Here is a 47,846-nt window from a genome sequence, read left to right on the forward strand (position 1 = left end):
CCGGGCACCGGGCTCCGCCCGGACCCGCGCCTCAAACGCCGGCGAGGCTGGATTTTGCCGACCCTCGGCTTCGAGGGCCGGCGGCCGGGTTGGCTGGGGCTCCGCCCCAGACCGCGCGCCTCAAACGCCGGCGGGGCTGGAATACCCAGACCCCGGCTTCGAAGGCCAGCGGGCTGGATGGGCGACCCTCGGCTTCGAGGGTGGCGGCTGGGTTGCTGAGGCACTGACCCAGACCCCGCGCCTCAAACGCCGGCGGGGCTGGAATGCCCAGAGCCTGGCTTCGAAGGCCAGCGGGACCGGGTTGCGCCGACTCCCGGCTTCGAAGGTGGACGTCGGCGGGGTCGGCGGACTCAGCCCGCGCGGCGTTTGAGCGCACCGGGCGCGGAGCGTCCGGAACCCGGGCAACAGGAGTGTCGGTACGCGGCGGCGTCGGGCTCTGTCAGGCGGTCCGGCGGCGTCGGCGGCGGAGGTGGGGGAGGAGGGTTGCCGCGGCCAGGGTCAGGAGGGCCAGGGCCGGGCCTGCCAGGCCCGGGACGAGGCCCTTGGGGGTGAAGGTGCAGGCGAGGTGCCGGGCGCCGGGGGCCAGCGGGAGAGACAGCAGACCGTGGAAGGAGGCCGGGGCGGTCGGCCTGCCGTCGACGGTGCACTGCCAGCCCGGGATGTCGGTCGTGGCGAGGACGGCGGTGCCCGCGGCCGAGTCCGGCAGCGTCGCCTCGATGCCGTGGCCGCCGGGCCGGACCTCGGTGGCGCCGGTCTCGGTGAGGGCACGGATCCGCGCGTCGAGCGCGGCACGGTCCAGGCACCCGATGGGGTGCTCGCCGGCCGTGGCGTCCTGGGTCCGGGTCTTCACGGTGACGGCGACCGTGCCGTCCGCCGGGACCGGGCCCAGCTTCAGCACGCCGGTCATCCGGTCCTCCAGGGGCCGCTCCGTGCCGCCGGAGGCGAGGGTTCCGTACAGGGCGGGGGAGAACCAGTACGCCTCCGAGCCGGGCGTGCACTGCGCGGTGTACGTCTGCTCCGTGGCCGTGCCGCCGCGGACCGTCTGCGGGACCCGGTACACGGCGGCGCCGAGGACGTTCTCCTGGCGGGCGTAGACGCTGTCCGCCGGGTTCGGGGAGGTGAAGGCGGAGCTGCGGACCGTCACCAGCGGGGGAGCGGGGAAGCGGGTGGCGGTCCAGGTGTCCTTCGCCGGGCCCGGGTGGACCCGGGCACCGATCGAGAAGACCGCGTCGAGCACCGGGTTGTCGGCGCCGAAGAAGGTCCGGCCGTCGTTCTTGAAGCCGTATCCGAGGGGCTCCAGGGCCTGGTAGGTGGCCTCCGGGAGGTAGCTGCTGTAGTACTGCGGCCCCTGCGCGCCGAGGGCGAGGGCGTCGTTGTACGCGGTCTGCGGCGCGCCCGAGTCGGTCCGGTAGGCCGGCCAGCCGTCGACCCCCCGGACGGCCTCCCCGTGCGCGGTGATCGAGCGGTTGGAGGTGGGGACCGGCTTGGCCCACCGCTCGCGCGCGCGCCGGGCGTCGGCGTTCACCGCGGCCACGGTGGACTCGGCGAAGACCACCCCGACCATCAGGGCGGCTGCGAGGGGGATCAGGTACCGCCGCTTCTCGCCCAGCGAGAGCAGCACCAGGGCCAGCAGCGAGACGGCTCCGCCGCCCAGCACCGCGGGCCAGGTCCAGCCGCCGAAGTCGTTGGTGTGCCGCAGCACGAAGGTGGCGGCGACCAGCAGGCCGGCCATCAGTGCGAGGTGCAGGGGGCGCGGCCGGTTCGCCAGGGACAGCCAGGCGAGGACGACCACCATCCCGCTGAAGACGAAGGCCTCGCGGTACGGATTGCCGTTGGGCACCGCCAGCCCGTGCCACAGGTACTGGGTGGGCGGGAACTGGAACGAGGCGGCCACCAGCACGGTCGCCGCGGCCCACACCAGGCGGGTCCGGCGGGCGATGCCCGTGTTCAGCAGGAAGGAGCCGGCCAGGATGAGGCCCAGCGAGGCCACGTACAGGCGCGGCCGGCCGCCCCACAGGTGGGTGGCCGGGAGCATCCCCGCGAAGAAGATCTCGGTGCGCACCGGCTCGAAGGCGCCGGCCTGCGTCGGCTGGGCGGCCCCGCTGGACAGGAACGAGGGCAGCAGCAGCGGCAGGGTGAGGAGGATGCCGGTTCCGGTGCCCGTGGCGGCCCGCCACAGGGCGCCGAGGCGCTGCCGGCCGGTGAGACCCACCGTGCCCAGGCGGACGGCGAGCAGCACGCAGGCGGCCATCGTGGCCATCATCGCGGTGTAGAAGTTGCCGAACCAGGCGAGCGCGACGAACAGGGCGACGCCCGGCCAGCGGCGTTCCTCCAGGCACCACTCGACGGCGATGCCGAGCAGCGGGAAGGCGACCAGCCCCCACAGCCACATGGGGATGTACGAGGCGTCGCTCAGCGCCCAGCCGCACAGCCCGTAGCAGGCGCCGAGGACCCCGCGCTGCCACCAGGGCCCGGGGTGCAGCTTGCCGAGGTAGACGGCCATCACGGCGGCGGCGGTGCCCATGGTGACCGGGGTGACGGCGAAGACGGCGAGGTCGACGTGGGCCCGCGGGACGAGGACGGCCAGCCAGGAGAACGGATTGCCGAGGTAGGTGTAGTAGTCCGAGAGGAACTGCTGGCCGAAGCCGGAGCGCCAGCTGAAGAGCACGTCGCCGGCGGCCTGTCCGTGGACCAGGTCCCACAGCGCCCGGTGGAAGGGCACGTACTGGTTGGCCTGGTCGTTGATGGCCCGGCCCGTGTTGCCGAAGGGGAAGGTGCCGCGGGCCGCCCAGGAGGCGCAGAAGGCGCCGGCGGTGAGGAGGAAGGCCAGCAGCGGGGCGTACAGGCGGGCGAGGCGGGGGCGCCGGGGGTCCCGGCGGTCCGGCGACGGGCGGACCGGGCGGTCCGCGGCCGTCGTCTCCGAGGTGACCGTCCGCAATGTCCCGCTCCCTGGTGCTCGTGTCGTGCGGCGGGCGCGTACTCGTGCCGCCCCGCGCCGCTCGTGCCGATCGGCCCCTTGGGGCCGGATCGCTGACGCAGTTTAGTTGTCACGGGGCCCTCCGTTTCCGGGAGCGGCCGCCGGCAGGCCCATACCACATCCGGGCGCCGGGGGCCTCCGGGAGGCCTCGACCCAAGCGGCACATGACCGGCGGGGATGTCGCAGCCGCGGCCGGAGGGCCTTTGTTTTGACCGGAGTGGATGCGGTGGGTACGCTCAGACCTTGTGCCTGGGGTGTGCCTGGGCTCCCGTGCGTGTCCATCAACCGCACGCGAGCCGCACCGGCCACCGAGATCCACGCGAGCATTTCCGCGCCTGCGCGGAGGCCTGCCGGATCCGACACACCCGACCGCGTGGGTCGGGGAAATGTTCCAGGTTAGCTTCACTACACGGCACACAGAAACCGGAGAAGTAGTGCCTACGATCCAGCAGCTGGTCCGTAAGGGCCGGCAGGACAAGGTCGAGAAGACGAAGACGCCCGCGCTCGAGGCTTCGCCCCAGCGCCGTGGCGTCTGCACGCGTGTGTTCACGACCACCCCGAAGAAGCCGAACTCGGCGCTCCGCAAGGTCGCGCGTGTGCGTCTGACCTCCGGCATCGAGGTCACCGCTTACATTCCGGGTGAGGGACACAACCTGCAGGAGCACTCGATCGTGCTCGTGCGTGGTGGCCGTGTGAAGGACCTGCCGGGTGTTCGTTACAAGATCATCCGCGGTGCGCTTGACACCCAGGCTGTCAAGAACCGCAAGCAGGCCCGCAGCCGCTACGGCGCCAAGAAGGAGAAGTAAGAATGCCTCGTAAGGGCCCCGCCCCGAAGCGCCCGGTCATCATCGACCCGGTCTACCAGTCTCCTCTTGTCACCTCGCTGATCAACAAGATCCTGCTGAACGGCAAGCGCTCCACCGCCGAGCGCATCGTCTACGGCGCCATGGAAGGCCTCCGCGAGAAGACGGGCAACGACCCGGTCATCACGCTGAAGCGCGCGCTCGAGAACGTCAAGCCGTCCCTCGAGGTCAAGTCCCGCCGCGTCGGTGGCGCGACCTACCAGGTTCCCGTCGAGGTCAAGCCGGGTCGCCAGTCGACCCTGGCCCTCCGCTGGCTCGTGGGTTACTCCCGCGCCCGCCGCGAGAAGACCATGACCGAGCGCCTGATGAACGAGCTCCTCGACGCCTCGAACGGCCTCGGTGCGGCCGTCAAGAAGCGTGAGGACACGCACAAGATGGCCGAGTCCAACAAGGCCTTCGCGCACTACCGCTGGTAGTCGCAACCCACATCGAGACCGAGAGAAGACTGAAGCCTTATGGCTACCACTTCGCTTGACCTGGCCAAGGTGCGCAACATCGGCATCATGGCCCACATCGACGCGGGCAAGACGACCACCACCGAGCGCATCCTGTTCTACACCGGTGTGTCTTACAAGATCGGTGAGGTCCACGACGGCGCTGCCACGATGGACTGGATGGAGCAGGAGCAGGAGCGCGGCATCACGATCACGTCCGCCGCGACGACCTGCCACTGGCCGCTCGAGGACGTCGACCACACCATCAACATCATCGACACCCCGGGTCACGTTGACTTCACGGTCGAGGTGGAGCGTTCGCTCCGCGTCCTCGACGGTGCCGTCACCGTGTTCGACGGTGTCGCCGGTGTGGAGCCGCAGTCCGAGACCGTTTGGCGTCAGGCGGACCGCTACGGCGTTCCGCGCATCTGCTTCGTCAACAAGCTCGACCGTACCGGCGCCGAGTTCATGCGCTGCGTCGACATGATCAAGGACCGCCTCGGTGCGGTTCCGATCGTCATGCAGCTGCCGATCGGTGCCGAGGCGGACTTCAAGGGCGTCGTCGACCTCGTCCGCATGAAGGCCCTCGTGTGGTCCGCCGAGGCCACCAAGGGTGAGATGTACGACGTCGTCGACATCCCCGACACGCACACCGAGATCGCCGAAGAGTGGCGCGGCAAGCTGGTCGAGGCCGTCGCCGAGAACGACGACGAGATCATGGAGCTCTTCCTCAACGGCGAGGAGCCGTCCGAGGAGCAGCTGCACGCCGCCGTGCGCCGCATCATCCTGGGCTCCGGCAAGGGCAAGGGCGAGCCCACGATCACCGCGGTGTTCTGCGGTACGGCGTTCAAGAACAAGGGCGTCCAGCCCCTGCTCGACGCCGTCGTGCGCTACCTGCCGTCGCCGCTGGACATCGAGGCCATCGAGGGCCACGACGTCCGTGACGCCGAGGTCGTCGTGCGCCGCAAGCCGTCGGACGAGGAGCCCCTCGCCGCGCTCGCGTTCAAGATCATGAGCGACCCGCACCTCGGCAAGCTCACCTTCGTCCGGGTTTACTCGGGCCGCCTGGAGGCCGGCACTGCGGTGCAGAACTCCGTCAAGGGCAAGAAGGAGCGCATCGGCAAGATCTACCGCATGCACGCGAACAAGCGTGAGGAGATCGACTCGGTGGGCGCCGGCGACATCGTCGCCGTCATGGGCCTGAAGCAGACCACCACCGGTGAGACGCTGTGCGACGAGAAGCAGCCGGTCATCCTGGAGTCCATGGACTTCCCGGCGCCGGTCATCCAGGTCGCGATCGAGCCCAAGTCCAAGGGTGACCAGGAGAAGCTGGGTGTCGCCATCCAGCGTCTCGCGGAGGAGGACCCCTCCTTCCACGTTCACTCGGACGAGGAGACGGGCCAGACCATCCTCGGCGGTATGGGCGAGCTGCACCTCGAGGTGCTGGTCGACCGTATGAAGCGCGAGTTCAAGGTCGAGGCCAACGTCGGCAAGCCGCAGGTCGCGTACCGCGAGACCATCCGCAAGTCGGTCGAGCGCCACGACTACACGCACAAGAAGCAGACCGGTGGTACCGGTCAGTTCGCCAAGGTGCAGATCGCGATCGAGCCGATCACCGAGACCGACGGTCCGGCGTACGAGTTCGTGAACAAGGTCACCGGTGGCCGCGTGCCGAAGGAGTACATCCCTTCGGTCGACGCCGGTGCGCAGGAGGCCATGCAGTTCGGCATCCTGGCCGGCTACGAGATGACGGGCGTCCGCGTCACGCTTCTCGACGGTGCCTTCCACGAGGTCGACTCCTCCGAGCTCGCGTTCAAGATCGCCGGTTCGCAGGCCTTCAAGGAGGCCGCGCGCAAGGCGTCCCCCGTCCTGCTCGAGCCGATGATGGCCGTCGAGGTCACCACGCCCGAGGACTACATGGGTGACGTCATCGGCGACATCAACTCCCGCCGTGGCCAGATCCAGGCCATGGAGGAGCGTCACGGCGCCCGCGTCGTGAAGGGCCTCGTGCCGCTTTCGGAGATGTTCGGCTACGTCGGAGACCTCCGCAGCAAGACCTCGGGTCGCGCCAGCTACTCGATGCAGTTCGACTCCTACGCCGAGGTTCCGCGGAACGTCGCCGAGGAGATCATCGCGAAGGCCAAGGGCGAGTAACTCTCCCGAGTACACGCTTTAGGCTTGTCACCGGAACCTCTGGGGCAACAGGCACAATGCAAAAAACCTGTTGCCCCGGGGGCCGGCTTTCCAGCAAAGATCACCTGGCGCCGATGAGTAAGGCGTACAGAACCACTCTCCAGGAGGACCCCCGTGGCGAAGGCGAAGTTCGAGCGGACTAAGCCGCACGTCAACATCGGCACCATCGGTCACATTGACCACGGTAAGACGACCCTCACGGCCGCCATTACCAAGGTGCTGCACGACGCGTACCCGGACCTGAACGAGGCCTCGGCCTTCGACCAGATCGACAAGGCTCCCGAGGAGCGCCAGCGCGGTATCACCATCTCGATCGCGCACGTCGAGTACCAGACGGAGGAGCGTCACTACGCTCACGTCGACTGCCCGGGTCACGCTGACTACATCAAGAACATGATCACGGGTGCCGCGCAGATGGACGGCGCCATCCTCGTGGTCGCCGCCACCGACGGCCCGATGCCGCAGACCAAGGAGCACGTGCTCCTGGCCCGCCAGGTCGGCGTTCCGTACATCGTCGTCGCCCTGAACAAGGCCGACATGGTGGACGACGAGGAGATCCTGGAGCTCGTCGAGCTCGAGGTCCGTGAGCTGCTCTCCGAGTACGAGTTCCCGGGCGACGACCTGCCGGTCGTCCGCGTCTCCGCGCTGAAGGCCCTCGAGGGCGACAAGGAGTGGGGCGACAAGCTCCTCGGCCTGATGAAGGCCGTCGACGAGTCGATCCCGACCCCGCCGCGTGACACCGAGAAGCCGTTCCTGATGCCCGTCGAGGACGTCTTCACGATCACCGGTCGTGGCACCGTCGTCACCGGTCGTATCGAGCGTGGTGTCCTGAAGGTCAACGAGACCGTTGACATCATCGGCATCAAGAACGAGAAGACCACCACCACGGTCACCGGCATCGAGATGTTCCGCAAGCTGCTCGACGAGGGCCAGGCCGGTGAGAACGTCGGTCTGCTGCTCCGCGGCATCAAGCGCGAGGACGTCGAGCGCGGCCAGGTCATCATCAAGCCGGGTTCGGTCACCCCGCACACCGAGTTCGAGGCCCAGGCCTACATCCTGTCCAAGGACGAGGGTGGCCGCCACACGCCGTTCTTCAACAACTACCGTCCGCAGTTCTACTTCCGTACCACGGACGTGACGGGCGTTGTGACCCTGCCGCAGGGCACCGAGATGGTCATGCCGGGCGACAACACCGAGATGTCCGTCCAGCTGATCCAGCCGGTCGCCATGGAGGAGGGCCTGAAGTTCGCCATCCGTGAGGGTGGTCGCACCGTGGGCGCCGGCCAGGTCACCAAGATCACGAAGTAATTCGTGTTCTGACCTGGTAGCCCGTTGACCGGGCACCGAGTTGCACTGGAGGGCCCCGGCCCATCGCTTCGGCGGTGGGGCGGGGCCCTTCGGCGTTCCCCGGTGTTCCCACGGCATGTGGCCCGGCCGCGCGCCGGGGAACGCCGAAGGGCCGCACCCCGGGCGGGGTGCGGCCCTTGCGCCGTGCAGAGGCGGTGCGTCAGTTGACGCGCAGCGACTCGGTGAACTCCACGCAGGCGGCGTAGTCCGGCAGCAGGCCCGTCTCGATGGCCTCGGCCAGCGACGGGGCGGCCTCGTCGCGCGCCGACAGCTGCGGGACGTCGGCCGGCCAGTCGATGCCCAGATCGGGGTCGAGCGGGTGAACCGCGTGCTCGCCGGTCGGGTTGTACGTCTCCGAGCACAGGTACGAAAGCGTGGCGTCGTCCGTGAGCGCGCAGAAGCCGTGGCCCATGCCCTCGGGGATGTAGACCGCGCGGCGGTCCACGTCGTCGAGGCGGACGCCCTCCCAGCGGCCGAAGGTCGGGGAGCCGACCCGCAGGTCCACGATGACGTCGAGGACGGCGCCGCGGACGCAGGTCACGTACTTGGCCTGGCCGGGCGGCACGTCGGCGAAGTGGATGCCGCGGACCACGCCGCGCGAGGAGACCGAGAGGTTGGCCTGGGCCAGCTTCAGCGGGTGCCCGACGAGCTCGGACAGCCTGTCGAAGCGGTACCACTCGGTGAACAGGCCGCGCGGGTCGCCGTGCAGCTGCGGGGTGACCTCGTAGACGCCCTCGAGGGAGAGTTCGCGGAACTTCACCGGCCGCCCTCCTCGTCGAGCAGGTTCACCAGGTACTGCCCGTAGCCGCTCTTCAGCAGCGGTTCGGCCAGCTCGCGCAGCTGCGCGTCGTCGATCAGGCCCGCCCGCCAGGCGGCCTCCTCGATGCAGCCGATCTTGAAGCCCTGGCGCTCCTCGATGACGCGGACGAACTCCGAGGCCTGGACCATCGAGACGAAGGTGCCGGTGTCCAGCCAGGCGGTGCCGCGGTCGAGGATGGTCACGTTCAGCTCGCCGGCCTGCAGGTAGGCGTCGTTGACGGCGGTGATCTCCAGTTCGCCGCGGGCGCTGGGCTCGAGCCCCCGGGCTATCTCCACGACGCGGTTGTCGTAGAAGTACAGGCCGGGCACCGCGTAGCGGGACTTGGGCTTCTCGGGCTTCTCCTCGATGGAGATGGCCTGGCCGTTCTCGTCGAACTCGACGACGCCGTACGCCGTCGGGTCCGCGACCGGGTACGCGAAGACGCGCCCGCCCTTGGCTCCGGTGTGCTCGGCGAGGCGCGTGCCGAGGCCGCTGCCGTGGAAGATGTTGTCGCCGAGGATCAGCGCGACGGACTCGTCGCCGATGAAGTCGGCGCCGAGCACGAAGGCCTGGGCGATGCCCTCGGGACGCTCCTGGACGGCGTACTCCAGCCGCAGCCCGAACTGCGAGCCGTCGCCGAGCAGCCGCTCGAACTGCGCACGGTCCTCCGGGGTGGTGATGACGAGGACCTCGCTGATCCCGGCCATGACCAGGGTGGACAGCGGGTAGTAGATCATCGGCTTGTCGAAGACGGGGAGCAGCTGCTTAGAGACTGCCCGGGTCAGCGGCCAGAGTCGGGATCCGGTGCCGCCGGCCAAGAGAATTCCACGCATGGGCACAACCCTATGCGAGAGGAAGCGGAGGGAAGCGGTCCGGGCCGGTGGGGTGGTAGTACAAGCGACTAGACTCTCCGTACTATGCGCATCCTCGTGACCGGCGGCGCCGGCTTCATCGGTTCAGAATTCGTCCGCCAGCAGCTCGGTGCGGATGCATCGGCCCAGATCACGGTCTTCGACAAGCTGACCTACTCCGGTGTGGAGGCCAATCTCGACCCGGTCGCCGAACACGCGGGTTACAAGTTCGTCAAGGGCGACATCTGCGACCCGGTCGCGGTCGACGAGGTGATGCCGGGCCACGACGTGGTGGTGCACTTCGCCGCCGAGTCCCACGTGGACCGCTCGATCGCGGGCGCCGGCCCGTTCGTGATGACCAACGTCGTCGGTACGCAGGTCCTGCTGGACGCCGCCCGCAAGCACGGCGTCGGCCGCTTCGTCCACATCTCCACCGACGAGGTGTACGGCTCCATCAACGAGGGCTCCTGGACCGAGGAGTGGCCGCTGGTGCCGAACTCCCCGTACTCCGCCTCGAAGGCCTCCTCCGACCTGCTGGCGCTGGCGTACGCGCGCACCCACGGCATGGACGTCGTGGTGACCCGCTGCTCCAACAACTACGGGCACTACCAGTTCCCGGAGAAGGTCATCCCGCTGTTCGTCACCAACCTGATGGACGGCAGGAAGGTCCCGCTGTACGGCAACGGCGGCAACGTCCGCGACTGGCTGCACGTCTCCGACCACTGCCGCGGCATCGACCTGGCCATGCGCAAGGGCCGCGCCGGCGAGGTCTACAACATCGGCGGCGGCACCGAGCTCACCAACAAGGAGCTCACCGGCGTGCTGCTGGAGGCCGCGGGCCTGGACTGGGACATGGTCGAGCACGTCGAGGACCGCAAGGGCCACGACCTGCGCTACTCCATCGACATCAGCAAGATCAACGACGAGCTGGGCTACACCCCGCAGGTGCGCTTCGAGGACGGCATCGCGCAGACCATCGCCTGGTACCGCGAGAACCGCACCTGGTGGGAGCCGCTGAAGGACAAGGCAGCGCTGCAGAAGTGACCGCACACGCCGTGAACCCCGCCCCTCCCGCAGGGCGCTGGCTCGTCACCGGTGCCGCGGGCATGCTCGGCCAGGACGTCCTGGCCGCCCTGAAGGACGCCGGGATCGAGGCCGCGGGCCTCGGCCGGGCGGACCTCGACATCACCGACCCGGCAGCCGTACGGGCCGCCGTCGAGGGCGCCGCGGTCGTCGTCAACTGCGCCGCCTGGACCGACGTGGACGGCGCCGAGAGCGCCGAGGAGTCCGCCACCGCCGTCAACGGCACCGGCGTACGCGTCCTCGCCGCGGCCTGCGCCGCCGCCGGGGCGCGCCTGCTGCACGTCTCCACCGACTACGTGCTGCCCGGCGACGCCGCCGAGCCGTACCGCGAGGACGCCGCCACCGGCCCCGTCAACGCGTACGGGCGCAGCAAGCTGGCCGGCGAGCAGGCCGTGGCCGAACTCCTGCCGCAGGACGGGTACGTCGTGCGCACCGCCTGGCTGTACGGCGAGCACGGGCCCAACTTCGTGGCGACCATGCTGAAGCTGGCCGCCCAGCGCGAGACCCTCGACGTGGTCGACGACCAGCACGGCCAGCCCACCTGGTCGTTCGCGCTGGCCCGCCGCCTCGTCGAACTGGGCCTGGCCGCGCTGGCGGGCCGGGCCCCGGGCGGGGTCTACCACGGCACCGCGAGCGGCCGGACCACCTGGTTCGGGCTGGCCCGCGAGAGCTACCGCCTGGGCGGGCTCGACCCGGAGCGGATCCGGCCGACGACCTCCGCCGCGTATCCCCGGCCGGCCGTGCGCCCCGCGTTCAGCGTGCTCGCGCACGACCGGTGGGCCGAAGCGGGCCTGGCCCCGCTGGCCGACTGGCGCGAGCAGCTGGCCGAGGCGATGGCCGCGCCGGTCTTCACGCAGCTGGCCGGTGCGGCACGGAACGGCGCCACGGGATGAAGTCCCTGCTGGACAAGGCCACCGCGGCGCTGCCGCCGGGCACCGTCGCGGTGGCCGGCGGCACCGTCGTGCTGGGCGCGGCCTCCTACGTGCACCTGGGCGTGGCCGGCCACAGCCTGTCCACCGACGCCATGGCCAACGTCTCCGTCCTGTGGACGATCGTCATGTCGGTCGGCATCGGCGTGTTCTTCCCCATCGAGCAGGAGCTCACCCGGATCGTCGCCGCCCGCGCGGTCCTCGGCCAGGGCGCCGCCCCCGTGCTGCGCCGTGCCGCCCTGCTGACCTCCGCGATGCTCGGCGCGACCCTGCTCGTCCTCGGCCTCGGCGCGCGGTTCCTCGCCGACCTGCTCTTCCACGGCGACCGCGGCCTGGTCGCCGCGCTCGGCGGCGCCTTCACCGGCATGGCCGTCTGCTACCTGACCCGCGGGGTCCTGGCCGGCCTCGGCCGCTTCGGCGCGTACGGGCTCCAACTCGCCCTGGACGGCGGGCTGCGCATCCTCCTCGCCTTCGGCTGCGCCGCGCTCGGGCTCCGCTCGGCGCTCGCGTTCAGCCTGGTGCTGGCCCTGGCCCCGGTCGCCGCCATGCTCGCCACGCTGCCGGTGCTGCTGCGGGCCGTGGAGCCCGGCGAGCGGATCGCCTGGCGGGAGCTGACCGGCGGGCTCGGGCTGCTGATCTGCTCGACGCTGCTGTCGCAGGTGGTCGTCAACGCGGCGGTGATGAGCACCAAGCTGCTCGCCCCCGCCGACAGCGTGCTCATCGCGGCCCTGCTGAACGCGCTGGTGCTGGCGCGGGTGCCGCTGTTCGTCTTCGGCTCGCTCCAGGCCTCGCTGCTGGGCGGGCTGACCGCCGCGTTCACGGCCGGGGACCGGGCCGCGTTCTCGGCGATGCTGCGCCGGATCGGGGTGGTCGTCGGGCTGCTCGGGCTGGCCGGCGGGGTGCCCGCCACCGCGCTCGGCCCGTGGCTGATCGAAGTCCTGTTCGGGGCCAAGCCGGTGCTGGGCTGCCTCGACTTCTTCCTTTTGTCCGCAGGCACCGTGGCGTACATGTTCGCGATGGTGCTCGGCCAGGCGCTGATGGTATTCAAGCGGCACAACCTGCAGCTGATGTGCTGGGCCGTCGGCACCGCCGTCCTGATCGGCGTCACTTTCACGCCGGGTGACGTGGCTCTGCGCGTCATCCTGGCCTACGCCCTCGGCTCGCTGGCCACCGTGCTCGGTATGCTGGCGGTGCTGAGGCTGAGGTTCCCCGGGGCTGCCGGGGGAGCCGCCGGGGGAGCCGGGCACCAGGGCGCCGAACGCCCGCCGGTCGCCGGGGCGGTCAGGGAGTGACTACCATGCCGGCCCTCGACGACGCCCCGAACACTGCGCACGCGACGCACGCCGTGCCACATTCCGCTGGAGCTACCGTGTCCCAATACGACGATGTCTGGCTGGTCATACCGGCCTATAACGAGGGCCAGGTGATCGCCGGGGTCGTCGAGGGAGCACGCGAGACCTTCCCGAACATCGTCGTCGTCGACGACGGCAGCACCGACGACTCGGCCGAGCACATCGCGACCACCGGCGCCCACCTCGTGCGCCACCCGGTCAACCTCGGCCAGGGTGCCGCCCTGCAGACGGGCCTGAAGTACGCGCTCGCCCAGCCGGGCGCCCGCTACTTCGCGACCTTCGACGCGGACGGCCAGCACCAGACCGCCGACGTCGAGAAGATGGTCGCCGTGCTGCGCGCCGACGAGGCCGACGTGGTCCTCGGCTCCCGCTTCATCGAGCAGAACGGCCAAGTGCCGTGGATCAAGCGGGTCGTGCTGCGCACGGCCGCCGCGGTGAGCCCCACCGCCCGCAAGCTCAAGCTCACCGATGCCCACAACGGCCTGCGCGTCCTCGGCCGCAAGGCGGCCGAGCAGCTGGACATCACCATGAACGGCATGGCGCACGCGTCCGAGATCGTCGGCTACCTGGCCGCCTCGGACCTGCGCGTCACGGAGGTTCCCGTGGACATCCTCTACACGGACTACTCGCGCGCCAAGGGCCAGTCCCTGATCAACGGCGTCAACATCGTCTTCGACATCACCATGCGGGAGCGTGGCCGCTGATGAAGTACTTCTGGATCCAGCTGCTGCTCATCGCCGGCTCGGTGTCGATGGCCCTGGTGTTCATACGCACCTGGGGCCAGGCCCGCAACCGCGCCTGGAAGCGCATCGCGTTCTCCGTGTTCGTCGTCGTCAACGTGTACGCGGTGCTCCGCCCGACCGACGTCACCTGGGTCGCGCACCGGCTCGGCGTCGGCCGCGGCACCGATCTCGTGCTGTACGTGATGGTGCTGGCGATGGGCTTCCTGACGCTCAACACCTTCCTGCGCTTCCGCTCCCTGGAGAAGAAGCTCACCGACCTCGCCCGCACCGTGGCCCTCAACGAGGGCGTCCGGCACAACGAGCAGCGCCTCGGCGGCCACGCCGCCGTGCCCCGCCCGGCCGCGCCGGCCTCCGCGGACACCGGCGCCGGCGCCGACGCCGACGCCGGGGCGAACGCCGACTCCGAGACCGTGAAGGCCTGACGCCGCCGTGGTGACCTTCGACTTCATGCTCCCCTACTACGGGGACGTGCAGCTGATGCAGGACGCCGTACGCAGCGTCCTGGCCCAGACCGACCCGGACTTCCGGCTCGTCGTCATCGACGACGGCAAGGAGCCGGACGTCCCGGGCTGGTTCGCCGAGCTCGGCGACGACCGGGTCCACTACCTGCGCAACGAGCAGAACCTCGGCATCACGAAGAACTTCCAGAAGTGCGTCAGCCTCTCCGAGGCCGACCACGTCGTCATCATGGGCTGCGACGACCTGCTGCACCCGCACTACCTGGAGACCGTCCGGAAGATCATCGACGAGAACCCGGGCATCGGCATGGTCCAGCCCGGCGTCGAGGTGATCGACGGCGACGGCAACGTCGCGTACGGGCTCGCCGACCAGACCAAGCGCCGCCTGTACGCCCCGAAGGTCGACGGCCGGCGCGTGATGGGCGGCGAGGAGCTCGCCACCAGCGTGCTGCGCGGGAACTGGCTGTACTTCCCGTCGATCTGCTGGCGCGGCGAGGCCCTGCGCAAGGTCAACTTCCGCGACGACTACTCGGTGATCCAGGACTTGGCGCTGGTCGTCGACCTGCTCGAGGCCGGCGAGCGCATGGTGATCGACGAGACGACCACCGTGTTCCGCTACCGCCGGCACGCGGTCAGCGAGTCCTCCGTCCAGGCGTTCTCCGGGACCCGCTTCACCGAGGCCGAGCGGTACTTCTCCGCGGTGGCCGCCCGCATGGACGCCCGCGGCTGGCCCAGGGCCGCCCGCGCCGCCCGCTTCCACAGCGCCTCCCGCCTGCACGCGCTCACGATGCTCCCCGGGGCGCTGCGCCGCGGCCACCGCGAGGGCCTGCGCACGCTCACCCGGCACGCCTTCACGGCGGGCCGGAGAGCCGACGGCTGAGACCGGAGCCCCCGAAGACGGCGGCCGCCGGGGCCGGCCGGCCCCGCGGTACCACCCGCGACCGAATTGGACTGAGATGACACACCTGGCCCCCGAGGTCGTCGGAGAGCCCGGTACCGCGCACGACCGCCCCGGAGCCCTGCGCACCGCCGCGGCGGCCGGAGCGGCCGCGGCGCCCGGCGCCCCGGACCGCCGCGGGTGGATGTCGCGGCGCCGGTCCCGCGTCCTCGCCCTCGGCGAGATCGTGCTCAGCCTGACGGTGGCCCTCGGCTACACCTGGCTGTGCACGGCCACCATCGCCGTCAACCCGCTCGTCCGCCTCGGCCAGGTCAGCGGCTTGGCCTCGCTCCAGCAGTACGCGGCCCTCATCGGCCTCCCGCTGCTGGCGCTGCTGCTGTACACCGCCCACCGGGGATCGGCGCGGCGCCACGCGATGGTCAAGCGGCTGGTCTGCGCCGCCCTGGCGGGCCTGGCCACCGGCGTGATCGCCGGCGGTGTCGCGGTCGCCCTGCGCGACACGCCCTGGGCCCTCGGCGGGCAGGACGGCGACCCGGGCGTCCTGACCGACATGGCCAACTCGTTCCTGCACGGCAAGGGCATGTCGGGCATCTACCCGCCCGCCTTCCCGGCCCTGACCGCCCTGTGGGCGCAGATCCGCTACGGCGGCCGGGCCCACGGCGGCGCCGGCATGGCCCTGCAGGACCTCCAGATCTTCTTCACCGCCGTGGCCGGACCGATGGCGTACCTGGCCTGGCGGGTGCTGCTGCGGCCCTTCTGGGCCCTGCTGATCGCCGTCCCCGCGGCCGTGCTCTTCCTCGACCCGATCCGGCCGTACAGCCACATTGTCATGATCGTGCTGCTGCCGCTGCTCGGCTACTGGCTGCGCCGGCTGGGCCGGCCGGAGGGGCTCACCACGGGGCAGCTGCTGCGGCGCGGCGCAGGCCTGGGCGTGGTCTTCGGCGTGCTGTTCCTCTGGTACTCCGGCTGGTACATCTGGGCCGCGCCCGGCACCGCCGTGCTGGCCCTGTTCCTCCTCCCGTGGCGGCGCGGCGCCGGCGCGGCCCGCAAGGCGGGGCTGTTCCTCGGCGCCACCCTGCTGACCACCGCCGTCGTCAGCGCCCCGCTGCTGTACCAGATGGTCCGCCTCGGCGCGGACAACCCCGACCGCTACGCCTTCCTCGCCGTCTACGCCGACCCGGCGTACGTCCTCGGCTGGGTCTCGGACCGCTCCGGCACGCTGACGTACCAGACCTGGCCGGTGGCCGGCGAGATGGCCGGGCAGACCGGGTTCACCCTGCTCCTGCTGTTCGGGGTGGGCCTCGGCCTCGGGCTGGGCCTGCGCAGCGTCATGGTCCGCACCGCCGCCGCCGTGCTGGCCGGCGCCTGGCTCGCCCGCTTCTGGTTCGCCTCGAACATGGCCCATGACAAGGCCATCCAGCTCTACCCGCGGACCACCTGGATCATCATGTACTGCCTGATGATCCTGGCCGTGTTCGGCGTGATGGCCGCGGTGCACCGGGGCACCGGGTGGATCGAGCGCACGCTGCGCCCGGCGGCGGCCGCGGCCGGCGGTGCGGCCGGTGCGGGCGCGGCCCGGATCGTGCCGCGGCGTGTGGTCCGCCAGCTCGCCGCGGGCATGGTGTGCGTGCTCGCCCTGTTCGCGACCATGGGCGCGTCCTGGTCGGTCAACCGGTACATGCCCTCGGCCGACGCCGACTCGATGGGCATCGACGCGTACCGCGCCCACAAGATCAAGCTGCCGGGCGGCGGCTGCCCGCGCTTCTCGCCGGGCAAGGACTGCGAGGACATCCAGAAGGACGACTGGAAGCCCGGCCCCATCCAGGACTTCATCTGGTGCGCCGGCATAGTGGCCGACGACTGGCCGGCCGTCTGCGGGATGAAGGCGCCGCCGCAGGTCCGCTCGCGGGCGCAGATCGAGAAGCAGCAGCTCGAGAAGCAGAAGGCCGAGCAGGAGCAGGCCGAGCAGGCGAAGCAGCAGAAGGCGGAGCAGGACAAGAAGAAGGCCGAGCAGGAGAAGAAGGCTCCCGGACGCTAGCGATCCGGACCCGTACCCGTCTGCGGCTCCCGCCGTTGCACCGGTGTCATGTCATCCGACATCCACAGGTGGGGAAAACGGACGTGAAACCGAATCGTGTGTGCGGTACGGCCCTGGCCCTGGCCCTCGTGCTCGGCGCCTCGGCGTTATGGGGCCCGCCGGGAGCCGCGGCCGGAGCGGGGGCCGTACCCGCCGGCGGCGACGCCGCGCTGTACCGGCTGGCCCTGACGCCCGGCGCCCGCGGCGAGGCGGGGCTCGCCCGGCAGCGGACCCGGCCGTTCGCCCTGCTGGGCGTCTCGTGGACGGACCCCTCGGCCGGGCTGACCGGCACCGTCGAGGCCCGCACCCGGGACGCCGCGACCGGCCGCTGGTCGCCCTGGACCGCCCTCGAGCCGGTCGAGCCCGGCCTCGACGGCCCGCGCCCCGGGGCCCGCGGCTCGACGGAGCCAGTCTGGGTCGGCCCGTCCGACGGCGCCGAGGTCCGCGTCCGCGGGGCCGCGGCCCTGCCCGCCGGGCTGGAGGTGAGCCTGGTGGACCCGGGGCGCGACCCCGGGGCCCCGCCGCAGGACGGCGGCCCCGCGCCCGCGCGCCCGCCGGCACCCGCCGCGCCCGCGGCCCCCGGACCGCCCTCGACGGCGCCCCGCCCGGCCGTGGTCCCGCGGATCGCCTGGGGCGCCGACGAATCCCTGAACGACGAGGGGCCGGTCTACCTGCCCGGCGGCCGCATCAAGGCCGTCTTCGTCCACCACACCGCCGACGCCCGGCCGTACGACTGCTCGCAGTCCGCGGCGATCATCCGGGGCATCCACGTCTTCCACGTGAGGACCAACGGCTGGCGCGACCTCGGCTACAACTTCCTCGTCGACCGGTGCGGCACGGTCTTCGAGGGCCGGCGGGGCGGCGTCGACCGGCCCGTCCGCGGCGCGCACACCTACGGCTGGAACGCCGAATCGGCGGGCATCGCCGTCCTCGGCGACCACACCGCCGCCGGGGCCTCGGCGGCCGCGCTGGCCGCCGTAGCCCGGGTCGCCGCGTACAAGCTGGGCCAGTACGGGGGCACCCTCGACGGCACCGCGATGCTGACCGCGGGGGCCACGCAGAGGAACCTCGCCGGGGCCTCCTTCACGGCCGGGCGGGCGTATCCGTTCCGGGCGGTGTCCGGCCACCGCGACGGCTTCGCCACCGAGTGCCCGGGCGACGCGCTGTACGCGCAGCTGGACGGGATCCGGGCGGCGGACGGCCTGTCCGGCTGGTGATCCGCTGCGCGGAGCCGGTTCCCCACCCCGCCCCTTCCCGCTGTGCCGGATATGCGGCTCCGCCGCGTGGCGGGCTCCGCCCGGCCCCGGTTCCGGGCGCTTCGCGCCCGGTGCGCTCAAACGCCGCGCGGGCTGGATGTGCCGCGCAGCGGCGCAAAATTCAGCCTCGCCGGCGTTTGAGGCGCGGGGTCTGGGGCGGAGTCCCAGTTCGGGAAGGGGCGGGGAGGGGACTGCTCCGCGCAGCGGGGCTCCGCCTGGGCCCGGGCAGCGGGCCCGCGTGCCGCTGTTTGACCACTCAGCGTGGCGGGGTATTCTCTTCGGCCCGATTGGCGCACTACGTGTCTTGTATGGCAGACTACTCGGGTTGCTCGGCTGAGTGTCGATGCTGCGCGCCTCCCGCCGGGAGGACCGGAAGCGAGTCCCACGGTACTCGTCGCCTTTATCTGCCTCTCGGGGCAGCAATGGGGCGGACGTACGGGAATCTTTCGGGAAGCGTTCGCACGGTGCCGGCCAGGCGCTCGGTGGGTGTTTCTCCCCCGAACCGCGGTCCAGGGACCGCACCCCCTGAGAAGGGAATTTCCGTATGGGAATTTTCTTGGAGGGAGTGCGACACGCCCGACCGCGGGGGTCGGCGAGAAGCGGTGGAGAGATCCACGGCCGGCCGAGGGCTAGAGCGTTTCCACAACAGACAGGACTACGGAGTAGCCATGGCGGGACAGAAGATCCGCATCCGGCTCAAGGCCTACGACCACGAGGTCATCGACTCCTCGGCGAAGAAGATCGTCGAGACGGTGACCCGCACTGGTGCGTCGGTCGCGGGCCCGGTGCCGCTGCCCACTGAGAAGAACGTGTACTGCGTCATCAAGTCGCCGCACAAGTACAAGGACTCGCGCGAGCACTTCGAGATGCGCACGCACAAGCGCCTGATCGACATCCTCGACCCGACGCCCAAGACCGTTGACTCGCTGATGCGCCTGGACCTTCCGGCCGGCGTCGACATCGAGATCAAGCTCTGAGAGGCGTCGAGAAGATGGCAAAGCAGATCAAGGGCGTCCTGGGCGAGAAGCTCGGCATGACCCAGGTCTGGGACGAGAACAACCGTGTCGTCCCGGTCACCGTCGTCAAGGCCGGTCCCTGCGTCGTCACCCAGGTCCGTACGAACGACACCGACGGCTACGAGTCGGTCCAGATCGCCTTCGGCGAGATCGACCCGCGCAAGGTGAACAAGCCCCTCAAGGGCCACTTCGCCAAGGCCGACGTCACCCCCCGCCGCCACCTGGTGGAGCTCCGCACCTCCGACGCCAGCGAGTACACGCTCGGCCAGGAGATCACCGCGGCCGTGTTCGAGTCCGGCGTCAAGGTTGACGTCACGGGCAAGAGCAAGGGCAAGGGCTTCGCCGGTGTCATGAAGCGCCACAACTTCCGGGGCCTCGGCGCCGGTCACGGTGTGCAGCGCAAGCACCGCTCCCCCGGTTCGATCGGTGGCTGCGCCACCCCTGGGCGCGTCTTCAAGGGCGTGCGCATGGCTGGTCGTATGGGCAACGAGCGCGTCACCACCCAGAACCTGACCATCCACGCGGTGGACGCGGAGAAGGGTCTGCTCCTCATCAAGGGTGCGGTCCCCGGTCCGAACGGCGGCCTCGTCCTGGTCCGTACCGCGGCCAAGGGGGCTTGAGGTAATGAGCACCATTGACATCCTTTCGCCGGCAGGCGACAAGGCCGGTACCGTCGAGCTCCCCGCGGAGATCTTCGACGCGAAGACCAGCGTTCCGCTGATCCACCAGGTCGTCGTCGCGCAGCTGGCCGCGGCCCGTCAGGGCACGCACAAGACCAAGACCCGTGGCGAAGTCCGTGGTGGTGGCAAGAAGCCTTACCGCCAGAAGGGCACCGGCCGCGCCCGTCAGGGTTCGACCCGCGCTCCGCAGTTCGCCGGCGGTGGCGTCGTCCACGGCCCCGTGCCGCGTGACTACTCGCAGCGGACCCCGAAGAAGATGAAGGCCGCCGCCCTCCGCGGTGCCCTCTCGGACCGTGCGCGTCACTCCCGCATCCACGTCGTCACCGGCGTGGTCGAGGGTGCCGCCTCCACCAAGGCCGCCAAGACGCTGTTCGGCAAGATCACGGAGCGCAAGAACCTGCTCCTGGTCGTCGAGCGTGCCGACGAGGCCGCGTGGCTGTCCGCCCGCAACCTGCCCCAGGTTCACATCCTGGAGCCGGGCCAGCTGAACACGTACGACGTGATCGTCTCTGACGACGTGGTCTTCACCCAGGCCGCGCTGGAGTCCTTCGTGTCTGGCCCCAAGGCCGTTGAGACCGAAGGGAGCGACGCCTGATGTCCGAGGCGACCGTTACCAGCAAGACCTTCACTGACCCGCGCGACCTGCTGATCAAGCCGGTTGTCTCGGAGAAGAGCTACGCGCTGCTCGACGAGAACAAGTACACGTTCATCGTCGCGCCCGGCGCCAACAAGACCCAGATCAAGCAGGCCGTCGAGGCGGTCTTCTCGGTCAAGGTCACCGGGGTCAACACGATCAACCGTCAGGGCAAGCGCAAGCGCACCCGCACCGGTTTCGGCAAGCGTGCCAACACCAAGCGCGCCATCGTGACCCTCGCTGAGGGCGACCGTATCGACATCTTCGGCGGCCAGGCCTCCTAACGGAGTCTGAGTCGTCCGGAATCGGACGAGGACTGAGAAATGGGTATCCGCAAGTACAAGCCGACGACCCCGGGCCGTCGTGGCTCCAGCGTCGCCGACTTTGTCGAGATCACGCGGTCCACGCCGGAGAAGTCGCTGGTCCGCCCCCTGCACAGCAAGGGCGGCCGTAACAACACCGGTCGTGTGACCGTTCGCCACCAGGGCGGTGGCCACAAGCGCGCCTACCGCGTGATCGACTTCCGTCGTCACGACAAGGACGGCGTGCCGGCCAAGGTCGCGCACATCGAGTACGACCCCAACCGCACCGCGCGTATCGCGCTGCTGCACTACGCCGACGGCGAGAAGCGCTACATCATCGCGCCGCGCGGTCTGCAGCAGGGCGACCGGATTGAGAACGGCCCGACGGCCGACATCAAGCCCGGCAACAACCTGGCGCTGCGCAACATCCCGGTCGGTACGACCATCCACGCCATCGAGCTGCGTCCCGGCGGCGGTGCGAAGTTCGCCCGCTCCGCGGGTGCCTCCGTGCAGCTGCTGGCGAAGGAGGGCACCATGGCCCACCTTCGTATGCCGTCCGGTGAGATCCGTCTCGTCGACGCGCGCTGCCGTGCCACGGTTGGCGAGGTCGGCAACGCCGAGCAGTCGAACATCAACTGGGGCAAGGCCGGCCGCATGCGCTGGAAGGGCGTCCGCCCGACCGTCCGCGGTGTCGCGATGAACCCGGTTGACCACCCGCACGGTGGTGGTGAGGGCAAGACCTCCGGTGGTCGCCACCCGGTCTCCCCGTGGGGTCAGAAGGAGGGTCGTACTCGCTCGCCGAAGAAGGCTTCGAGCAAGTACATCGTCCGCCGCCGCAAGACGAACAAGAAGCGCTAGGAGCGGGTTTAGATGCCGCGCAGTCTCAAGAAGGGACCCTTCGTTGACGGCCACCTCCTGAAGAAGGTGGACGTCCAGAACGAAGCCGGTACCAAGAACGTCATCAAGACCTGGTCCCGTCGCTCGATGATCATCCCCAGCATGCTGGGTCACACGATCGCGGTGCACAACGGCAAGACGCACGTCCCGGTGTTCGTCACCGAGTCGATGGTCGGCCACAAGCTCGGCGAGTTCTCGCCGACTCGCACCTTCCGCGGCCACGTCAAGGACGACCGGAAGTCGAAGCGCCGCTAAGCGGGGTGGGAACGACTATGACTTACACCGAAGGGACAACCATGGAAGCCAGGGCCCAGGCGCGGTACATCCGCGTCACGCCCATGAAGGCCCGCCGCGTGGTGGACCTCATCCGTGGCATGGACGCCACGGAGGCTCAGGCGGTCCTGCGTTTCGCCCCGCAGGCCGCGAGCGTGCCGGTCGGCAAGGTGCTGGACAGCGCCATTGCCAACGCCGCACACAACTACAACCACACGGACGCTTCTTCGCTGTTCATCAGCGAGGCGTTCGTGGACGAGGGCCCGACCCTGAAGCGGTTCCGTCCGCGCGCCCAGGGCCGTGCCTACCGGATCCGCAAGCGGACCAGCCACATCACCGTGGTCGTCAGCAGCAAGGAAGGTTCCCGGTAATGGGCCAGAAGGTAAACCCGCACGGGTTCCGGCTCGGCATCACCACCGACTTCAAGTCGCGCTGGTACGCCGACAAGCTGTACAAGGACTACGTCAAGGAAGACGTCGCCATCCGTCGGATGATGACGTCCGGCATGGAGCGCGCCGGCATCTCGAAGGTTGAGATCGAGCGCACCCGTGACCGCGTGCGTGTGGACATCCACACCGCTCGTCCGGGCATCGTCATCGGCCGCCGTGGCGCCGAGGCCGACCGCATCCGCGGCGACCTCGAGAAGCTCACCGGCAAGCAGGTCCAGCTGAACATCCTCGAGGTCAAGAACCCCGAGCTCGACGCTCAGCTGGTTGCGCAGGCCGTGGCCGAGCAGCTCTCCTCCCGCGTTTCCTTCCGCCGTGCCATGCGCAAGAGCATGCAGGGCACCATGAAGGCCGGCGCCAAGGGCATCAAGATCCAGTGTGGTGGCCGTCTCGGCGGCGCCGAGATGTCCCGGTCCGAGTTCTACCGCGAGGGTCGTGTGCCGCTGCACACGCTGCGCGCGAACGTGGACTACGGCTTCTTCGAGGCCAAGACCACCTTCGGCCGCATCGGCGTGAAGGTCTGGATCTACAAGGGCGACGTCAAGAACATCGCCGAGGTTCGCGCCGAGAACGCTGCGGCCCGCGCGGGTAACCGCCCGGCCCGTGGTGCCGGCGCTGGCGACCGTCCCGCCGGCCGTGGTGGCCGCGGTGGCGAGCGCGGCGGCCGTGGTGGCCGCAAGCCGCAGCAGGCTGCTGCCGCCGAGGCCCCCAAGGCCGACGCCGCTGCCGCCGCTCCGGCCGAGAGCACCGGAACGGAGGCCTGACCGACATGCTGATCCCTCGTAGGGTCAAGCACCGCAAGCAGCACCACCCGAAGCGCCGCGGTATGGCCAAGGGCGGTACTGAGGTCTCGTTCGGCGAGTACGGCATCCAGGCGCTCACCCCCGCCTACGTGACGAACCGCCAGATCGAGGCGGCTCGTATTGCGATGACCCGCCACATCAAGCGTGGCGGCAAGGTCTGGATCAACATCTACCCGGACCGTCCGCTGACGAAGAAGCCCGCCGAGACCCGCATGGGTTCCGGTAAGGGTTCCCCGGAGTGGTGGATCGCGAACGTGCACCCGGGCCGGGTCATGTTCGAGCTGTCCTACCCGAACGAAAAGATTGCGCGTGAGGCTCTGACTCGTGCGGCCCACAAGCTGCCGATGAAGTGCCGGATCGTCAAGCGCGAGGCAGGTGAGTCGTGATGGCGGCCGGAACCAAGGCATCCGAGCTGCGTGAGCTGGGCAACGAGGAGCTCGTTGCCAAGCTGCGTGAGGCCAAGGAAGAGCTGTTCAAGCTCCGCTTCCAGGCGGCCACGGGCCAGCTGGAGAACAACGGCCGGCTGAAGTCCGTCCGTAAGGACATCGCCCGGATCTACACCCTGATGCACGAGCGCGAGCTCGGTATCGAGACGGTGGAGAACGCCTGATGAGCGAGAAGAACGTGACTGAGAAGACCGAGCGCGGCTTCCGCAAGACCCGTGAGGGCCTGGTCGTCAGCGACAAGATGGACAAGACCGTCGTCGTCGCCGTCGAGGACCGCGTCAAGCACGCGCTGTACGGCAAGGTCATCCGCCGTACGAACAAGCTCAAGGCTCACGACGAGCAGAACGCTGCCGGCGTCGGCGACCGCGTCCTCATCATGGAGACGCGTCCGCTGTCGGCGAGCAAGCGCTGGCGCATCGTCGAGATCCTCGAGAAGGCCAAGTAATCAGTCCGGGGGCCTTCCCCCGGATTCGTTCCGCCAGGCTCGGCCGGGGCCCCGTGAAGGGGCCCCGGCCGGGAACCGGCAGACAAACAGGAGATAGACGTGATCCAGCAGGAGTCGCGGCTTCGTGTCGCCGACAACACTGGTGCCAAGGAGATCCTTTGCATCCGTGTTCTCGGTGGCTCCGGCCGCCGCTACGCGGGCATCGGTGACGTCATCGTCGCCACCGTCAAGGACGCGATCCCCGGTGGCAACGTGAAGAAGGGTGACGTCGTCAAGGCGGTCATCGTTCGCACCGTCAAGGAGCGCCGCCGCCAGGACGGCTCGTACATCCGCTTCGACGAGAACGCCGCCGTCATTCTGAAGAACGACGGCGACCCTCGCGGCACCCGTATCTTCGGCCCCGTGGGCCGTGAGCTGCGCGAGAAGAAGTTCATGAAGATCATCTCGCTCGCGCCGGAGGTGCTGTAAGCATGAAGATCAAGAAGGGCGACCTGGTCCAGGTCATCACCGGTAAGGACAAGGGCAAGCAGGGCAAGGTCGTCGCGGCCTTCCCCGCCGACAACCGCGTCCTGGTCGAGGGTGTCAACCGGGTCAAGAAGCACACCAAGGCTGGTCCGAACCAGGCCGGCGGCATCGTGATCACCGAGGCCCCCGTCCACGTTTCGAACGTCCAGCTGGTCGTGGAGAAGGACGGCAAGAAGGTCGTCACCCGCGTCGGTTACCGCTTCGACGACGAGGGCAACAAGATCCGCGTTGCCAAGCGCACGGGTGAGGACATCTGATGGCTACCACTCCGCGTCTGAAGACGAAGTACCGCGAGGAGATCGCGGGCAAGATGCGTGAAGAGTTCTCCTACGAGAACGTCATGCAGATTCCCGGCCTCGTCAAGATCGTCGTGAACATGGGTGTCGGCGACGCCGCCCGTGACTCGAAGCTGATCGACGGCGCCATCCGCGACCTGACGACGATCACCGGTCAGAAGCCGGCCGTCACCAAGGCCCGCAAGTCCATCGCGCAGTTCAAGCTGCGCGAGGGTCAGCCGATCGGCTGCCACGTCACCCTCCGTGGTGACCGCATGTGGGAGTTCCTGGACCGTACGCTGTCGCTCGCGCTGCCGCGTATCCGTGACTTCCGCGGTCTGTCGCCGAAGCAGTTCGACGGCCGTGGCAACTACACCTTCGGTCTCACGGAGCAGGTCATGTTCCACGAGATCGACCAGGACAAGATCGACCGTACCCGGGGTATGGACATCACCGTGGTCACCACGGCGACCAACGACGCTGAGGGCCGCGCGCTCCTTCGTCACCTCGGCTTCCCCTTCAAGGAGGCGTAAGCGAGATGGCGAAGAAGGCTCTCATCGCGAAGGCTGCCCGCAAGCCCAAGTTCGGTGTGCGTGCGTACACCCGCTGCCAGCGCTGCGGTCGCCCCCACTCCGTGTACCGCAAGTTCGGCCTGTGCCGCGTGTGCCTCCGTGAGATGGCTCACCGTGGCGAGCTGCCGGGCGTGACCAAGAGCTCCTGGTAATCCCTTCACCCCTTGGGTGTTGAGGGTTTCAGGACGCTCTCGGTAAGTATCTGGGCCGGTGGATGCCCAGCCCCCATGCCGTAGGCTGGTGGGGTTGGGCGTCCGCCGCCCGTCGACTTACTACGCCGTAGGTCCCCGCGCCGCACCCGTCCCGCCCCTGTGTGGGGAGAGGGATGGCGCATACAGGAAACCCCGGCGAGAGAGGCCGAAGGCCGATTCATGACCATGACTGACCCGATCGCAGACATGCTCACTCGTCTGCGTAACGCAAACTCGGCGTACCACGACTCCGTCGTGATGCCGCACAGCAAGATCAAGTCGCACATCGCGGAAATCCTCAAGCAGGAGGGTTTCATCACCGGCTGGAAGGTCGAGGACGCCGAGGTCGGCAAGAACCTCGTCCTCGAGCTGAAGTTCGGTCCGAACCGCGAGCGCTCGATCGCCGGCATCAAGCGAATCTCGAAGCCGGGTCTGCGTGTGTACGCGAAGTCCACCAACCTGCCGAAGGTCCTCGGCGGCCTGGGCGTGGCGATCATCTCCACGTCCCACGGTCTCCTGACCGGCCAGCAGGCGCAGAAGAAGGGCGTGGGTGGGGAAGTCCTCGCCTACGTCTGGTAGTCGGGAACGGAGGAAAAGCTATGTCTCGTATCGGCAAGCTCCCCATCCCGGTTCCCGCCGGCGTGGACGTCACCATCGATGGCCGCACGGTCGCGGTGAAGGGCCCCAAGGGTCTCCTCTCGCACACCGTTGCCGCCCCCATCGAGATCGTTAAGGGCGAGGACGGCGTTCTGAACGTCACCCGTCCGAACGACGAGCGTCAGAACAAGGCCCTCCACGGCCTGTCCCGCACGCTGGTGGCCAACATGATCACCGGTGTGACCCAGGGATACACCAAGGCGCTCGAGATCAGCGGTGTCGGTTACCGCGTTGCCGCGAAGGGCTCCGCTCTGGAGTTCCAGCTCGGCTACAGCCACCCGATCCTGGTGGAGGCCCCCGAGGGCATCTCCTTCAAGGTCGAGTCGCCGACCAAGTTCTCGGTCGAGGGCATCGACAAGCAGAAGGTCGGCGAGGTCGCCGCCAACATCCGCAAGCTGCGGAAGCCCGACCCGTACAAGGCCAAGGGCGTCAAGTACGCGGGCGAGGTCATCCGCCGCAAGGTCGGAAAGGCTGGTAAGTAAAGCCATGGCATACGGTGTGAAGATCGCCAAGGGCGACGCTTACAAGCGCGCTGCGAAGGCGCGCCGCCACATCCGCATCCGCAAGAGCATCTCGGGTACGGCGGAGCGTCCGCGCCTCGTCGTGACCCGCTCGAACCGCGGCATCACCGCCCAGGTCATCGACGACATCAAGGGTCACACCCTGGCGTCGGCGTCCAACCTGGACGCGTCGATCCGTGGTGGCGAGGGCGACAAGTCCGCGCAGGCCAAGCAGGTCGGTGCCCTGGTCGCCGAGCGCGCGAAGGCCGCCGGTGTCGAGGCCGTCGTGTTCGACCGCGGTGGCAACCGCTACGCCGGGCGCATTGCCGCTCTGGCTGACGCCGCCCGCGAAGCCGGGCTGAAGTTCTAAGCCCCGGTTCCGGGACTCACGGACGTAACAGAGAGAGGTAATCCAATGGCTGGACCCCAGCGCCGCGGCAGCGGTGCCGGTGGCGGCGAGCGGCGGGACCGGAAGGGTCGCGACGGTGGCGCTGCCGCCGAGAAGACCGCTTACGTTGAGCGCGTTGTCGCGATCAACCGCGTCGCCAAGGTTGTCAAGGGTGGTCGTCGCTTCAGCTTCACCGCGCTCGTCGTGGTGGGTGACGGTGACGGCACCGTAGGTGTCGGTTACGGCAAGGCCAAGGAAGTTCCCGCGGCCATCGCCAAGGGTGTCGAGGAGGCGAAGAAGAACTTCTTCCGCGTCCCCCGCATCCAGGGCACCATCCCGCACCCGATCCAGGGCGAGAAGGCGGCCGGCGTTGTCCTGCTGAAGCCTGCTTCCCCCGGTACCGGTGTTATCGCCGGTGGCCCGGTGCGCGCCGTTCTGGAGTGCGCCGGCGTTCACGACATCCTGTCGAAGTCGCTCGGCTCCGACAACGCGATCAACATCGTGCACGCGACCGTGGAGGCCCTCAAGGGCCTGCAGCGTCCCGAGGAGATCGCGGCCCGCCGCGGTCTGCCGCTCGAGGACGTCGCCCCCGCGGCTCTGCTCCGTGCGCGTGCAGGGGCGGGTGTGTGATGGCTCGCCTCAAGATCACGCAGACGAAGTCGTACATCGGTAGCAAGCAGAACCACCGCGACACCCTCCGTTCGCTCGGGCTCAAGCGCCTGAACGACGTGGTCGTCAAGGAGGACCGCCCCGAGTTCCGCGGCATGGTGCACACCGTCCGCCACCTCGTGACGGTTGAGGAGGTTGACTAATCATGGCTGAGACCAGCCCGCTGAAGGCCCACAACCTCCGTCCCGCCCCGGGCGCCAAGACCGCGAAGACCCGTGTGGGTCGCGGTGAGGCCTCGAAGGGTAAGACGGCCGGTCGTGGTACCAAGGGTACGAAGGCCCGTTACCAGGTTCCGCAGCGCTTCGAGGGTGGGCAGATGCCCCTCCACATGCGCCTGCCGAAGCTGAAGGGTTTCAAGAACCCGTTCCGCACCGAGTTCCAGGTCGTGAACCTGGACAAGCTGGCCGCGCTCTACCCGCAGGGTGGCGAGGTCACGGTGGCCGACCTGGTCGCCAAGGGTGCGGTTCGCAAGAACCAGCTCGTCAAGGTCCTGGGCCAGGGCGAGATCTCCGTGGCGCTGCAGGTTTCGGTTGACGCCGTCTCCGGCTCCGCCAAGGAGAAGATTGCCGCCGCCGGCGGCACCGTCACCGAGCTCGTCTAAGACGAACCCACGTGACAGATAGCTGAAAACCCGACCGGGGATGCCTCACATATGGGGCATCCCCGGTTGGTCGTTCCACGGGGGGCGCAGTCGCCGGTAAGGTGGCCTGCACCTTTGCTTGTACGTATTCGTCGAACCTCAGACCGTCACCTCTGACGCAGTAGCGCGGGGGTCGCAGGAGGCACCGTGCTCACCGCGTTCGCCCGGGCGTTCAAGACGCCCGACCTGCGCAAGAAGCTGCTCTTCACGCTCGGCATCATCGTGCTGTTCCGGCTCGGGTCCCACATCCCGGTACCCGGCGTGAGCTACAAGAACGTCCAGATCTGCGTCGAACAGGCCGGGAGCAGCAACAGCCTCTTCGGTCTCGTCAACATGTTCAGCGGCGGCGCGCTGCTGCAGATCACGATCTTCGCGCTCGGGATCATGCCGTACATCACGGCGAGCATCATCCTGCAGCTGCTGACCGTGGTCATCCCGAAGCTCGAGAACCTCAAGAAAGAGGGGCAGTCGGGTACTGCGAAGATCACGCAGTACACGCGCTACCTGACGGTCGCCCTCGCGATCCTCCAGGGCACGGGTCTCGTCGCCACCGCGCGCACCGGCGCGCTCTTCCAGGGCTGCCAGGTCGCCAGCCAGATCGTGCCGAACCGCTCGATCTTCACCACCGTCACGATGGTCGTCACCATGACCGCCGGCACCTGCGTGGTCATGTGGCTCGGCGAGCTCGTCACCGACCGCGGCATCGGCAACGGCATGTCGATCCTGATGTTCATCTCGATCGCCGCCGGCTTCATCGGCGCCCTGTGGCAGATCAAGCTCCAGGGCAAGATCGCCGACGGCTGGGTCGAGTTCGGCGTGGTGATCCTGGTCGGCTTGGCGATGGTCGCGCTCGTGGTCTTCGTGGAGCAGGCCCAGCGCCGCATCCCGGTCCAGTACGCGAAGCGCATGATCGGGCGCCGCGCGTACGGCGGCACCTCGACCTACATCCCGCTCAAGGTGAACCAGGCGGGTGTGATTCCGGTCATCTTCGCGTCGTCGCTGCTGTACATCCCCGCGCTGATCGTCCAGTTCAGCGGATCCACCGCAGACTGGGCGATCTGGATCCAAAAGCACTTCGTCAAGGGCGACCACCCGTACTACATCGCCGCCTACTTCCTCTTGATCGTCTTCTTCGCGTTCTTCTACGTGGCGATTTCGTTCAACCCCGAGGAAGTTGCAGACAACATGAAGAAGTATGGTGGGTTCATCCCGGGTATCCGCGCCGGTCGACCCACCGCCGAGTACCTGAGCTACGTGCTCAACCGGATCACCTGGCCGGGGTCGCTGTACCTGGGTCTCATCGCTCTTGTGCCGACGATGGCGTTGGCCGGCTTCGGAGCGAACCAGAACTTCCCGTTCGGCGGGACGAGCATCCTCATCATCGTGGGTGTGGGTCTGGAAACCGTGAAGCAGATCGAGAGCCAGCTCCAGCAGCGTAACTACGAAGGGTTCCTCCGCTGATGCGTATCGTCCTCGTCGGACCGCCCGGTGCGGGCAAGGGAACGCAGGCCGCGTTCCTTGCGAAGAACCTGTCGATCCCGCACATCTCCACGGGCGACCTGTTCCGGGCCAACATCAGCCAGAACACCGAGCTCGGCCAGCGCGCCAAGGCGTTCATGGACGCCGGCGACCTCGTCCCCGACGAGATCACCATCGGCATGGCCAAGGACCGGATGGAACAGCCGGACGCCGTGAACGGCTTCCTGCTCGACGGTTTCCCGCGCAACGTCTCGCAGGCCGAGGCGCTGGACGAGATGCTGAAGGCCGCGGGCATGACCCTCGACGCCGTCCTCGACCTGGAGGTCGAGGAGGACGAGGTCGTCAAGCGCATCGCCGGCCGCCGGATCTGCCGCAACGACTCCTCGCACGTCTTCCACGTCGCGTACGCCGCGCCGAAGACCGCGGGTGTCTGCGACCAGTGCGGCGGCGAGCTGTACCAGCGCGACGACGACTCCGAGGCCACGGTCCGCAACCGGCTGGAGGTCTACCACACGCAGACCGAGCCGATCATCGACTACTACAAGGCGCAGGGCCTGCTGGTGACCATCCCGGCCCTCGGCGAGGTCGCGGACGTCACGCAGCGCGCGATGGACGCCCTGAAGAAGTAGTACCCCCTGTGGTGCAGGTACGGCCGCGGTGTCCGGTGGACGCCGCGGCCGTACTGTTGAGTGAACCAGAACACGGCAGATCCGAAGGTGGAAGCTTCCCATGGTCCAGATCAAGACCCCCGAGCAGATCGCGAAGATGCGCGAGGCAGGGCTGGTCGTCGCCGCGATCCACGCGGCGACCCGTGAGGCGGCCGTTCCGGGCGCCACGACGCGGGATCTGGACATGGTCGCCCGCAAGGTGATCGCGGACGCGGGTGCCAAGTCGAACTTCCTCGGCTACGGCGGCTTCCCGGCGACCATCTGCACCTCGGTGAACGAGGTCGTCGTCCACGGCATCCCGGACGACAAGACCGTCCTCAAGGACGGCGACATCATCTCCATCGACGCCGGCGCCATCGTCGACGGCTGGCACGGCGACGCGGCCTTCACGGCCTTCGTGGGCGACGGACACGCTCCGGAGCTGATCGAGCTCTCCCGGGTGACCGAGGAGTCGATGTGGGCCGGCATCGCCGCGATGAAGAACGGCAACCGCCTCGTGGACATCTCCAAGGCCATCGAGGGCTACATCCGGCGCCAGCCGCGGCCCTCGTCCGGCAAGTACGGGATCATCGAGGACTACGGCGGCCACGGCATCGGCTCCGAGATGCACATGGACCCGCACCTGCTGAACTACGTCTCGCGCAAGCGCGGCAAGGGCATCAAGCTCGTCCCGGGCGTCTGCCTGGCCATCGAGCCGATGGTCTCGCTCGGAACCGCCCGTACGGAGGTACTGGCGGACGACTGGACGGTCATCACCACGGACGGCACCTGGTCCTCGCACTGGGAGCACTCCGTGGCCCTGACGGAGGCCGGTCCGATCGTCCTGACCAGCCCGGACTGCGGCAAGGCGAAGCTGGCGGAGTACGGGGTCACGACGGCCCCGGACCCGCTCGGCTGACCCCGGAGCCGCTCGCTTAATGATCTAGACTCGTGGGCAAACTTTCCGGATTCGTCTTTCTGGGTGCCCTGACGTAGACTGACTCGTCGGCTTACGTGCATTCCCATGCCCGTAGCGCCGATCAAGGTAGCCGATTCGAAAGGCGAAGCGTGGCCAAGAAGCAAGGTGCCATCGAGATCGAGGGCACCGTGATCGAGTCCCTCCCGAACGCAATGTTCAAGGTGGAACTGCAGAACGGTCACAAGGTCCTCGCGCACATCAGCGGCAAGATGCGCATGCACTACATCCGCATCCTCCCCGATGACCGGGTCGTGGTGGAGCTCTCTCCGTACGACCTGACGCGTGGCCGGATCGTCTACCGATACAAGTAGATCTTGCTCTCACTCCTGCCTGGGCTGATGTCCCGGTGCGGGTGGTGGCACTGACCCGGAGAACCTCAGACACCATGAAGGTCAAGCCGAGCGTCAAGAAGATCTGCGACAAGTGCAAGGTGATCCGCCGTCACGGCCGGGTCATGGTCATCTGCGACAACCTGCGCCACAAGCAGCGCCAGGGCTGACGCACGCCGACCGACCTGCACTTCGCAGTTCTTCGCGCGACGTAAGAAAACGTACATACGCAGAACCCGCCCAGCCCCACACGGGCCGGCGGTACCTCCGGCGGGGGCCGGGGACCCGGACGTACCACCACTCTTTCGGGTGGTCGGCGGTCGGGAGCGGTTCTGCGGAAGACCCCCGAACACACAGGAGCCATTGCATGGCACGCGTTTCCGGTGTTGACATCCCGCGCGAAAAGCGTGTGGAGATCGCACTCACCTACGTCTTCGGTATCGGGCGCACCCGGTCCAAGGAGATCCTCGCCTCCACCGGCGTGAACCCGAACACCCGCGTTCGTGACCTGGCCGAAGAGGACCTCGTCAAGATCCGCGAGTACGTGGACGCCAACCTCCGCACCGAGGGTGACCTCCGCCGCGAGATCCAGGGCGACATCCGCCGCAAGATCGAGATCCAGTGCTACCAGGGCATCCGCCACCGTCGCGGCCTCCCGGTGCACGGTCAGCGCACCAGCACCAACGCGCGTACCCGCAAGGGCCCGCGTCGCGCGATCGCCGGTAAGAAGAAGCCGGGCAAGAAGTAGTCCTGTTCAGCGGTCTTGCGCTGTAGGACCGACCACCTCCCGTAGGAGTAAGAGATGCCCCCCAAGGGTCGTCAGGGCGCTGCCAAGAAGGTGCGCCGCAAGGAAAAGAAGAACGTCGCTCACGGGCACGCCCACATCAAGAGCACGTTCAACAACACGATCGTCTCGATCACGGACCCGTCCGGCAACGTGATCTCCTGGGCCTCCGCCGGCCACGTCGGCTTCAAGGGCTCGCGCAAGTCCACCCCCTTCGCCGCGCAGATGGCCGCCGAGTCGGCCGCCCGCCGCGCGCAGGAGCACGGCATGCGCAAGGTTGACGTCTTCGTCAAGGGTCCGGGCTCCGGCCGCGAGACCGCGATCCGCTCCCTGCAGGCCACCGGCCTCGAGGTGGGCTCGATCCAGGACGTCACCCCCACCCCGCACAACGGCTGCCGTCCGCCGAAGCGCCGCCGCGTCTGACGCAGCGACGCCCGTGCGTCCTTGAGTGTCCGGGCGGTACGTCCCCTTCGGGGGCCGTGCCGCCCGTACCCTTGCAGTACCGCTGTATCCGTACAGCACATGTCGGACGTCAAATAGTGGGCGTCCACGACTGAAGGAAAAAGACATGCTTATCGCTCAGCGTCCTTCGCTGACCGAAGAGGTCGTCGACGAGTACCGCTCGCGGTTCGTGATCGAGCCGCTCGAGCCGGGCTTCGGCTACACCCTCGGCAACTCCCTGCGCCGTACCCTCCTGTCCTCGATCCCGGGTGCCGCTGTCACCAGCATCCGCATCGACGGCGTCCTGCACGAGTTCACCACCGTGCCGGGCGTCAAGGAGGACGTGACCGACCTCATCCTCAACATCAAGCAGCTGGTCGTCTCCTCGGAGCACGACGAGCCGGTCGTGATGTACCTGCGCAAGCAGGGCCCCGGCCTGGTCACCGCCGCCGACATCGCGCCCCCGGCCGGTGTCGAGGTGCACAACCCGGACCTGGTCCTCGCCACCCTCAACGGCAAGGGCAAGCTGGAGATGGAGCTGACCGTCGAGCGCGGTCGCGGCTACGTCTCCGCCGTCCAGAACAAGCAGGTGGGCCAGGAGATCGGCCGTATCCCGGTCGACTCCATCTACTCGCCGGTTCTGAAGGTCACCTACAAGGTCGAGGCGACCCGTGTCGAGCAGCGCACCGACTTCGACAAGCTGATCGTCGACGTCGAGACCAAGCAGGCCATGCGCCCGCGTGACGCCATGGCGTCCGCCGGCAAGACCCTGGTCGAGCTGTTCGGTCTGGCCCGCGAGCTCAACATCGACGCCGAGGGCATCGACATGGGCCCGTCCCCCACGGACGCCGCCCTGGCCGCCGACCTGGCGCTGCCGATCGAGGAGCTGGAGCTCACGGTCCGCTCCTACAACTGCCTCAAGCGCGAGGGCATCCACTCCGTGGGTGAGCTCGTCGCCCGCTCCGAGGCCGACCTGCTCGACATCCGCAACTTCGGTGCGAAGTCGATCGACGAGGTCAAGGCGAAGCTGGCCGGCATGGGCCTGGCCCTGAAGGACAGCCCGCCCGGGTTCGACCCGACCGCCGCCGCCGACGCGTTCGGCGCGGACGACGACGCCGACGCCGGCTTCGTCGAGACCGAGCAGTACTGATTTTCCCCGCCGCCGGCGGCCGGGGCCCACGGGCCCCGCTCGCCGGCCGGGTTCGATTGCACTTCCGCAGGGCGACCGCCCCGCGGGAACTGACACCGGTACCTGACACGGCCGGTGCAGATACGAAGGAGTAACACCATGCCGCGTCCCGCAAAGGGTGCCCGTCTGGGCGGCAGCGCTGCGCACGAGAAGCACCTGCTCGCGAACCTCGCGAAGGCGCTCTTCGAGCACGGCCGCATCACGACGACCGAGGCCAAGGCCCGCCGCCTGCGCCCCGTCGCCGAGCGTCTGATCACCAAGGCGAAGAAGGGCGACATCCACAACCGTCGCCTGGTCCTGCAGACGATCACGGACAAGAGCATCGTCCACACGCTCTTCACCGAGATCGCCCCGCGCTTCGAGAACCGCCCCGGTGGTTACACGCGCATCACCAAGATCGGCAACCGTCGCGGCGACAACGCCCCGATGGCGGTCATCGAGCTCGTCGAGGCCCTGACCGTGGCCCAGCAGGCCACCGGTGAGGCCGAGGCCGCCACCAAGCGTGCGGCCAAGGACGCCGAGGCTGCTGCCGAGGCCCCCGCCGAGGTCGAGGAGACCAAGGAGGCCTGATCCTCCGGGATCGCGCCTGCCTGATCGGCTCTGAACGGGCCCGCCCCTTCCCGGGGCGGGCCCGTTCTGCATGGGTGAGCACGTGGTGAAGAGATCGAGCCTGAAAGGATCGGTCACGTGAGTGACGAGGTGGAGCCCGGGCACGTCCGGGTGAGGCTGGACCTGTCGTACGACGGCACGGACTTCTCCGGCTGGGCGAAGCAGCGCACGCTGCGCACCGTCCAGGGCGAGCTGGAGTCGGCCCTGCAGACCGTGATGCGGCTGCCCTACCCGGTCGAGCTGACCGTGGCCGGGCGGACCGACGCCGGCGTGCACGCGCGCGGGCAGGTCGCCCAGTTCGACCTGGCCGAGGAGGTGTGGGCCGAGCACGGCGACAAGCTGCTGCGGCGGCTCGCCGGCCGCCTGCCGCGCGACGTGCGGGTGTGGAAGGTGGCCGAGGCCCCCGCGGGCTTCAACGCCCGCTTCTCGGCCGTCTGGCGCCGCTACGCCTACCGCGTCGGCGACCACCAGGGCGGCGTCGACCCGCTGCTGCGCAACCACGTGCTGTGGCACCCCTGGCCGCTGGACGTGGCCGCCATGAACGAGGCTGCCGTCGAGCTCCTCGGCGAGCACGACTTCGCCGCGTACTGCCGCAAGCGCGAGGGCGCCACCACCATCCGCACCCTCCAGCAGCTCAGCTGGGAGCGGGGCGAGGACGGGATCGTCACCGCGACGGTCCGCGCCGACGCGTTCTGCCACAACATGGTCCGCTCGCTGGTGGGCGCCCTGCTGCACGTCGGCGACGGGCACCGCCCCACCGACTGGCCGGGCAAGGTGCTGCGCGCCGCCGTACGCGACTCCTCGGTCCACGTGGTCAAGCCGCACGGGCTGACCCTGGAGGAGGTCGGCTACCCGGCGGACGAGCTGCTGGCCGCCCGCAGCAAGGAGGCCCGCAACATGCGCACCCTCCCGGGCGCCGGCTGCTGCTAATCCGTTTGGGCGGACCGGCGGCCGCCCGGGACAATGCCCGGCATGGGACATCTCGAAGCCAGCCACCTGGAGTACTACCTTCCCGACGGGCGGGTGCTCCTCCCCGACATCTCCTTCCGCGTGGGGGAGGGGGCGGTGGTGGCCCTCGTCGGGGCGAACGGCGCGGGCAAGACCACCCTGCTGAAGCTGATCTCCGGTGAGCTGCAGCCGCACGGCGGCGCCGTCACCCACAGCGGCGGGCTCGGCGTGATGTCCCAGTTCGTGGGTTCGGTGCGGGACGAGTCGACCGTACGGGACCTGCTGGTCTCGGTGTCCCAGCCGCGGATCCGGGAGGCCGCCCGGGCCGTCGACCACGCCGAGCACCTGATCATGACGGTGGACGACGAGGCCGCCCAGATGGCCTACGCCCAGGCGCTCAGCGACTGGGCCGACGTGCAGGGCTACGAGGCGGAGACGCTGTGGGACGTCTGCACCATGGCTGCGCTGGGCGTCCCGTACGACTCCGCCCAGTTCCGCGAGGTGCGCACGCTCTCCGGCGGTGAGCAGAAGCGGCTCGTCCTGGAGGCGCTGCTGCGCGGGCCGGACGAGGTGCTGCTGCTCGACGAGCCGGACAACTACCTCGACGTCCCGGGCAAGCGGTGGCTGGAGGAGCAGCTGCGGGCCACCCGCAAGACGGTCCTGTTCGTCTCCCACGACCGGGAGCTGCTGACCCGGGCCGCCCAGAAGATCATCAGCCTGGAGGCGAGCCCGATGGGCTCCGACGTCTGGGTGCACGGCGCGGGCTTCGGCACCTACCACGAGGCCCGCAAGGAGCGCTTCGCCCGCTTCGAGGAGCTCAAGCGGCGCTGGGACGAGGAGCACGCCCGGCTGAAGGCGCTGGTGCTGCGGCTGCGCAACCAGGCCGCGAGCAGCCCCGACATGGCCTCGCGCTACCGGGCGATGCAGACCCGCTTCCAGAAGTTCGAGGAGGCCGGACCGCCGCCGGAGCCGCCGCGGGAGCAGGAGATCACCATGCGGCTCAAGGGCGGCCGTACGGGCGTGCGCGCGCTGACCGTGGAGAACCTGGAGCTGACCGGCCTGATGAAGCCGTTCTCCCTGGAGGTCTTCTACGGGGAGCGGGTCGCGGTGCTCGGCTCGAACGGCTCCGGCAAGTCGCACTTCCTGCGGCTGCTGGCGGGCGAGGACGTCAAGCACACCGGTGACTGGAAGCTGGGCGCACGGGTGGTTCCCGGCCACTTCGCGCAGACGCACGCCCATCCGGAGCTGTTCGGCCGCACGCTCGTCGACATCCTGTGGACGGAGGCGGCCAAGCCCCTGGGCCAGGCGATGGGGGCCCTGCGCCGCTACGAGCTGGAGCGGCAGGCGGAGCAGCCGTTCGAGAGGCTCTCGGGCGGCCAGCAGGCGCGGTTCCAGATCCTGCTGCTGGAGCTGGCCGGGACCACGGCGCTGCTGCTGGACGAGCCGACCGACAACCTCGACCTGGAGTCCGCGGAGGCCCTGCAGGACGGTCTGGAGTCGTACGAGGGCACGGTGCTGTGCGTGACGCACGACCGCTGGTTCGCCCGCACGTTTGACCGTTACTTGGTCTTCGGTTCAGACGGTGTTGTGCGGGAGACTGCTGAGCCTGTCTGGGACGAACGTAGGGTCGAGCGGAAGCGCTAGGGGGAGCCTGCCCCCGAGCGGGTCCATCGGGAGGCGTTGTGCGGCTGCGGCCTGGCACCTGGCTCAGGGAACGGTGCGGCCCGGCGGCCCGGCGGCGGGCGGGAGCCCGGCTGCTGCGGCCGGCGCCCCGCTCCTGGGTGGTCCTCTGCCTCGCCGTGGTCCTGGGCGTCGCGGTCTCGACGAGCCTGCGGGAGAACTGGGGCTCGGACAACGCCTTCGTCGTCAAGGCCGCCGACACGCTGCTGGCCGGCGGCTCCCCGTACGAGGACAAGCGGTTCCTCTACCTGCCGAGCGCCGTGCTCCTGGCGGTGCCCGAGGCGCTGCTGCCGCGGGCGGTGCTGCGCTGGCTGCTCCCGGCCGGCATCTCGGCGCTCGTGGCGGCGGGCTGGTGGGCCTCGCTGCGGCTGTTCTCCGTGCCGGTGCGCTCCCGTTTCGCGGTCGGCGGGTTCGCGCTGCTGGCGCTCGCCTACAAGCCGTACGTGAACCTCGTGCTGATCGGGAACTGGACGGCCGTCTCGGCGGCCGCCCTGCCCCTGGCCCTGCTGCTCGCGCACCGGCGGTCCTGGACCGCGGCGGGCCTGGTGGTGGGGCTGGCCATCGCCTCCAAGCCGATGCTCGTGCCGGTCGGGCTGCTGTTCGTCCTGGCCCGGCGGTGGCGGGGGCTTGCGGCGGCCGTGGCGGTCCCGGCGGTCCTGTCGCTGGTGGGGGCGCTGCTGATGCCGAGCCCGACGCTGTTCTTCACCAAGACCCTGCCGTTCCTGCTGGGCGGGCAGGACGCGTACGCGCTGCCCTGGGACGCCTCGCCGATCGCGGTGCTTCCCCGGCTGGGGGTGCCGGAGCCGGTGGCGGTGGCGGTGGCCTTCGCGGGGGCCGGCGCCGGGCTGTGGGGGGCCTGGCGGCGCTGGCAGCGGCCGGACTCCGCCGAGGTCGACGGGGGAGAGCTGCGGCTGGCGGAGACGGCCTGCATGGTGATGCTCGCCGCATTCCTGGTCTCCCGCCCCTCCTTCGACCACTACCTGCTGGTGGTGCTGCCGCTGCTGCTGGCGTCGGGGGTGCGGCCGGGCTCGGCGCCCCGCTCGCCCTGGTTCTGGCTGGCCCTGACGCCGCAGGTGGCCCTGGTCCCGTGGCCCTCGGAGCTGGCCCACAAGCGGCGCGCGTTCAAGGACATGGCGACCCTGTGCGGGCTCGCGGTTCTGCTGGCGCGTCGTGCGCTGCGCCGCGGTCGGGTTATCCTGGAGCCCGTAACAACTGCGGGGTCCCCACCCAGGACCGAACCGGAGTGCGCCGCGACGCCAGCTCAATCGGCATCGCGGACCGCGTTTTGACCCGTAAGGGTCTGCTTGGGTATTCTGCTGGTTTGTTATGCGTATTGGCTTTCTCATTCTCACGTGAAAGGGCCTTACGCCGGTCCACCGGACCGATGACCAGCGGTTCACGCGGGTGCGTCCCCGATGTGAACGAGGGCTGTCGTGATCGTCCGTGGTGACCCTGTCAGGACCCTTCCCGTGGGGCTCGCGCCCTGTGGGATGACCCACCACTGAAGAAGCGAAGGCATACGCGTGCGTACGTACAGCCCCAAGCCCGGCGACATCTCGCGCCAGTGGCTCGTCATCGACGCCCAGGACGTCGTCCTCGGCCGTCTGGCGACCCAGGCCGCTGCCCTCCTGAAGGGCAAGCACAAGCCGACCTACGCCCCCCACATGGACATGGGCGATTTCGTCGTCATCATCAACGCCGACAAGGTCCACCTGTCCGGCAACAAGGCGACCCAGAAGATGGCGTACCGCCACTCCGGCTTCCCGGGCGGTCTGCGCTCCGTCCGTTACGACGACCTCCTGGCGAACAACCCGGAGAAGGCCGTCGAGAAGGCCGTCAAGGGCATGCTCCCCAAGAACTCCCTGGGCCGTCAGATGCTCTCGAAGCTGAAGGTCTACTCGGGCGACCAGCACCCGCACGCTGCCCAGCAGCCGGTGCCGTTCGAGATCACCCAGGTCGCGCAGTAGTTCCGGCCACCCCCTAAACACAGAGAATTCTGAGGAGCATCGTGGCCGAGACCACCGCCGAGACCCCCGTCGACGAGTTCGAGGGCGTCGAGGAGTACACCACCGAGTCGGACGTCGTCGTCGAGGGCGACTACACCTCCGAGTCCCTTGCCGGTCGCTTCGGCGACCCCCAGCCGGCCGCCGGCCTGGGCCGTCGCAAGAACGCCATCGCCCGCGTCCGGATCGTTCCGGGCACCGGCAAGTGGAAGATCAACGGTCGCACCCTCGAGGACTACTTCCCGAACAAGGTGCACCAGCAGGAAGTCAACGAGCCGTTCAAGCTGCTCGAGCTCGACGGCCGCTACGACGTCATCGCCCGCATCGCGGGTGGCGGCGTCTCCGGCCAGGCCGGCGCCCTGCGCCTGGGCGTGGCCCGTGCGCTGAACGAGGCGGACGTCGACAACAACCGCCCGGCGCTGAAGAAGGCCGGCTTCCTTTCCCGCGACGACCGTGCGGTCGAGCGCAAGAAGGCCGGTCTGAAGAAGGCCCGTAAGGCTCCGCAGTACAGCAAGCGCTAATCTGCGCCTGCTGTTCAGCAACGACCGCCCCGGCAGCACTCTGCGTGCTGCCGGGGCGGTTCGTTTACCGCCACGAGCGGCACATACCTGTCACGGCAGGTCTAGAGCGAAGCGCGATCTTGGGAGGTCAACAGTGGGACAACTCTTCGGGACGGACGGTGTACGCGGCGTCGCCAATGCGGATCTGACGGCTGAGCTCGCGCTCGGCCTCTCCGTGGCAGCTGCCCACGTGCTGGCCGAAGCGGGCACCTTCGCGGGTCACCGGCCCACCGCCGTCGTCGGCCGCGACCCCCGCGCCTCCGGCGAGTTCCTGGAGGCCGCCGTCGTCGCAGGCCTCGCGAGCGCGGGCGTGGACGTCCTGCGCGTCGGTGTGCTGCCCACCCCGGCGGTGGCGTATCTCACCGGTGCGCTGGGTGCCGACCTCGGCGTGATGCTCTCCGCGAGCCACAACGCGATGCCCGACAACGGGATCAAGTTCTTCGCCCGCGGCGGCCACAAGCTCGCCGACGAGCTCGAGGACCGCATCGAGGCCGTCTACGAGGAGCACCGCACCGGCGCCCCCTGGGACCGGCCCACCGGCGCCGGCGTCGGCCGGGTCTCCGACTACGACCAGGGCTTCGACAAGTACGTCGCCCACCTCATCGGCGTCCTGCCCAACCGCCTCGACGGGCTGAAGATCGTCCTGGACGAGGCGCACGGCGCCGCCGCCCGCGTCTCGCCCGAGGCCTTCGCCCGGGCCGGCGCCGAGGTCGTCACCATCGGTGCCGAGCCCGACGGCCTGAACATCAACGACGGCTGCGGCTCCACCCACCTGGACCTGCTCAAGCACGCCGTGGTCGAGCACGGGGCCGACTTCGGCATCGCCCACGACGGCGACGCCGACCGCTGCCTGGCCGTGGACGGCTCCGGCGCGGAGGTCGACGGCGACCAGATCCTCGCCGTACTGGCCCTGGCCATGCGCGAGGCCGGCTCCCTGCGCGGCAACACCGTCGTCGGCACCGTGATGTCCAACCTTGGCTTCAAGCTGGCCATGGAGGCCGAGGGCATCGAGGTCGTGCAGACCGGCGTCGGCGACCGGTACGTGCTGGAGGCCATGAAGGAGCACGGCTACGCGCTGGGCGGCGAGCAGTCCGGCCACGTGATCATCCTGGACCACGCGACGACCGGCGACGGCACGCTGACCGGCCTGATGCTGGCCGCGCGCGTGGCCGCCACGGGCCGCTCCCTCGCCGAGCTGGCGGGCGTCATGAAGCGGCTGCCGCAGGTCCTGATCAACGTCCCCGACGTGGACAAGTCCAAGGTGGCGACCTCCGGCGAGCTGGCCGCGGCCGTCGCCGACGCGGAGCGCGAGCTCGGCGCCACCGGCCGGGTGCTGCTGCGTCCGTCCGGTACCGAGCCGCTCGTACGGGTGATGGTCGAGGCCGCCGACATCGAGCAGGCCCGCGCGGTGGCCGGCCGCCTCGCCGACGCCGTGAAGTCGGCCCTCGGCTAGCGCGTACAGGCGCTCAGCAGCAGCGTGGCGCACTCGCCGGCCGGTCATCCGGTCGCGGCGGGTGCGCCACAGCGGTTTTCCGGGCCGGTTCAGAGCTTGCGCAGGCTGAGCTTCTGGACCTTGTGGTCGGGGCCCTTGCGCACGACGAGGGTGGCGCGGCCGCGGGTGGGCGCCACGTTCTCCAGCAGGTTCGGCTTGTTGATCGTGCGCCACATGGTCTGCGCGTACTCCAGCGCCTCCTCCTCGGAGACCTGGGTGTACTTGCGGAAGTAGGAGAAAGGATTCTGGAACGCGGTCTCGCGGAGCTTGCGGAACCGGTTGAGGTACCAGCGCTCGATGTCCTCGGGGCGCGCGTCCACGTACACGCTGAAGTCGAAGTAGTCGGCGAGGCCGACCCGGGTCCGCCCGTCCTTGCCCGGCAGGGCCGGCTGGAGCACGTTGAGGCCCTCGACGATCAGGATGTCCGGGCGGCGCACGACGAGCTGCTCGCCGGGGACGATGTCGTAGATCAGGTGGGAGTACACCGGGGCCGTGACCTCGTCCTTGCCGGCCTTGATGTCGGCGACGAAGCGGGTGAGCGCGCGGCGGTCGTAGGACTCGGGGAAGCCCTTGCGGGAGGTCAGCCCGCGCCGGCGCAGCTCCTCCATCGGGTACAGGAACCCGTCGGTGGTGACGCGCTCCACGCGGGGGTGCTCGGGCCAGCGGGCCAGCAGGGCCTGCAGGAGGCGGGCCACCGTGGACTTGCCGACGGCGACGGAGCCGGCCACGCCTATGACGAAGGGGGTGCCCTGCTGGTTGCCGTGGCCGTTGCCGCCGGCGTCGCCGAGGAAGGTGTTGAGGGTGCCGCGGAGGTTGCTGGTGGCGCCGACGTACAGGTTGAGCAGGCGGGAGAGCGGCAGGTAGACGTCGCGGACCTCGTCGAGGTCGATGACGTCGCCGAGGCCCCGCAGCTGCTCGACCTCCTCGGCGGTCAGGGGCAGCGGCGTCCGCTCGCGCAGGGCGCTCCACTCGGCGCGCGTGAGGTCCACGTACGGCGAGGGCTCAGCGCGGCGCTGGGGGCGCTCGGGCCGGTCGGGGCGCTCCGTTGCGCTGTCCGATGTGCTTCGTGGCGGCGAAGTGATCACACCGCCATTGTCGTGGCTCCGGGCCCCTCGTGGGTGGTGGGGTCGGTCACGTGGGGGACGGGCGGAGGCCGGATTACGGCGGGATTCGGTCTCACTGGGGTCACGATCCGGGCGAAGGGGCGTGCGCGGGCCGGTGGCGGCGGGTGCGCGCACGTAGATTGCGATCATCACGGCTGCGGCGGACCCCATGGGGAGTGGGCGCTGCCCGGGCCGTTGCGATCGATGTCACAGCACAGTCATCCACTGGGGGAGATCCACCGTGCGCAGCACCTTTGCCACCCGTACCGTCCTCGCCGCCTCCGCGGCGTCCCTGGCCCTGCTGGCCACCGCGTGCAGCTCCGGCTCGTCCGACAGCAAGGACGACACCAAGGCCGGCGCCCCCGCCGCGGCCTCGCCCTCGGCCGCCGCCGCGGCCGCGAAGGGCAAGACCGACGCCGAGCTCGCCGGGCTGATCGTGGCCCAGGCCGACCTGCCGGACCACATCGTCAAGGCCCCCACGCCGAGCGAGGTCACCGAGGCGGCCGCGAGCACCAGTGACAAGCCCGACTGCGTGCCGCTGGTCAAGGCGCAGTCCTTCGCCCCGGTCGGCAAGTCCACGGGCGCCGCCCGCACCAAGGCCGTCGCCAAGCCGAAGGCCGCGGACGCCGGCGCCGGCCCCGAGGACAAGGCGAAGGCCGCCCTGGCCGCCCTCGGTTCCACGGCCACGACCGTCACCATCGCCTCGTACGAGGGCAAGGGCGCGGAGGAGGCCTTCGCGGCCCTGAAGACGGCCGGCACGGCCTGCGCCGGCGGCTACGGCGTGACGGGCGGAGGCGAGACGGCCAAGATCTCCAAGGTCGGCGCCGGTGCCCCCGTGACCGCGGGCGACGCGGCCCTGGCATACACGGTGGAGGCCGAGGCGGACGGCACCACGATCTCGACCCAGCTCGTCGTCGTGCGCAAGGGCAACACCCTGGCCACCTTCTCCGCGATGAGCCTGGCCGGCACCGCCGAGCAGCCGAAGGCCGTCGTCGACGCCCAGGTCAAGAAGCTCGGCTGACCGCAGGTCGGTTCGACGCGTGCGTCAACCCCGCTCCGGTGCATTCCCCGGGGCGGGGTTTTCGTTTTCGTTCATGTACGGGACGGGGGCGGGCCCGCGGCGTACGCTGCGCGCTATGTGCGGAATTGTGGGTTACGTGGGAGCGCAGTCGGCGCTCGATGTGGTCATCGCCGGACTCAAGCGGCTGGAGTACCGCGGCTACGACTCGGCGGGCGTCGCCGTGCTCGCCGACGGCACGCTCTCGGCCGCCAAGAAGGCCGGGAAGCTGGTCAACCTGGAGAAGCAGCTCCTCGCCCAACCGCTGCCGGTCGGCTCCACCGGCCTCGGGCACACCCGCTGGGCCACCCACGGCGGCCCCACCGACCTCAACGCCCACCCGCACCTGGACAACGCGGGCCGGGTCGCCGTCGTCCACAACGGCATCATCGAGAACTTCGCCGCGCTGCGCGCCGAACTGGCCGAGCGCGGACACCGGCTGGAGTCCGAGACCGACACCGAGGTCGTCGCGCACCTGCTCGCCGAGCAGTTCGCCGCCCACGGGGACCTCGCGGAGGCCATGCGGCGGGTGTGCCGCCGGCTGGAGGGGGCGTTCACGCTGGTCGCGGTGCACGCCGACGTACCGGACGTGGTGGTCGGAGCCCGCCGCAACTCCCCGCTCGTCGTGGGCATCGGCGAGGGCGAGAACTTCCTCGCCTCGGACGTGGCCGCCTTCATCGCCCACACCCGGTCCGCGATCGAGCTGGGCCAGGACCAGGTCGTGGAGCTGCGCCGCGACGAGGTCTCGGTGACCAACTTCGACGGCACGCTCGCGACGGTGCGCGCGTACCGCGTGGACTGGGACGCCTCGGCGGCCGAGAAGGGCGGCTACGACTACTTCATGCTCAAGGAGATCGCCGAGCAGCCGAAGGCCGTCGCCGACACCCTCCTCGGCCGGATCGACGCGAGCGGCTCGCTGACCCTGGACGAGGTCCGCATCCCCGCCTCGGTGCTCAGGGAGGTCGACAAGGTCGTGATCGTGGCCTGCGGGACGGCGTACCACGCGGGCATGATCGCGAAACTGGCCATCGAGCACTGGACCCGCATCCCCTGCGAGACGGAGCTCGCGAGCGAGTTCCGCTACCGCGACCCGATCCTCGACCAGCGGACGCTGGTGGTGGCGATCTCGCAGTCCGGCGAGACCATGGACACCCTGATGGCGCTGCGGCACGCGCGCGAGCAGGGGGCCAAGGTGCTGGCCATCTGCAACACCAACGGCTCGACCATCCCGCGGGAATCGGACGCGGTGCTGTACACGCACGCCGGTCCCGAGGTGGCGGTCGCCTCCACCAAGGCGTTCCTGACGCAGCTGGTGGCCTGCTACCTGGTCGCGCTCTACCTCGGGCAGGTCCGCGGCACGAAGTGGGGCGACGAGATCCAGGCGGTGGTGCGCGAGCTGTCCGACATCGCCGCGGCCGTGGACACCGTGCTGGGGACGATGGAGCCCGTACGCGAACTGGCCCGGTCCCTCGCCGACAAGGACACCGTGCTCTTCCTCGGGCGGCACGTCGGCTACCCGGTGGCGCTGGAGGGCGCGCTCAAGCTCAAGGAGCTCGCGTACATGCACGCCGAGGGCTTCGCGGCGGGAGAGCTCAAGCACGGGCCGATCGCGCTGATCGAGAAGGACCTGCCCGTGGTGGTCGTCGTGCCCTCGCCGCGCGGGCGCTCGGTGCTCCACGACAAGATCGTGTCCAACATCCAGGAGATCCGGGCGCGCGGGGCGCGGACCATCGTGATCGCCGAGGAGGGCGACCAGGCGGTCGTCCCGTACGCCGACCACCTGGTGCGGATCCCGGCGACGCCGACGCTGCTCCAGCCGCTGGTCGCGACGGTGCCGCTGCAGGTGTTCGCGTGCGAACTGGCCACGGCGCGCGGGAACGAGGTGGACCAGCCGCGTAATCTCGCGAAGTCCGTGACCGTCGAATGAAGTGATGGATTGGGTTCTTCGTTGTGATTATCGGCGTGGGTATCGACGTTGCCGAGATCGACCGTTTCGGCGCCGCGCTGGAGCGCACGCCGAACATGGCTCAGCGGCTCTTCGTGGACGCGGAGTTGACGCTGCCGAGCGGCGAGCGGCGCGGGACCGCCTCGCTCGCCGCCCGGTTCGCGGCCAAGGAGGCACTCGCCAAGGCGCTCGGCGCGCCCGGCAACATGCTGTGGACCGACGCCGAGGTGTACGTGGAGCACACCGGGCAGCCGCGCGTGCGGGTGACCGGGACCGTGCGGGCGCGGGCCGACGAACTGGGCGTGAAGTCCTTCCACATCTCCCTCAGCCACGACGCGGGCGTCGCCTCCGCCGTGGTCATCGCGGAGGCGTAGCCGCCATGCGCACCGCGTACGAGGTGGAGGACGTACGGGCCGCCGAACGGGAGCTGATGGCCCGGCTGCCCGAGGGCGCCCTGATGCAGCGCGCCGCGGCCGGGCTGGCCGCCGCCTGCGCCGGACTGCTGAAGACGGCGCGCGGGGCGGTGTACGGGGCGCGGATCGTGCTCCTCGTCGGGCCCGGCGACAACGGCGGCGACGCCCTGTACGCCGGCGCCCGGCTGGCCCGGCGCGGCGCCGGGGTGACGGCGGTCCCGATGGACCCGCAGCGGGTGCACGCGGGCGGGCTCGCCGCGCTGCGGGCCGCCGGCGGGCGGCTGGCCGAGGCGGTGCCCGACCGGGCCGACCTCGTGCTGGACGGGCTCGTCGGCATCGGCGGCCGCGGCGGGCTGCGGCCGGCCGCGGCGGCGCTCGTCGAGCGGATCCCGGCGGGGGCGGTGGTGGTGGCCGTGGACCTGCCGAGCGGGGTCGACGCCGACACCGGGGAGGTCGCCGGGGCGGCGGTCCGGGCCGACGTGACGGTGACCTTCGGGGCGTACAAGCCGGGGCTGCTGATCGAGCCGGGCGCGTCGCTGGCGGGCGAGGTCCGGCTGGTGGACATCGGGCTCGACCCGGCCGCCGCCGCCCCGCAGGCCGCGGCGGAGGCCCTGGAGGCCGCGGACGTCGCAGCGCTGCTCCCCCGACCCACGGCGACGAGCGACAAGTACCGCCGGGGCGTGGTCGGCGTCATCGCCGGGTCGGTGCAGTACCCGGGCGCGGCGGTGCTCGCCGTGGCCGGGGCCCTGCGGGGCGGCGCGGGCGCGGTGCGGTACGTGGGGCCGGCGGCCGAGGCCGTCCTGGCCCGCTACCCCGAGACGCTGATCGGGCGCGGGCGCGTCCAGGCCTGGGTGGTCGGGCCGGGGCTCGGCGACGGCCGCGCGGCGGAGGTCGCCCAGGCCCTCGCCGATCCGGTCCCGGTGCTCGTGGACGCCGACGGGCTGCGCGCCCTGGACCCGGCGGCCCTGCGGGCCCGTACGGCCCCGACGCTGCTGACCCCGCATGCGGGGGAGGCGGCGGCGCTGCTCGGTTCGCCCCGCGAGACGGTGGAATCGGGGCGGCTGGCGGCGGTGCGGGAGCTGGCGGGCCGCTACGGCGCGACGACGCTCCTGAAGGGGGCCACCACCCTGGTCTGCGACGGGGCCGCCGCCCCCGTCCGGGTCAACCCGACGGGAAGCCACTGGCTGGCCACCGCGGGCAGCGGCGACGTCCTCTCCGGCCTGGCCGGCTCCCTGCTGGCCGCGGGGCTCGCCGCGCGCGATGCGGCCTCCGTCGCGGCCTACGTCCACGGCCTGGCCGGCCGCACCGCCGCCCGCGACGCCCCGCTCCTGGCCCAGGACCTGGCCGAAGCCCTCCCCGAGGCCTGGCGCCTCTGACCGTTGCGCGGAGCCGTTCCCCACCCCGCCCCTTCTCCCCCAGCTACCGCTGGGAGGTGCCCCCAGAAACCGGGGCTGACGCCCCGGCCCCCGTTCCGTGCGCTTCGCGCCCGGTGCGCTCAAACGCCGCGCGGGCTGGATTTTCCAGCCTCGCCGGCGTTTGAGGCGCGGGGTCCGGGGCGGAGCCCCGATC

The 47,846-nt window shown here is 69.9% G+C and carries 56 protein-coding genes; 52 read left to right on the top strand and 4 right to left on the bottom strand.

Annotated features, from left to right (window positions below):
- Positions 1-439 precede the first annotated feature (439 nt).
- Positions 440-2,938, bottom strand: a complete 2,499-nt coding sequence (locus ABZ924_RS24485; protein ID WP_361913600.1) for a YfhO family protein — start codon at positions 2,936-2,938, stop codon at positions 440-442.
- A gap of 473 nt (positions 2,939-3,411) precedes the next feature.
- Between ABZ924_RS24485 and rpsL the strand changes: the two genes are divergently transcribed.
- The 4 genes from rpsL (at position 3,412) to tuf (ending at position 7,775) form a co-directional block, all read left to right on the top strand.
- Positions 3,412-3,783, top strand: a complete 372-nt coding sequence (gene rpsL, locus ABZ924_RS24490) for a 30S ribosomal protein S12 (RefSeq protein WP_007265893.1) — start codon at positions 3,412-3,414, stop codon at positions 3,781-3,783.
- A gap of 2 nt (positions 3,784-3,785) precedes the next feature.
- Complete coding sequence (gene rpsG / locus ABZ924_RS24495) at positions 3,786-4,256, top strand: 30S ribosomal protein S7 (protein ID WP_114053724.1); 471 nt, start codon at positions 3,786-3,788, stop codon at positions 4,254-4,256.
- A gap of 39 nt (positions 4,257-4,295) precedes the next feature.
- Entirely contained in the window at positions 4,296-6,428 is a 2,133-nt protein-coding gene (gene fusA, locus ABZ924_RS24500; protein ID WP_361913604.1) for an elongation factor G, read from the top strand.
- 153 nt (positions 6,429-6,581) lie between these two features.
- Positions 6,582-7,775, top strand: coding sequence for an elongation factor Tu (gene tuf, locus ABZ924_RS24505; protein WP_361913607.1), 1,194 nt, complete (start codon positions 6,582-6,584; stop codon positions 7,773-7,775).
- A gap of 199 nt (positions 7,776-7,974) precedes the next feature.
- Here tuf and rfbC read toward each other — a convergent pair whose 3' ends face one another.
- Positions 7,975-8,574 carry a dTDP-4-dehydrorhamnose 3,5-epimerase gene (gene rfbC / locus ABZ924_RS24510; RefSeq protein ID WP_361913610.1) on the bottom strand — a complete coding sequence of 200 codons (600 nt, stop codon included), beginning with the start codon at positions 8,572-8,574 and terminating at the stop codon, positions 7,975-7,977.
- The gene (gene rfbA, locus ABZ924_RS24515; RefSeq protein WP_361913613.1) at positions 8,571-9,446 is read right to left on the bottom strand and encodes a glucose-1-phosphate thymidylyltransferase RfbA; all 876 of its coding nucleotides are present in this window, start codon (positions 9,444-9,446) and stop codon (positions 8,571-8,573) included. The genes rfbC and rfbA overlap by 4 nt, the downstream gene beginning before the upstream one ends.
- A gap of 84 nt (positions 9,447-9,530) precedes the next feature.
- Between rfbA and rfbB the strand changes: the two genes are divergently transcribed.
- The 44 genes from rfbB to glmM all read left to right on the top strand — a co-directional run bounded on the left by rfbB (position 9,531) and on the right by glmM (position 41,720).
- Positions 9,531-10,508 carry a dTDP-glucose 4,6-dehydratase gene (gene rfbB / locus ABZ924_RS24520; protein ID WP_361913616.1) on the top strand — a complete coding sequence of 326 codons (978 nt, stop codon included), beginning with the start codon at positions 9,531-9,533 and terminating at the stop codon, positions 10,506-10,508.
- Positions 10,505-11,440, top strand: a complete 936-nt coding sequence (gene rfbD / locus ABZ924_RS24525; protein ID WP_361913619.1) for a dTDP-4-dehydrorhamnose reductase — start codon at positions 10,505-10,507, stop codon at positions 11,438-11,440. The genes rfbB and rfbD overlap by 4 nt, the downstream gene beginning before the upstream one ends.
- Positions 11,437-12,768 (top strand): hypothetical protein, encoded by a 1,332-nt coding sequence (locus tag ABZ924_RS24530; protein WP_361913622.1) that lies wholly within the window; start codon positions 11,437-11,439, stop codon positions 12,766-12,768. Before rfbD ends, ABZ924_RS24530 begins: the two co-directional genes overlap by 4 nt.
- Positions 12,769-12,845: 77 nt before the next feature.
- A complete protein-coding gene (locus ABZ924_RS24535; protein WP_361913624.1) occupies positions 12,846-13,532 on the top strand; it encodes a glycosyltransferase family 2 protein in 687 nt (228 codons plus the stop codon).
- A complete protein-coding gene (locus tag ABZ924_RS24540) occupies positions 13,532-13,993 on the top strand; it encodes a DUF2304 domain-containing protein (protein WP_361913627.1) in 462 nt (153 codons plus the stop codon). Before ABZ924_RS24535 ends, ABZ924_RS24540 begins: the two co-directional genes overlap by 1 nt.
- Before the next feature lie 10 nt (positions 13,994-14,003).
- Positions 14,004-14,909: a glycosyltransferase gene (locus ABZ924_RS24545; RefSeq protein WP_361913630.1), complete on the top strand. Its 906-nt coding sequence runs from the start codon at positions 14,004-14,006 to the stop codon at positions 14,907-14,909.
- Between the two features lie 76 nt (positions 14,910-14,985).
- On the top strand, positions 14,986-16,965 hold the full coding sequence (locus tag ABZ924_RS24550) for a hypothetical protein (RefSeq protein WP_361913633.1): 1,980 nt from the start codon (positions 14,986-14,988) through the stop codon (positions 16,963-16,965).
- Between the two features lie 83 nt (positions 16,966-17,048).
- Positions 17,049-18,221: an N-acetylmuramoyl-L-alanine amidase gene (locus tag ABZ924_RS24555; protein ID WP_361913636.1), complete on the top strand. Its 1,173-nt coding sequence runs from the start codon at positions 17,049-17,051 to the stop codon at positions 18,219-18,221.
- Between the two features lie 707 nt (positions 18,222-18,928).
- Positions 18,929-19,237, top strand: coding sequence for a 30S ribosomal protein S10 (rpsJ, locus tag ABZ924_RS24560; RefSeq protein ID WP_003948644.1), 309 nt, complete (start codon positions 18,929-18,931; stop codon positions 19,235-19,237).
- 14 nt (positions 19,238-19,251) lie between these two features.
- Positions 19,252-19,896 (top strand): 50S ribosomal protein L3, encoded by a 645-nt coding sequence (gene rplC / locus ABZ924_RS24565; protein ID WP_361913639.1) that lies wholly within the window; start codon positions 19,252-19,254, stop codon positions 19,894-19,896.
- 4 nt (positions 19,897-19,900) lie between these two features.
- Complete coding sequence (gene rplD / locus ABZ924_RS24570; RefSeq protein ID WP_361913642.1) at positions 19,901-20,551, top strand: 50S ribosomal protein L4; 651 nt, start codon at positions 19,901-19,903, stop codon at positions 20,549-20,551.
- Entirely contained in the window at positions 20,551-20,874 is a 324-nt protein-coding gene (rplW, locus tag ABZ924_RS24575) for a 50S ribosomal protein L23 (RefSeq protein ID WP_114053736.1), read from the top strand. Before rplD ends, rplW begins: the two co-directional genes overlap by 1 nt.
- A 39-nt stretch (positions 20,875-20,913) precedes the next feature.
- The gene (gene rplB / locus ABZ924_RS24580; protein ID WP_361913645.1) at positions 20,914-21,750 is read left to right on the top strand and encodes a 50S ribosomal protein L2; all 837 of its coding nucleotides are present in this window, start codon (positions 20,914-20,916) and stop codon (positions 21,748-21,750) included.
- 12 nt (positions 21,751-21,762) lie between these two features.
- Positions 21,763-22,044 carry a 30S ribosomal protein S19 gene (gene rpsS / locus ABZ924_RS24585; RefSeq protein ID WP_361913648.1) on the top strand — a complete coding sequence of 94 codons (282 nt, stop codon included), beginning with the start codon at positions 21,763-21,765 and terminating at the stop codon, positions 22,042-22,044.
- A gap of 41 nt (positions 22,045-22,085) precedes the next feature.
- Positions 22,086-22,433: a 50S ribosomal protein L22 gene (gene rplV, locus ABZ924_RS24590; protein WP_361090680.1), complete on the top strand. Its 348-nt coding sequence runs from the start codon at positions 22,086-22,088 to the stop codon at positions 22,431-22,433.
- Positions 22,433-23,272: a 30S ribosomal protein S3 gene (rpsC, locus tag ABZ924_RS24595; protein WP_179173312.1), complete on the top strand. Its 840-nt coding sequence runs from the start codon at positions 22,433-22,435 to the stop codon at positions 23,270-23,272. Before rplV ends, rpsC begins: the two co-directional genes overlap by 1 nt.
- 5 nt (positions 23,273-23,277) lie before the next feature.
- Complete coding sequence (gene rplP / locus ABZ924_RS24600; RefSeq protein ID WP_030653642.1) at positions 23,278-23,697, top strand: 50S ribosomal protein L16; 420 nt, start codon at positions 23,278-23,280, stop codon at positions 23,695-23,697.
- Entirely contained in the window at positions 23,697-23,921 is a 225-nt protein-coding gene (gene rpmC, locus ABZ924_RS24605; protein ID WP_114053741.1) for a 50S ribosomal protein L29, read from the top strand. The genes rplP and rpmC overlap by 1 nt, the downstream gene beginning before the upstream one ends.
- On the top strand, positions 23,921-24,202 hold the full coding sequence (rpsQ, locus tag ABZ924_RS24610) for a 30S ribosomal protein S17 (RefSeq protein WP_079429300.1): 282 nt from the start codon (positions 23,921-23,923) through the stop codon (positions 24,200-24,202). Before rpmC ends, rpsQ begins: the two co-directional genes overlap by 1 nt.
- 99 nt (positions 24,203-24,301) lie before the next feature.
- Complete coding sequence (rplN, locus tag ABZ924_RS24615; RefSeq protein ID WP_003956455.1) at positions 24,302-24,670, top strand: 50S ribosomal protein L14; 369 nt, start codon at positions 24,302-24,304, stop codon at positions 24,668-24,670.
- 2 nt (positions 24,671-24,672) lie between these two features.
- A complete protein-coding gene (rplX, locus tag ABZ924_RS24620; protein ID WP_361913654.1) occupies positions 24,673-24,984 on the top strand; it encodes a 50S ribosomal protein L24 in 312 nt (103 codons plus the stop codon).
- Positions 24,984-25,535 (top strand): 50S ribosomal protein L5, encoded by a 552-nt coding sequence (rplE, locus tag ABZ924_RS24625; RefSeq protein ID WP_358893649.1) that lies wholly within the window; start codon positions 24,984-24,986, stop codon positions 25,533-25,535. The genes rplX and rplE overlap by 1 nt, the downstream gene beginning before the upstream one ends.
- Positions 25,536-25,540: 5 nt before the next feature.
- A complete protein-coding gene (locus ABZ924_RS24630) occupies positions 25,541-25,726 on the top strand; it encodes a type Z 30S ribosomal protein S14 (RefSeq protein WP_003956452.1) in 186 nt (61 codons plus the stop codon).
- A 219-nt stretch (positions 25,727-25,945) separates the two neighbouring features.
- On the top strand, positions 25,946-26,344 hold the full coding sequence (rpsH, locus tag ABZ924_RS24635; RefSeq protein WP_042812335.1) for a 30S ribosomal protein S8: 399 nt from the start codon (positions 25,946-25,948) through the stop codon (positions 26,342-26,344).
- A 20-nt stretch (positions 26,345-26,364) separates the two neighbouring features.
- Positions 26,365-26,904 carry a 50S ribosomal protein L6 gene (gene rplF / locus ABZ924_RS24640; protein ID WP_114053744.1) on the top strand — a complete coding sequence of 180 codons (540 nt, stop codon included), beginning with the start codon at positions 26,365-26,367 and terminating at the stop codon, positions 26,902-26,904.
- A gap of 4 nt (positions 26,905-26,908) precedes the next feature.
- Entirely contained in the window at positions 26,909-27,292 is a 384-nt protein-coding gene (rplR, locus tag ABZ924_RS24645; protein WP_361913659.1) for a 50S ribosomal protein L18, read from the top strand.
- 45 nt (positions 27,293-27,337) lie between these two features.
- Positions 27,338-27,940: a 30S ribosomal protein S5 gene (rpsE, locus tag ABZ924_RS24650; protein WP_361913662.1), complete on the top strand. Its 603-nt coding sequence runs from the start codon at positions 27,338-27,340 to the stop codon at positions 27,938-27,940.
- Positions 27,940-28,122, top strand: coding sequence for a 50S ribosomal protein L30 (gene rpmD / locus ABZ924_RS24655; protein WP_005313525.1), 183 nt, complete (start codon positions 27,940-27,942; stop codon positions 28,120-28,122). The genes rpsE and rpmD overlap by 1 nt, the downstream gene beginning before the upstream one ends.
- Before the next feature lie 2 nt (positions 28,123-28,124).
- Positions 28,125-28,580 carry a 50S ribosomal protein L15 gene (gene rplO / locus ABZ924_RS24660; protein WP_361913664.1) on the top strand — a complete coding sequence of 152 codons (456 nt, stop codon included), beginning with the start codon at positions 28,125-28,127 and terminating at the stop codon, positions 28,578-28,580.
- A gap of 186 nt (positions 28,581-28,766) precedes the next feature.
- A complete protein-coding gene (secY, locus tag ABZ924_RS24665) occupies positions 28,767-30,080 on the top strand; it encodes a preprotein translocase subunit SecY (protein ID WP_361913667.1) in 1,314 nt (437 codons plus the stop codon).
- Positions 30,080-30,727 carry an adenylate kinase gene (locus tag ABZ924_RS24670; protein WP_361913670.1) on the top strand — a complete coding sequence of 216 codons (648 nt, stop codon included), beginning with the start codon at positions 30,080-30,082 and terminating at the stop codon, positions 30,725-30,727. Before secY ends, ABZ924_RS24670 begins: the two co-directional genes overlap by 1 nt.
- 100 nt (positions 30,728-30,827) lie before the next feature.
- Positions 30,828-31,664: a type I methionyl aminopeptidase gene (map, locus tag ABZ924_RS24675; protein ID WP_361913673.1), complete on the top strand. Its 837-nt coding sequence runs from the start codon at positions 30,828-30,830 to the stop codon at positions 31,662-31,664.
- A gap of 149 nt (positions 31,665-31,813) precedes the next feature.
- Positions 31,814-32,035, top strand: a complete 222-nt coding sequence (gene infA, locus ABZ924_RS24680; protein ID WP_003956442.1) for a translation initiation factor IF-1 — start codon at positions 31,814-31,816, stop codon at positions 32,033-32,035.
- 74 nt (positions 32,036-32,109) lie between these two features.
- Entirely contained in the window at positions 32,110-32,223 is a 114-nt protein-coding gene (rpmJ, locus tag ABZ924_RS24685) for a 50S ribosomal protein L36 (RefSeq protein ID WP_003956441.1), read from the top strand.
- A 197-nt stretch (positions 32,224-32,420) separates the two neighbouring features.
- Entirely contained in the window at positions 32,421-32,801 is a 381-nt protein-coding gene (gene rpsM, locus ABZ924_RS24690) for a 30S ribosomal protein S13 (RefSeq protein WP_007265919.1), read from the top strand.
- Positions 32,802-32,855: 54 nt separating this feature from the next.
- Positions 32,856-33,260, top strand: coding sequence for a 30S ribosomal protein S11 (rpsK, locus tag ABZ924_RS24695; RefSeq protein ID WP_003956432.1), 405 nt, complete (start codon positions 32,856-32,858; stop codon positions 33,258-33,260).
- Positions 33,261-33,405: 145 nt separating this feature from the next.
- Positions 33,406-34,428 carry a DNA-directed RNA polymerase subunit alpha gene (locus tag ABZ924_RS24700; protein ID WP_003956430.1) on the top strand — a complete coding sequence of 341 codons (1,023 nt, stop codon included), beginning with the start codon at positions 33,406-33,408 and terminating at the stop codon, positions 34,426-34,428.
- Positions 34,429-34,566: 138 nt separating this feature from the next.
- Positions 34,567-35,037: a 50S ribosomal protein L17 gene (gene rplQ / locus ABZ924_RS24705; RefSeq protein WP_361913676.1), complete on the top strand. Its 471-nt coding sequence runs from the start codon at positions 34,567-34,569 to the stop codon at positions 35,035-35,037.
- Positions 35,038-35,154: 117 nt separating this feature from the next.
- Positions 35,155-36,006 (top strand): tRNA pseudouridine(38-40) synthase TruA, encoded by an 852-nt coding sequence (gene truA, locus ABZ924_RS24710; RefSeq protein WP_361913679.1) that lies wholly within the window; start codon positions 35,155-35,157, stop codon positions 36,004-36,006.
- Positions 36,007-36,039: 33 nt separating this feature from the next.
- Positions 36,040-37,668: an ATP-binding cassette domain-containing protein gene (locus ABZ924_RS24715; protein ID WP_361913682.1), complete on the top strand. Its 1,629-nt coding sequence runs from the start codon at positions 36,040-36,042 to the stop codon at positions 37,666-37,668.
- Positions 37,669-37,706: 38 nt separating this feature from the next.
- A complete protein-coding gene (locus tag ABZ924_RS24720) occupies positions 37,707-38,993 on the top strand; it encodes a glycosyltransferase family 87 protein (protein WP_361913684.1) in 1,287 nt (428 codons plus the stop codon).
- Positions 38,994-39,227: 234 nt separating this feature from the next.
- On the top strand, positions 39,228-39,671 hold the full coding sequence (gene rplM / locus ABZ924_RS24725; protein WP_361913687.1) for a 50S ribosomal protein L13: 444 nt from the start codon (positions 39,228-39,230) through the stop codon (positions 39,669-39,671).
- A 41-nt stretch (positions 39,672-39,712) separates the two neighbouring features.
- Positions 39,713-40,228, top strand: a complete 516-nt coding sequence (gene rpsI, locus ABZ924_RS24730; protein ID WP_361913690.1) for a 30S ribosomal protein S9 — start codon at positions 39,713-39,715, stop codon at positions 40,226-40,228.
- A gap of 133 nt (positions 40,229-40,361) precedes the next feature.
- On the top strand, positions 40,362-41,720 hold the full coding sequence (gene glmM / locus ABZ924_RS24735) for a phosphoglucosamine mutase (RefSeq protein WP_361913693.1): 1,359 nt from the start codon (positions 40,362-40,364) through the stop codon (positions 41,718-41,720).
- An 89-nt stretch (positions 41,721-41,809) separates the two neighbouring features.
- Here the strand turns inward: glmM and coaA are convergent, their stop codons facing one another.
- Positions 41,810-42,748, bottom strand: a complete 939-nt coding sequence (gene coaA, locus ABZ924_RS24740) for a type I pantothenate kinase (RefSeq protein WP_361913696.1) — start codon at positions 42,746-42,748, stop codon at positions 41,810-41,812.
- Positions 42,749-43,103: 355 nt separating this feature from the next.
- Between coaA and ABZ924_RS24745 the strand changes: the two genes are divergently transcribed.
- The 4 genes from ABZ924_RS24745 to ABZ924_RS24760 all read left to right on the top strand — a co-directional run bounded on the left by ABZ924_RS24745 (position 43,104) and on the right by ABZ924_RS24760 (position 47,653).
- Positions 43,104-43,883 (top strand): hypothetical protein, encoded by a 780-nt coding sequence (locus tag ABZ924_RS24745; RefSeq protein WP_361913699.1) that lies wholly within the window; start codon positions 43,104-43,106, stop codon positions 43,881-43,883.
- Positions 43,884-43,998: 115 nt separating this feature from the next.
- Complete coding sequence (gene glmS / locus ABZ924_RS24750; protein ID WP_361913702.1) at positions 43,999-45,846, top strand: glutamine--fructose-6-phosphate transaminase (isomerizing); 1,848 nt, start codon at positions 43,999-44,001, stop codon at positions 45,844-45,846.
- 23 nt (positions 45,847-45,869) lie between these two features.
- Positions 45,870-46,238 carry a holo-ACP synthase gene (locus ABZ924_RS24755; protein ID WP_361913705.1) on the top strand — a complete coding sequence of 123 codons (369 nt, stop codon included), beginning with the start codon at positions 45,870-45,872 and terminating at the stop codon, positions 46,236-46,238.
- Between the two features lie 5 nt (positions 46,239-46,243).
- The gene (locus tag ABZ924_RS24760; RefSeq protein WP_361913708.1) at positions 46,244-47,653 is read left to right on the top strand and encodes an NAD(P)H-hydrate dehydratase; all 1,410 of its coding nucleotides are present in this window, start codon (positions 46,244-46,246) and stop codon (positions 47,651-47,653) included.
- Positions 47,654-47,846: the final 193 nt, after the last annotated feature.

Source organism: Streptomyces sp. NPDC046876 (genome assembly GCF_040645035.1).
Taxonomy (GTDB): Bacteria; Actinomycetota; Actinomycetes; order Streptomycetales; family Streptomycetaceae; genus Streptomyces.

Coding starts and splice junctions, on each gene's coding strand:
- rpsG (WP_114053724.1), top strand. CDS start 3,786: ATGCCTCGTAAGGGCCCCGCCCCGAAGCGCCCGGTCATCATCGACCCG.
- fusA (WP_361913604.1), top strand. CDS start 4,296: ATGGCTACCACTTCGCTTGACCTGGCCAAGGTGCGCAACATCGGCATC.
- rfbA (WP_361913613.1), bottom strand. CDS start 9,446: ATGCGTGGAATTCTCTTGGCCGGCGGCACCGGATCCCGACTCTGGCCG.
- rfbB (WP_361913616.1), top strand. CDS start 9,531: ATGCGCATCCTCGTGACCGGCGGCGCCGGCTTCATCGGTTCAGAATTC.
- ABZ924_RS24530 (WP_361913622.1), top strand. CDS start 11,437: ATGAAGTCCCTGCTGGACAAGGCCACCGCGGCGCTGCCGCCGGGCACC.
- ABZ924_RS24540 (WP_361913627.1), top strand. CDS start 13,532: ATGAAGTACTTCTGGATCCAGCTGCTGCTCATCGCCGGCTCGGTGTCG.
- ABZ924_RS24550 (WP_361913633.1), top strand. CDS start 14,986: ATGACACACCTGGCCCCCGAGGTCGTCGGAGAGCCCGGTACCGCGCAC.
- rpsJ (WP_003948644.1), top strand. CDS start 18,929: ATGGCGGGACAGAAGATCCGCATCCGGCTCAAGGCCTACGACCACGAG.
- rplC (WP_361913639.1), top strand. CDS start 19,252: ATGGCAAAGCAGATCAAGGGCGTCCTGGGCGAGAAGCTCGGCATGACC.
- rplD (WP_361913642.1), top strand. CDS start 19,901: ATGAGCACCATTGACATCCTTTCGCCGGCAGGCGACAAGGCCGGTACC.
- rplW (WP_114053736.1), top strand. CDS start 20,551: ATGTCCGAGGCGACCGTTACCAGCAAGACCTTCACTGACCCGCGCGAC.
- rplB (WP_361913645.1), top strand. CDS start 20,914: ATGGGTATCCGCAAGTACAAGCCGACGACCCCGGGCCGTCGTGGCTCC.
- rpsS (WP_361913648.1), top strand. CDS start 21,763: ATGCCGCGCAGTCTCAAGAAGGGACCCTTCGTTGACGGCCACCTCCTG.
- rplV (WP_361090680.1), top strand. CDS start 22,086: ATGGAAGCCAGGGCCCAGGCGCGGTACATCCGCGTCACGCCCATGAAG.
- rpsC (WP_179173312.1), top strand. CDS start 22,433: ATGGGCCAGAAGGTAAACCCGCACGGGTTCCGGCTCGGCATCACCACC.
- rplP (WP_030653642.1), top strand. CDS start 23,278: ATGCTGATCCCTCGTAGGGTCAAGCACCGCAAGCAGCACCACCCGAAG.
- rpmC (WP_114053741.1), top strand. CDS start 23,697: ATGGCGGCCGGAACCAAGGCATCCGAGCTGCGTGAGCTGGGCAACGAG.
- rpsQ (WP_079429300.1), top strand. CDS start 23,921: ATGAGCGAGAAGAACGTGACTGAGAAGACCGAGCGCGGCTTCCGCAAG.
- rplX (WP_361913654.1), top strand. CDS start 24,673: ATGAAGATCAAGAAGGGCGACCTGGTCCAGGTCATCACCGGTAAGGAC.
- rplE (WP_358893649.1), top strand. CDS start 24,984: ATGGCTACCACTCCGCGTCTGAAGACGAAGTACCGCGAGGAGATCGCG.
- ABZ924_RS24630 (WP_003956452.1), top strand. CDS start 25,541: ATGGCGAAGAAGGCTCTCATCGCGAAGGCTGCCCGCAAGCCCAAGTTC.
- rpsH (WP_042812335.1), top strand. CDS start 25,946: ATGACCATGACTGACCCGATCGCAGACATGCTCACTCGTCTGCGTAAC.
- rplF (WP_114053744.1), top strand. CDS start 26,365: ATGTCTCGTATCGGCAAGCTCCCCATCCCGGTTCCCGCCGGCGTGGAC.
- rplR (WP_361913659.1), top strand. CDS start 26,909: ATGGCATACGGTGTGAAGATCGCCAAGGGCGACGCTTACAAGCGCGCT.
- rpsE (WP_361913662.1), top strand. CDS start 27,338: ATGGCTGGACCCCAGCGCCGCGGCAGCGGTGCCGGTGGCGGCGAGCGG.
- rpmD (WP_005313525.1), top strand. CDS start 27,940: ATGGCTCGCCTCAAGATCACGCAGACGAAGTCGTACATCGGTAGCAAG.
- rplO (WP_361913664.1), top strand. CDS start 28,125: ATGGCTGAGACCAGCCCGCTGAAGGCCCACAACCTCCGTCCCGCCCCG.
- ABZ924_RS24670 (WP_361913670.1), top strand. CDS start 30,080: ATGCGTATCGTCCTCGTCGGACCGCCCGGTGCGGGCAAGGGAACGCAG.
- map (WP_361913673.1), top strand. CDS start 30,828: ATGGTCCAGATCAAGACCCCCGAGCAGATCGCGAAGATGCGCGAGGCA.
- rpmJ (WP_003956441.1), top strand. CDS start 32,110: ATGAAGGTCAAGCCGAGCGTCAAGAAGATCTGCGACAAGTGCAAGGTG.
- rpsM (WP_007265919.1), top strand. CDS start 32,421: ATGGCACGCGTTTCCGGTGTTGACATCCCGCGCGAAAAGCGTGTGGAG.
- rpsK (WP_003956432.1), top strand. CDS start 32,856: ATGCCCCCCAAGGGTCGTCAGGGCGCTGCCAAGAAGGTGCGCCGCAAG.
- ABZ924_RS24700 (WP_003956430.1), top strand. CDS start 33,406: ATGCTTATCGCTCAGCGTCCTTCGCTGACCGAAGAGGTCGTCGACGAG.
- rplQ (WP_361913676.1), top strand. CDS start 34,567: ATGCCGCGTCCCGCAAAGGGTGCCCGTCTGGGCGGCAGCGCTGCGCAC.
- ABZ924_RS24715 (WP_361913682.1), top strand. CDS start 36,040: ATGCCCGGCATGGGACATCTCGAAGCCAGCCACCTGGAGTACTACCTT.
- glmS (WP_361913702.1), top strand. CDS start 43,999: ATGTGCGGAATTGTGGGTTACGTGGGAGCGCAGTCGGCGCTCGATGTG.
- ABZ924_RS24760 (WP_361913708.1), top strand. CDS start 46,244: ATGCGCACCGCGTACGAGGTGGAGGACGTACGGGCCGCCGAACGGGAG.